General features: G+C 55.9%; 55 protein-coding genes and 3 tRNA genes (2 of these 58 only partly in view). 23 read left to right on the top strand and 35 right to left on the bottom strand.

All coding sequences use genetic code 11. The features are described 5' to 3' along the window. From ACR0I1_RS01970 to ACR0I1_RS01935, 8 genes are all read right to left on the bottom strand, one after another. On the bottom strand, positions 1 to 1,423 hold the 5' portion of the coding sequence (locus ACR0I1_RS01970) for a heme lyase CcmF/NrfE family subunit (protein WP_480561847.1). It extends 542 nt beyond the left edge of the window; the window shows 1,423 of its 1,965 coding nt (coding positions 1-1,423); the start codon lies at positions 1,421 to 1,423; its stop codon lies beyond the left edge, outside the window. Between the two features lie 74 nt (positions 1,424 to 1,497). After that, the gene (locus tag ACR0I1_RS01965; protein WP_480704737.1) at positions 1,498 to 2,076 is read right to left on the bottom strand and encodes a holin family protein; all 579 of its coding nucleotides are present in this window, start codon (positions 2,074 to 2,076) and stop codon (positions 1,498 to 1,500) included. Beyond that, positions 2,067 to 2,678 (bottom strand): holin-associated N-acetylmuramidase, encoded by a 612-nt coding sequence (locus ACR0I1_RS01960; protein ID WP_480704735.1) that lies wholly within the window; start codon positions 2,676 to 2,678, stop codon positions 2,067 to 2,069. Before ACR0I1_RS01960 ends, ACR0I1_RS01965 begins: the two co-directional genes overlap by 10 nt. A 149-nt stretch (positions 2,679 to 2,827) precedes the next feature. After that, positions 2,828 to 3,274, bottom strand: coding sequence for a cytochrome c maturation protein CcmE (gene ccmE, locus ACR0I1_RS01955; protein ID WP_170405562.1), 447 nt, complete (start codon positions 3,272 to 3,274; stop codon positions 2,828 to 2,830). A gap of 7 nt (positions 3,275 to 3,281) precedes the next feature. After that, entirely contained in the window at positions 3,282 to 4,310 is a 1,029-nt protein-coding gene (argC, locus tag ACR0I1_RS01950) for an N-acetyl-gamma-glutamyl-phosphate reductase (RefSeq protein ID WP_170817735.1), read from the bottom strand. A gap of 94 nt (positions 4,311 to 4,404) precedes the next feature. Continuing rightward, positions 4,405 to 5,214, bottom strand: a complete 810-nt coding sequence (murI, locus tag ACR0I1_RS01945; protein WP_170405556.1) for a glutamate racemase — start codon at positions 5,212 to 5,214, stop codon at positions 4,405 to 4,407. An 8-nt stretch (positions 5,215 to 5,222) separates the two neighbouring features. Then, positions 5,223 to 6,101, bottom strand: coding sequence for a lysophospholipid acyltransferase family protein (locus tag ACR0I1_RS01940; RefSeq protein ID WP_480704733.1), 879 nt, complete (start codon positions 6,099 to 6,101; stop codon positions 5,223 to 5,225). Positions 6,102 to 6,179: 78 nt separating this feature from the next. Further along, entirely contained in the window at positions 6,180 to 9,599 is a 3,420-nt protein-coding gene (locus ACR0I1_RS01935; RefSeq protein ID WP_480704731.1) for an indolepyruvate ferredoxin oxidoreductase family protein, read from the bottom strand. A 169-nt stretch (positions 9,600 to 9,768) separates the two neighbouring features. On the opposite strand from ACR0I1_RS01935, the gene ACR0I1_RS01930 reads away from it, so the two are divergent. From ACR0I1_RS01930 to grxD, 6 genes are all read left to right on the top strand, one after another. Next, positions 9,769 to 10,677, top strand: coding sequence for a LysR family transcriptional regulator (locus ACR0I1_RS01930; RefSeq protein ID WP_170393176.1), 909 nt, complete (start codon positions 9,769 to 9,771; stop codon positions 10,675 to 10,677). A gap of 269 nt (positions 10,678 to 10,946) precedes the next feature. After that, entirely contained in the window at positions 10,947 to 13,193 is a 2,247-nt protein-coding gene (locus ACR0I1_RS01925; protein WP_170393177.1) for a mechanosensitive ion channel family protein, read from the top strand. A gap of 189 nt (positions 13,194 to 13,382) precedes the next feature. Further along, positions 13,383 to 15,542 (top strand): phosphoribosylformylglycinamidine synthase subunit PurL, encoded by a 2,160-nt coding sequence (gene purL / locus ACR0I1_RS01920; RefSeq protein WP_170393178.1) that lies wholly within the window; start codon positions 13,383 to 13,385, stop codon positions 15,540 to 15,542. A 138-nt stretch (positions 15,543 to 15,680) separates the two neighbouring features. Next, the gene (locus ACR0I1_RS01915; RefSeq protein WP_170393179.1) at positions 15,681 to 15,917 is read left to right on the top strand and encodes a BolA/IbaG family iron-sulfur metabolism protein; all 237 of its coding nucleotides are present in this window, start codon (positions 15,681 to 15,683) and stop codon (positions 15,915 to 15,917) included. A 43-nt stretch (positions 15,918 to 15,960) separates the two neighbouring features. Continuing rightward, the gene (locus ACR0I1_RS01910; protein WP_170393180.1) at positions 15,961 to 16,251 is read left to right on the top strand and encodes a hypothetical protein; all 291 of its coding nucleotides are present in this window, start codon (positions 15,961 to 15,963) and stop codon (positions 16,249 to 16,251) included. Next, entirely contained in the window at positions 16,238 to 16,600 is a 363-nt protein-coding gene (grxD, locus tag ACR0I1_RS01905; protein WP_170393181.1) for a Grx4 family monothiol glutaredoxin, read from the top strand. Before ACR0I1_RS01910 ends, grxD begins: the two co-directional genes overlap by 14 nt. Before the next feature lies 1 nt (position 16,601). Here the strand turns inward: grxD and ACR0I1_RS01900 are convergent, their stop codons facing one another. The 3 genes from ACR0I1_RS01900 to ACR0I1_RS01890 are packed head-to-tail and all read right to left on the bottom strand — an operon-like array spanning position 16,602 to position 18,177. After that, complete coding sequence (locus ACR0I1_RS01900) at positions 16,602 to 16,952, bottom strand: MliC family protein (RefSeq protein WP_170405544.1); 351 nt, start codon at positions 16,950 to 16,952, stop codon at positions 16,602 to 16,604. Continuing rightward, on the bottom strand, positions 16,952 to 17,344 hold the full coding sequence (locus ACR0I1_RS01895; RefSeq protein WP_170393183.1) for a cell division protein ZapA: 393 nt from the start codon (positions 17,342 to 17,344) through the stop codon (positions 16,952 to 16,954). The genes ACR0I1_RS01900 and ACR0I1_RS01895 overlap by 1 nt, the downstream gene beginning before the upstream one ends. Next, positions 17,344 to 18,177, bottom strand: a complete 834-nt coding sequence (locus ACR0I1_RS01890; protein WP_170393184.1) for a coiled-coil domain-containing protein — start codon at positions 18,175 to 18,177, stop codon at positions 17,344 to 17,346. The genes ACR0I1_RS01895 and ACR0I1_RS01890 overlap by 1 nt, the downstream gene beginning before the upstream one ends. Positions 18,178 to 18,411: 234 nt before the next feature. Here ACR0I1_RS01890 and tkt point away from each other — a divergent pair, with 234 nt between their 5' ends. After that, the gene (gene tkt / locus ACR0I1_RS01885) at positions 18,412 to 20,433 is read left to right on the top strand and encodes a transketolase (RefSeq protein WP_480704729.1); all 2,022 of its coding nucleotides are present in this window, start codon (positions 18,412 to 18,414) and stop codon (positions 20,431 to 20,433) included. A 50-nt stretch (positions 20,434 to 20,483) separates the two neighbouring features. On the opposite strand, the gene ACR0I1_RS01880 is transcribed toward tkt, so the two are convergent. Next, entirely contained in the window at positions 20,484 to 21,284 is an 801-nt protein-coding gene (locus ACR0I1_RS01880) for a thioesterase family protein (protein ID WP_170421417.1), read from the bottom strand. An 87-nt stretch (positions 21,285 to 21,371) separates the two neighbouring features. Next, positions 21,372 to 22,343, bottom strand: coding sequence for a DUF808 domain-containing protein (locus ACR0I1_RS01875; protein ID WP_480704727.1), 972 nt, complete (start codon positions 22,341 to 22,343; stop codon positions 21,372 to 21,374). Positions 22,344 to 22,525: 182 nt separating this feature from the next. On the opposite strand from ACR0I1_RS01875, the gene gap (ACR0I1_RS01870) reads away from it, so the two are divergent. The 3 genes from gap (ACR0I1_RS01870) (at position 22,526) to gap (ACR0I1_RS01860) (ending at position 24,830) form a co-directional block, all read left to right on the top strand. Continuing rightward, positions 22,526 to 23,527 (top strand): type I glyceraldehyde-3-phosphate dehydrogenase, encoded by a 1,002-nt coding sequence (gap, locus tag ACR0I1_RS01870; protein ID WP_170393188.1) that lies wholly within the window; start codon positions 22,526 to 22,528, stop codon positions 23,525 to 23,527. A gap of 73 nt (positions 23,528 to 23,600) precedes the next feature. Beyond that, positions 23,601 to 23,744, top strand: a complete 144-nt coding sequence (locus ACR0I1_RS01865) for a hypothetical protein (RefSeq protein WP_010439846.1) — start codon at positions 23,601 to 23,603, stop codon at positions 23,742 to 23,744. An 81-nt stretch (positions 23,745 to 23,825) separates the two neighbouring features. Beyond that, positions 23,826 to 24,830, top strand: coding sequence for a type I glyceraldehyde-3-phosphate dehydrogenase (gap, locus tag ACR0I1_RS01860; RefSeq protein WP_170393189.1), 1,005 nt, complete (start codon positions 23,826 to 23,828; stop codon positions 24,828 to 24,830). Here gap (ACR0I1_RS01860) and coaD read toward each other — a convergent pair. The 3 genes from coaD to ACR0I1_RS01845 form a co-directional block, all read right to left on the bottom strand. After that, on the bottom strand, positions 24,822 to 25,313 hold the full coding sequence (gene coaD, locus ACR0I1_RS01855; protein WP_170393190.1) for a pantetheine-phosphate adenylyltransferase: 492 nt from the start codon (positions 25,311 to 25,313) through the stop codon (positions 24,822 to 24,824). The two genes, gap (ACR0I1_RS01860) and coaD, sit on opposite strands and share 9 nt — an antisense overlap. An 82-nt stretch (positions 25,314 to 25,395) precedes the next feature. Beyond that, a complete protein-coding gene (locus ACR0I1_RS01850; RefSeq protein ID WP_170405529.1) occupies positions 25,396 to 25,833 on the bottom strand; it encodes a CBS domain-containing protein in 438 nt (145 codons plus the stop codon). Between the two features lie 61 nt (positions 25,834 to 25,894). Then, positions 25,895 to 26,797 carry a LysR family transcriptional regulator gene (locus tag ACR0I1_RS01845; RefSeq protein ID WP_170405527.1) on the bottom strand — a complete coding sequence of 301 codons (903 nt, stop codon included), beginning with the start codon at positions 26,795 to 26,797 and terminating at the stop codon, positions 25,895 to 25,897. A gap of 104 nt (positions 26,798 to 26,901) precedes the next feature. Here ACR0I1_RS01845 and ACR0I1_RS01840 point away from each other — a divergent pair, with 104 nt between their 5' ends. Then, a complete protein-coding gene (locus ACR0I1_RS01840; RefSeq protein ID WP_170421406.1) occupies positions 26,902 to 28,401 on the top strand; it encodes a CoA-acylating methylmalonate-semialdehyde dehydrogenase in 1,500 nt (499 codons plus the stop codon). Between the two features lie 188 nt (positions 28,402 to 28,589). Beyond that, complete coding sequence (locus tag ACR0I1_RS01835) at positions 28,590 to 29,189, top strand: L,D-transpeptidase (RefSeq protein WP_480704725.1); 600 nt, start codon at positions 28,590 to 28,592, stop codon at positions 29,187 to 29,189. 78 nt (positions 29,190 to 29,267) lie between these two features. On the opposite strand, the gene ACR0I1_RS01830 is transcribed toward ACR0I1_RS01835, so the two are convergent. Both ACR0I1_RS01830 and ACR0I1_RS01825 read right to left on the bottom strand, forming a co-directional pair. Next, on the bottom strand, positions 29,268 to 29,744 hold the full coding sequence (locus ACR0I1_RS01830; protein ID WP_480704723.1) for a fasciclin domain-containing protein: 477 nt from the start codon (positions 29,742 to 29,744) through the stop codon (positions 29,268 to 29,270). Between the two features lie 71 nt (positions 29,745 to 29,815). Continuing rightward, positions 29,816 to 30,667 carry a class I SAM-dependent methyltransferase gene (locus ACR0I1_RS01825; RefSeq protein WP_480704721.1) on the bottom strand — a complete coding sequence of 284 codons (852 nt, stop codon included), beginning with the start codon at positions 30,665 to 30,667 and terminating at the stop codon, positions 29,816 to 29,818. Between the two features lie 135 nt (positions 30,668 to 30,802). On the opposite strand from ACR0I1_RS01825, the gene ACR0I1_RS01820 reads away from it, so the two are divergent. Continuing rightward, positions 30,803 to 31,918, top strand: a complete 1,116-nt coding sequence (locus ACR0I1_RS01820) for a carboxylate-amine ligase (RefSeq protein WP_170610460.1) — start codon at positions 30,803 to 30,805, stop codon at positions 31,916 to 31,918. 2 nt (positions 31,919 to 31,920) lie between these two features. On the opposite strand, the gene ACR0I1_RS01815 is transcribed toward ACR0I1_RS01820, so the two are convergent. Further along, positions 31,921 to 32,781: a hypothetical protein gene (locus tag ACR0I1_RS01815; RefSeq protein ID WP_480704719.1), complete on the bottom strand. Its 861-nt coding sequence runs from the start codon at positions 32,779 to 32,781 to the stop codon at positions 31,921 to 31,923. 159 nt (positions 32,782 to 32,940) lie between these two features. Between ACR0I1_RS01815 and ACR0I1_RS01810 the strand changes: the two genes are divergently transcribed. Genes ACR0I1_RS01810 through mmsB form a run of 3 tightly spaced genes read left to right on the top strand, consistent with a single transcriptional unit; the run spans position 32,941 to position 36,008 of the window. Then, on the top strand, positions 32,941 to 34,083 hold the full coding sequence (locus ACR0I1_RS01810) for an acyl-CoA dehydrogenase family protein (RefSeq protein WP_480704717.1): 1,143 nt from the start codon (positions 32,941 to 32,943) through the stop codon (positions 34,081 to 34,083). 8 nt (positions 34,084 to 34,091) lie between these two features. Then, entirely contained in the window at positions 34,092 to 35,132 is a 1,041-nt protein-coding gene (locus tag ACR0I1_RS01805) for an enoyl-CoA hydratase/isomerase family protein (protein WP_480704715.1), read from the top strand. Between the two features lie 3 nt (positions 35,133 to 35,135). After that, positions 35,136 to 36,008 (top strand): 3-hydroxyisobutyrate dehydrogenase, encoded by an 873-nt coding sequence (mmsB, locus tag ACR0I1_RS01800; protein ID WP_480704713.1) that lies wholly within the window; start codon positions 35,136 to 35,138, stop codon positions 36,006 to 36,008. A 74-nt stretch (positions 36,009 to 36,082) separates the two neighbouring features. Here mmsB and uvrA read toward each other — a convergent pair whose 3' ends face one another. The 4 genes from uvrA to ACR0I1_RS01780 form a co-directional block, all read right to left on the bottom strand. Then, the gene (gene uvrA / locus ACR0I1_RS01795; protein WP_480704711.1) at positions 36,083 to 38,941 is read right to left on the bottom strand and encodes an excinuclease ABC subunit UvrA; all 2,859 of its coding nucleotides are present in this window, start codon (positions 38,939 to 38,941) and stop codon (positions 36,083 to 36,085) included. Between the two features lie 105 nt (positions 38,942 to 39,046). Further along, complete coding sequence (locus ACR0I1_RS01790) at positions 39,047 to 39,589, bottom strand: methyltransferase domain-containing protein (RefSeq protein WP_480459362.1); 543 nt, start codon at positions 39,587 to 39,589, stop codon at positions 39,047 to 39,049. A 127-nt stretch (positions 39,590 to 39,716) separates the two neighbouring features. Continuing rightward, positions 39,717 to 39,793: transfer RNA gene (locus tag ACR0I1_RS01785), tRNA-Asp, on the bottom strand. Between the two features lie 52 nt (positions 39,794 to 39,845). Further along, a tRNA-Asp gene (locus ACR0I1_RS01780) sits at positions 39,846 to 39,922 on the bottom strand. Positions 39,923 to 40,135: 213 nt separating this feature from the next. On the opposite strand from ACR0I1_RS01780, the gene ACR0I1_RS01775 reads away from it, so the two are divergent. Then, positions 40,136 to 40,210 (top strand) — tRNA-Val (locus ACR0I1_RS01775). 75 nt (positions 40,211 to 40,285) lie between these two features. Here ACR0I1_RS01775 and ACR0I1_RS01770 read toward each other — a convergent pair. Continuing rightward, positions 40,286 to 40,513, bottom strand: coding sequence for a hypothetical protein (locus tag ACR0I1_RS01770; protein WP_170393204.1), 228 nt, complete (start codon positions 40,511 to 40,513; stop codon positions 40,286 to 40,288). A gap of 248 nt (positions 40,514 to 40,761) precedes the next feature. Here ACR0I1_RS01770 and ACR0I1_RS01765 point away from each other — a divergent pair, with 248 nt between their 5' ends. Next, positions 40,762 to 42,348: an APC family permease gene (locus tag ACR0I1_RS01765; RefSeq protein ID WP_480704709.1), complete on the top strand. Its 1,587-nt coding sequence runs from the start codon at positions 40,762 to 40,764 to the stop codon at positions 42,346 to 42,348. 51 nt (positions 42,349 to 42,399) lie between these two features. Here the strand turns inward: ACR0I1_RS01765 and lon are convergent, their stop codons facing one another. The 4 genes from lon to ACR0I1_RS01745 all read right to left on the bottom strand — a co-directional run bounded on the left by lon (position 42,400) and on the right by ACR0I1_RS01745 (position 47,650). Next, positions 42,400 to 44,808, bottom strand: a complete 2,409-nt coding sequence (lon, locus tag ACR0I1_RS01760; protein WP_170393206.1) for an endopeptidase La — start codon at positions 44,806 to 44,808, stop codon at positions 42,400 to 42,402. Positions 44,809 to 45,041: 233 nt separating this feature from the next. Then, positions 45,042 to 45,452 carry a DUF6636 domain-containing protein gene (locus ACR0I1_RS01755; protein ID WP_170393207.1) on the bottom strand — a complete coding sequence of 137 codons (411 nt, stop codon included), beginning with the start codon at positions 45,450 to 45,452 and terminating at the stop codon, positions 45,042 to 45,044. Positions 45,453 to 45,544: 92 nt separating this feature from the next. Then, positions 45,545 to 46,675 (bottom strand): tRNA guanosine(34) transglycosylase Tgt, encoded by a 1,131-nt coding sequence (gene tgt, locus ACR0I1_RS01750; RefSeq protein WP_170393702.1) that lies wholly within the window; start codon positions 46,673 to 46,675, stop codon positions 45,545 to 45,547. Positions 46,676 to 46,738: 63 nt separating this feature from the next. Next, positions 46,739 to 47,650 carry a nucleoside hydrolase gene (locus ACR0I1_RS01745; protein ID WP_480704707.1) on the bottom strand — a complete coding sequence of 304 codons (912 nt, stop codon included), beginning with the start codon at positions 47,648 to 47,650 and terminating at the stop codon, positions 46,739 to 46,741. A 175-nt stretch (positions 47,651 to 47,825) separates the two neighbouring features. Between ACR0I1_RS01745 and ACR0I1_RS01740 the strand changes: the two genes are divergently transcribed. The 3 genes from ACR0I1_RS01740 to ACR0I1_RS01730 all read left to right on the top strand — a co-directional run bounded on the left by ACR0I1_RS01740 (position 47,826) and on the right by ACR0I1_RS01730 (position 49,452). Next, positions 47,826 to 48,716, top strand: coding sequence for an SPFH domain-containing protein (locus tag ACR0I1_RS01740; protein ID WP_170393209.1), 891 nt, complete (start codon positions 47,826 to 47,828; stop codon positions 48,714 to 48,716). Beyond that, positions 48,716 to 48,994 carry an NfeD family protein gene (locus ACR0I1_RS01735; RefSeq protein WP_170405488.1) on the top strand — a complete coding sequence of 93 codons (279 nt, stop codon included), beginning with the start codon at positions 48,716 to 48,718 and terminating at the stop codon, positions 48,992 to 48,994. The genes ACR0I1_RS01740 and ACR0I1_RS01735 overlap by 1 nt, the downstream gene beginning before the upstream one ends. Positions 48,995 to 49,089: 95 nt before the next feature. Then, positions 49,090 to 49,452: an SUF system Fe-S cluster assembly protein gene (locus ACR0I1_RS01730; protein WP_170393211.1), complete on the top strand. Its 363-nt coding sequence runs from the start codon at positions 49,090 to 49,092 to the stop codon at positions 49,450 to 49,452. 304 nt (positions 49,453 to 49,756) lie between these two features. Here the strand turns inward: ACR0I1_RS01730 and ACR0I1_RS01725 are convergent, their stop codons facing one another. Continuing rightward, positions 49,757 to 50,080, bottom strand: a complete 324-nt coding sequence (locus ACR0I1_RS01725) for a hypothetical protein (RefSeq protein ID WP_170393212.1) — start codon at positions 50,078 to 50,080, stop codon at positions 49,757 to 49,759. 164 nt (positions 50,081 to 50,244) lie between these two features. Between ACR0I1_RS01725 and ACR0I1_RS01720 the strand changes: the two genes are divergently transcribed. Continuing rightward, positions 50,245 to 50,610 (top strand): HesB/IscA family protein, encoded by a 366-nt coding sequence (locus ACR0I1_RS01720; protein ID WP_170465407.1) that lies wholly within the window; start codon positions 50,245 to 50,247, stop codon positions 50,608 to 50,610. On the opposite strand, the gene ACR0I1_RS01715 is transcribed toward ACR0I1_RS01720, so the two are convergent. Beyond that, a complete protein-coding gene (locus ACR0I1_RS01715) occupies positions 50,607 to 51,521 on the bottom strand; it encodes an isopenicillin N synthase family dioxygenase (protein ID WP_480704704.1) in 915 nt (304 codons plus the stop codon). The two genes, ACR0I1_RS01720 and ACR0I1_RS01715, sit on opposite strands and share 4 nt — an antisense overlap. A gap of 120 nt (positions 51,522 to 51,641) precedes the next feature. On the opposite strand from ACR0I1_RS01715, the gene tpiA reads away from it, so the two are divergent. Next, positions 51,642 to 52,391, top strand: a complete 750-nt coding sequence (gene tpiA, locus ACR0I1_RS01710; RefSeq protein WP_170465411.1) for a triose-phosphate isomerase — start codon at positions 51,642 to 51,644, stop codon at positions 52,389 to 52,391. Between the two features lie 9 nt (positions 52,392 to 52,400). Here tpiA and ACR0I1_RS01705 read toward each other — a convergent pair whose 3' ends face one another. From ACR0I1_RS01705 to ACR0I1_RS01685, 5 genes are all read right to left on the bottom strand, one after another. Then, the gene (locus ACR0I1_RS01705; RefSeq protein WP_170645982.1) at positions 52,401 to 52,847 is read right to left on the bottom strand and encodes a nucleoside deaminase; all 447 of its coding nucleotides are present in this window, start codon (positions 52,845 to 52,847) and stop codon (positions 52,401 to 52,403) included. Between the two features lie 65 nt (positions 52,848 to 52,912). Then, positions 52,913 to 53,224, bottom strand: coding sequence for a DMT family transporter (locus ACR0I1_RS01700; RefSeq protein ID WP_170562909.1), 312 nt, complete (start codon positions 53,222 to 53,224; stop codon positions 52,913 to 52,915). 157 nt (positions 53,225 to 53,381) lie between these two features. After that, positions 53,382 to 54,758: a TRAP transporter large permease gene (locus ACR0I1_RS01695; RefSeq protein WP_170393218.1), complete on the bottom strand. Its 1,377-nt coding sequence runs from the start codon at positions 54,756 to 54,758 to the stop codon at positions 53,382 to 53,384. Beyond that, positions 54,758 to 55,435, bottom strand: a complete 678-nt coding sequence (locus tag ACR0I1_RS01690) for a TRAP transporter small permease (protein WP_480704701.1) — start codon at positions 55,433 to 55,435, stop codon at positions 54,758 to 54,760. The genes ACR0I1_RS01695 and ACR0I1_RS01690 overlap by 1 nt, the downstream gene beginning before the upstream one ends. Positions 55,436 to 55,551: 116 nt before the next feature. Continuing rightward, on the bottom strand, positions 55,552 to 56,392 hold the 3' portion of the coding sequence (locus ACR0I1_RS01685) for a DctP family TRAP transporter solute-binding subunit (RefSeq protein WP_480438504.1). The gene runs 161 nt beyond the window's last position; only the last 841 of its 1,002 coding nucleotides appear in the window; its start codon lies beyond the right edge, outside the window — the gene reads right to left on this strand; it ends in the stop codon at positions 55,552 to 55,554.

Genomic DNA, 56,392 nt, shown 5'->3' with positions numbered 1-56,392 from the left:
TGCGGCCAGTGCGGCTCCAAAGATCGACGATGGCGCCGAAGGTGATCCACGCCCCCAGCAACAAACCTACGGGTCCCAATGCGCTGCGTCCGGTCTGCATCACCCAGACCAGTATCGCGATCGTGACCGCCAGTACAAATGCATAGCGCAAAGACCATGCCGCCCGGCTTAGCTTGCCCCGCTTCCACGGCAGCATTGCGCCGACGGGAAGAACGATTCCGAGTGCGACCATGAATGGTGTAAATGCAGCATTGAAGAACGGCGCGCCCACCGAGAGTTTTCTATCGAACGCCATCTCGGCCACCATTGGCCACATTGTGCCAAAGAATACGACAAAGCAGCTAACTGCCAACAAGATGTTGTTCAGAACCAAAGCACTTTCGCGGCTGACCATTCCGAAGACACCCTTCGCCTCCATCGCCTGCGCGCGTGCAGCAAACAGGGTCAACGCACCGCCGGTAAAGATGATCAGGATGAACAGGATAAACACGCCACGCTCAGGATCATTGGCAAAAGCATGGACCGAAGTCAGCAGCCCCGATCTCACGATAAAGGTCCCGATCAGAGAAAACCCAAACGCGATAATCGCAAGCAAGATCGTCCAGCTTTTCAACGCCTCGCGTTTTTCCACCACGATGGAGGAATGCAATAGAGCGGCCGCCAGTAGCCAAGGCATAAAGCTGGCGTTCTCAACAGGATCCCAGAACCAGAACCCGCCCCAGCCCAATTCGTAGTAGGCCCACCAGGATCCAAGCGCGATACCGATCGTCAGGAAGACCCAAGCCGCCAATGTCCAAGGCCGTACCCAACGCCCCCAAGCCGCGTCCACCCGGCCCTCGATCAATGCAGCAACGGCAAAACTGAACGCCATGCTGAGGCCGACATAGCCCAGATACAGGAATGGCGGATGGAAGGCCAAACCGGGGTCCTGCAGCAGCGGGTTCAGGTCCCGTCCATCGAACGGAGGAACAGGCAGTCGGTCAAACGGGTTCGATGTGAAGAGGATAAAGGCATAGAAAGCCACTCCGATCGCGGCCTGAACGGCCAGCACCCGCGCCTTTAAGGTCGGAGGCAAGCCAGCGCCGAATATGGCGGCCATCGCGCCGAATATCGCTACAATCAGGACCCATAACAGCATCGAACCTTCATGGTTTCCCCAGGTCCCGGTGATCTTGTAGAGCATCGGTTTTGCCGAATGGCTATTCTCCACCACGATCCGCAACGAGAAGTCAGACGTGGTAAACGCCCAGACCAGCGCACCAAAGGAAAAGGCGGCCAAAATGAACTGCGTGATGGCGGCCGGTTCAGCGAAAACCATCCACCCGTTCCAACGGTTGGCAGCCCCGATCAACGGCACCACAGTTTGGACGATGGCAACGAGGAAGGCTAAGATAAGTGCGAAATGGCCGAGTTCTGTAATCATGGCCTGCTTATACTGCGGCACCGGTGCAAGTGCCATTCACATTCGCCTCGGATCACCGCACATAATGTCGCGCCTCAGGTCTTTCGAAGCCGCTTCCAGTCCTCCAATGCAGGGTTCGATTCCGGCTGGTTGACTGCTTCGGCCAACGATGCGTCCGAGCCAGTATCGGCGGCACCCGGACTGTCATCGCGCAACCCGCGGATCGTTTCAAGATTGGCGATCACCTCAGGCGCCCTCAGCATTGTCGCGCTGATTTCCCTTTGAAAATCCTGCGCTTTGATCTGATGCCGCGCGCCAAAGTAAAACGACACGATCACCCCTAACAGCCACCACAGTGGCTCTGGCACCAGCGCAATTCCCTGCATTCGTGCTGCGAACCACAACGGATCGATCATGGCGGCCAGAAACAAACCCAATGTTCCCAAAGCCAGCGCCGGTCGCGGAAGGCGATTCAGCCCATCCATGAATCGATCAAACCTGGTTTTGCTTGGAGCTTGGAATTCAGTGCCGAATTGCGCCATGGCTGCACTGCGCAGTTCGACAGAACGCTCGGCACCGCTTTCTACATTTTCGCGAAACACTTCCGCAGTTTCACGAACCACATTGCGACCTCCGCCAAACAAGAGCGCCAACAAACCCGAGATCAAACCCATCCCGAAACCCTTTTCTGAAACGCGTCCTCGCTCAGATGATACTTGGGCGATAAAAACTCTTCCGCACGCTTGATCCATCCGCCTTTGCCGCCCGCGCGTGTTCTGGCATATTTACGAAGAGCCATCCGCCGGTCTGCTAAACGGAAGTAATAGTTTCGTCTTGCGACCCCATAGGCATCACGAAACACCAGAGGCTTTGGACTAGCCGCCTCCCGGCTCGCCTGCGCAGTCTGAGGGCCGATGACCCCGTCAACCGTAATGTCATACTCCATCTGCCGCAGCAGGTTCTGCAGGATTTTCACCGCTTGAGCTCCTGCATTGACGTACATGTCGAACACGGATGCCTGTACGGCTTCCGGCAGCACCTGAAGGCGTGGTTTCTCAAAATAGTGTTCCAGAAAAATATCGACGGCCTGCGCTTTGCTAAGCATGCGCACGTCTTGTTGCGTCACCGAACCATCTCGGTCCAGATCGAGACCCAATCGGCGCATGGTATGGATCGTCACCCCGTATTTCGTGGCACCGCCGGGATCATCGGGGTCATCCACAAAACCACCTTCCCGCGCCACGATCCCTTTTGCAATCTGCCGCACTGTCCGCATTGCCGCCCCCTCTGCCAAACTTTGGTAAACGGTCGGACAATTTCGTTAACACCACTGCAAAACAAAGGGCGCTGCCTACCTCTCGCACGCAACGCCCCGCTTCTTCTGTTTAGAAATTTTAGCGCCGATGGCATTCAGCGATGCTGCATTCAGCTATCGCCTGATTCCTGATAAACGCCTTGCTCTTTTAATGCGTCCACAACCTCTTTGGGCATGTAGGTTTCATCATGTTTCGCAAGGATTTCAGTGGCTTCAAAGACTCCGTTCACATAACTTCCGGTGCCCACCATACCCTGATTTTCCGAGAACAAATCAGGCAGAACACCGGTAAAAGCGACCTTTACGCTTTCACCGCCGTCGGTCACGACGAAGTGCACAGTCTCACCCTGCCCGCGAATGATCGAACCTTCTTCGACCAATCCACCTATACGGAACACCTCGGTCGGTTTCGGCGGTTCTGCAATCACCTGACTGGGTGAGCGGAAAAAGTTGATGCCATCACGCATCGCATATCCGATCAGACCCGTCGCCAGTATCAGGGCCGCAACAGCCACTAGAATGACTTGTACACGACGACGTTTCTTAAGCGTTTTCATACCGTCCTCACGGGAACAAGGGGGCCATCATCAGACCCAGGGTTTCATCCTCACCTAACATCAGGTTGGCGTTCTGCAAGGCTTGCCCACTGCTACCTTTTGTCAGGTTATCCAATGCTGCCACCACGATTGCACGGCGTTCGATCCGATCTCCAACGACACCGATATGGCAGAAGTTCGACCCCCGCACATGGTGGGTCGAGGGCGTCTCGCCAAATGGCAGCATCTCAATGAAGGGCTCGGCTTCATAGGCCGATTGAAGTGTCTCATACACGCTCTGCGGGTCACCCTTTACATAGGTTGTGGCCAGAATACCCCGGTTGGCTGGGATCAGGTGCGGTGTGAACTGCACATGCACCGTCCGTCCAGCCAGTTCCGTGAATTCCTGATCAAACTCGCCCAGATGCCGGTGCGTCCCGCCAACGGCATATGCGTTCGCCCCTTCACTGAGTTCTGCGTGCAATAGATTCTCTTTCAGCGCCCGACCTGCGCCCGAGACCGCGCATTTCAGGTCCAGAATGATGTCATCCAGATCAATCACACCCGCCGAAATCAGCGGACGCAGCACATACTGACCCGTCGCGGCATTGCATCCGGTCCCGGCAACCAGCCGAGCGCCGCGGATTTCGTCACGGTAGAACTCGGTCAGACCATAAACCGCCTCTTCCTGATGCCCAAGCGCGGCATGTGAATTCCCATACCACTTCTTGTATTCGTCGCCATCGCGAAGTCGAAAATCTGCTGACAGGTCAACAATTTTCAAGGTGTTGGGCAGTTCGCGAATGACTTCCTGACTAGTCTTGTGCGGCAGAGCGCAGAAACACAGGTCGATTTGGCTAAAGTCGATCTCGGAAATCTTGCAAAGCACCGGCAAATCCATATGGCGCAGATGCGGAAATACCTGCGCCATTGTCTGTCCAGCCTTCCGCTCGGCGGCCAGAGATTTGATTTCCATACTCGGATGCCCGGCGATCAGCCGCACGAGTTCCGCGCCGGTGTAACCAGAAGCGCCAAGAATTGCGATTTTGTGGGTCATGTCAGACCTCTTTCATTCATGTGTCACATGGGGTGACCGCCGCTGTGACGGTCAACGAATTACGGAATCGGAAAAGCGCCGTCCTTGACCTAGGTCAGGCGGCTTCAAAGGTGATTTGTCGTCGGAGGAACTGAGTCGCGCGATCCGTCACAACGCCCGGCTTACCCGTTGTCAGGAAGCCATCAGTGCCCTCACCCAGCATATTCGGATGCCGTTGCAAGTAGTCTGCAAGGCTTTCCGCAACCAGATCACCCTGGCTATAGACTTTCACATCCGGTCCGAGCGCCTGCTGAAACGTCTCTGCCATCAACGGGTAATGCGTACAGCCCAGAATGGCTGCTTGCGGTTCTGGCATCTTGCGCTTCAGCGCATCCACATGGCTGCGTACCAAAGCCTCGGCCAAGATCATGTCGCCCTCTTCGATGGCGTCCACAACCCCGCCGCAGGCTTGCGCCTCGACATCAACCCCGATCGCCCGAAACGCCAGCTCCCGCTGAAACGCACGGCTCGACACTGTCGCGGGCGTCGCAAACAGCGCAACATGCTGCACCTGAACCTCACGCGGCGGAGAGTTGTCGCCCCATTGCCGTTCAGTCAGCGCCTCAATCAAAGGCACAAATACGCCCAGTACACGCTTTCCTTCTGGCACGCCCGCTTCTTGCATCCGACGCAGGGCGGCGGCGCTTGCGGTATTGCAGGCCAGAATCACCAGATTGCAGCCGCGATCCCAAAGGTCCTGCACAGCGTTTCGTGTCAGGTTAAAGATATCCTCGGCATCGCGCACACCATAAGGCGCATGCGCGCTGTCCGCGAAATAAAGAAAATCAACGTCGGGCAGACGTTTCTGCGCGGCGTTCAGGACGGTCAAACCACCCAATCCGGAATCAAAGATACCTACTGCCATTTGCCCCTTCAGGCGCGATGCCGTTCCTCGAATTCATAGCCATAGTCATAAGACTTCAATGGCTCTGGAGACAGCTCATACGTGGCTTTGCGCAGGAAATCCATCATCTTGCGCGTATCCTTGCCCAGCGGGTCCAGAATGTCGCGCCCAATGGGGTCTCCTACAACCACGCGGACGGGGGTATCGACACGTTTCTTGAACTCTTTGATCAGCAACCCCATCCGCAGAGTGTTGTGCAGATGGCTGGCAATCTGGAAAAAACGCGAGGTGTGACCATCGAAGAAAACCGGCACAACGGTCGCATTGGATTTGGCAACCATCCGCGCTGTAAATCCGCGCCAGCCCGGATCCATCGGATGAGAAAATGGCTTGGCCGCAGTGCTGACTGTGCCACCCGGGAAGATCCCGATTGCACCACCATCGCTTAGGTAGTTCAGAGCGGTTTTGCGGGTCGCAAGATTCAGCTTCATCGCATCTTTTGTGGCATCAAACGAAATTGGCAGCACGATGCTGTTCAGGTCTTCAGCTTTGCGAAAAACATGATTGGCGAGAATGCGAAAGTCTGTCCGAGTCTGAGACAGGATGTGTCCCATCATTAGCCCGTCTAGAATGCCATAGGGATGGTTCGCAATCAGGATCAATGGCCCATCTTTTGGGATGTTCGACAACGCACCGCCAACCACGTCTAATGTCAGCCCATATCGATCCACCATTACGGACCAAAAATCACGCCCCTGTGCGACCTCCTGCTCATACCCGTCAGCGCGGCGGATAAGACGCAGACGACCGGTGGTGTTTTCCATCAGCTTGATCACCATCCGCCCGCTCCGCGTTTCTGCGGAATGGGCGTAAGAGATGTCACGAGCGACGTGATGGCGCGAGGGCATTGGCTACTCCGGTTTGCTGCCGCTTAGATAAGGCCGGGTAGCCATTTTGCATAGGTTTGATGACAAGCTTGTAAAGCCTCACTCTGCCGCAGCTTTCATCTGAGGCCCGCCATCGCGAATAACAGCCAACAATTCCTCGCGACGTTTCGCAGCCTTGGCTTCATTCGCGACCAAAACCGGACCGAAACCGCGAATGTCCAATGGCAGAGCCGCAAGGGCCGCGATCGCATCACTGGTTTCGGGTGTCAGGCTGGGCAAAACCTCTTTCATGTCCTTTTCATACTGGCGGATCAGAGCACGCTCCATTTTCCGCTCTGTCGTGTAGCCAAAGATATCCAGCGGAGTGCCGCGCAAACCTTTCAGCTTGGCTAGAACCTTCAACGGACCAAGAAACCACTCTCCGAACGCTTTCTTGGCCGGGCGTCCATTGTCGCCCTTCGTCCCCAGGGTTGGCGGCGCAAGATGGAAGGTCATCTTAAAGTCACCATCAAACTCGGCCTCCGCCTTCTGGCGACTGTCGAGCAGCAATCGGGCGACTTCATATTCATCCTTATATGACAAAAGCTTATGGTAGCCTTTGGCAATAGCCTCACGAACGTGTTGATCTTCAACGCTGTCGACCAGCTTGCGATAACGTTTCGCCAACCGCTTGTTCTGATAGTCGATCAGGTGCGCAGCGCGGAAATCGATCACTTGATCGAGGGTCTTTGGTAACTCTGCTACGTTGGGGCGCAAAATATTGGCCACGTCGTCGGGGTGGGTCACCGCCCAGCGACCAACTTCAAAGGCGCGTTTGTTGCGCTCGACCGCCGCACCATTCAACTCAATAGCACCCATTATCGCTTGGTGACTGATCGGTAGCAGACCACGCTGCCAGGCTGCGCCAAAGACCATCATATTGGAATAGATCGAGTCGCCCATCACGGCTCGCGCCAGATCGGTGGCATCGAAAAGGGCCACCCCATCTTTCAACCGCGCCTGCAGCGCAAGCTGCAATTGATCGCTGGGGATTGTGAATTCTGTATCGCGCGTGAAGTCACCGGTGATAATCTCATGACTGTTCACAACGGCGCCGGTCTGGCCGGTTTGCGTGAGGCCAAGCGTCTTGGCTCCTGCCGATACCACCAGATCACCGCCAATCAGCGCATGCGCCTCGCCAGTGGCAACACGAATCGCGCTGATATCATCGGGCCGGTTGGCCAGACGGCAATGGATATGTACGGCGCCGCCCTTCTGTGCGAGGCCGGCCATTTCCATCATACCGGCACCCTTGCCGTCGATTTGTGCGGCTTGCGCCAGAACCGCCCCGATGGTGACAACGCCTGTGCCACCAACGCCGGTGATCACGACATTATGGGTGCCGTTAATCTGTGGCAAAACGGGGTCCGGTAGGTCGGGCAAGTCGAGGTCGGTCGTCGCCTCTTTGCGGATTTTCGCCCCTTCAACGGTTACAAAAGACGGGCAGAACCCGTTCAAGCAGGAAAAATCCTTGTTGCAGCTTGACTGATCAATCGCACGCTTGCGGCCAAGTTCGGTCTCTTTCGGTACGATGGAAACACAGTTCGACTGAACGCCGCAATCTCCGCAACCCTCACAGATATCAGTATTTATGAACACTCGCTTATCGGGGTCGGGGAACGTGCCGCGCTTGCGTCTCCTGCGCTTTTCAGCTGCGCAGGTCTGGACATAAACAATGACCGATACACCCTCGATTTCGCGGAATTTTTCCTGAACCTGCATCAGTTTTGAACGCTCGAACGTCTCAACGCCCGAAGGCAACGCACCAAAATTCACATCTTCTTTTTCGTCGTAAACGACAGCGACGTTGCTGACACCCATCGCGCGGACCTCGGCGACGATGCGTTCGGCACTTAGCCCACCTTCGTTCTCCTGACCTCCGGTCATCGCAACGGCGTCGTTATAGAGGATCTTAAAGGTGATATTTGTGCCCGCGGCCAGTGCCGCCCGGATCGCCTGCACGCCGGAATGGTTATAGGTGCCATCGCCGAGGTTTTGGAAAACATGTTGTGTGGTCGAAAACGGAGCCTCGCCGATCCAGTTTGCCCCTTCGCCGCCCATCTGTGTGAAACCGGTGGTTTCGCGATCCATCCACTGCACCATGTAGTGACAGCCAATCCCGGCATAGGCTCGGCTGCCATCAGGCAGCTTGGTTGAACTGTTATGCGGACATCCTGAACAGAAGTATGGTAAACGCGCCGCGATTTCCTGCGCATTGTCAGCCCGGCGCGCTTCGGACAGCGCCTCCAGTCCGGCACGAACGCCATCTGTATCGCGCCCCTCTTCGATTAGGATCTCACCCAGCTTCTCGGCAACCATGATCGGGTCAAGCGCCCCTCGGGTCGGGAACAGTTCTTCGCGGTGCAGCGTCCCCGCGCCGCCTTTGTACCAGCCATAAACGCGACGCCCACGACGGTCGTCAAAGATAGCCTCTTTGACCTGAACTTCGATCAGCTTGCGCTTTTCCTCGACGATCACGATCAGGTCCAGCCCCTCAGCCCAATCGTGGAAGCCCTTCATATCCAAGGGGAAAGTCTGCCCGATCTTATAGGTGGTAATGCCTAGCCGTTCGGCCTCATCCGCGTTGATGTTCAGCAGCGACATGGCATGAGTCAGATCAAGCCAGTTCTTACCCGCCGCCACAAACCCAATCTTGGCACCCGGTTTTCCCCAGACCCTCTTGTCTAGCTTGTTGGCGTGCGAAAAGACCTCTGCCGCAAAGCGCTTGTGGTCGATTACGCGCGCTTCCTGCAGATGCGGTGTATCACCTAGCCGAATATTCAGCCCACCCTCTGGCATATCGAACTGAGGGGTGACCAGCTGCATCCGGTCAGGGCGGCCATCTACGACGGAAGTCACTTCGATCGTGTCTTTCATCGTTTTCAGCCCGACCCAGACCCCGGCGAAGCGGCTGAGCGCAAATCCATAGATGCCATAGTCCAGAATTTCTTGCACACCTGCCGGGCTGACCACGGGCATGTACATGTCCACCAGTGACCATTCCGACTGATGTAAAACGGTCGAGCTTTCACCCGTGTGATCATCGCCCATGGCCATCAATACACCGCCATGTTGCGCCGTGCCCGCCATATTGGCATGGCGCATCACATCACCGGATCGATCTACGCCCGGCCCCTTGCCATACCAGAGCCCAAAAACACCATCGAATTTTCCGTCGCCACGCAGCCCCGCCTGTTGGCTGCCCCACAATGCGGTTGCAGCCAGATCTTCGTTCAATCCGAATTGAAAGGTGACATCCTTTTCGGCAAGTTGCTTTTCTGCACGAGACATCTGAAGGTCTACAGCCCCAAGCGGAGACCCCCGATAGCCTGTGACCAGACCCGCTGTGTTCAATCCCGCCGCAGTGTCTCGTACTTTTTGCATCAGCATCAAACGCACCAGTGCCTGCGTGCCGTTCAAAAGAACCGGGCTTTTGGACAGGTCGAACCGGTCGTTGAGTGAAATTTTCGGCTGACTCATCTGACGTCTCCCCTCGTCGGACTAGTGTGCTTTATTCTCGTGCATATTAGGTCATAAATACTGACCTGTATAGTGATTTTACTCTATTCCGTAACGATTTCCGGGTTTCATTGTGGAATTTGTTACCTGTTTCATATAGGGCTGCGCGAGGATAACGAAAGTTGCGGCGATGGATTGGGACAAGCTCAGAATATTTCACGCGGTTGCAGACGCTGGCAGCCTCACACACGCGGGAGACAAGCTCAATTTATCTCAATCCGCGGTGAGCCGTCAGATCCGCGCGCTTGAAGAATCACTCGATGCAACCTTGTTCCACCGCCATGCACGCGGTCTGATTCTGACAGAACAAGGCGAATTGCTGTTCGATGCCACGACGGCCATGCTGAAACGTCTGGATGCCGCTGCAGCGCGTATCCGGGATAGTGAAGATGAGGTCTTTGGCGTACTGAGGGTGACCACCACCTTCGGGTTCGGCACGCTGTGGCTCGCACCGCGCCTACCGAAGCTCTATGAACAGTATCCTGACCTCAATATCGACCTCATGCTTGAAGAGCGGGTATTGGATCTGCCAATGCGTGAAGCCGATGTGGCCATCCGCATGAAAGAGCCCAGCCAGGCCGATCTCGTGCGCAAACGTCTGATGACAGTGCAGATGCTGCTCTATGCAACGCGCAGCTATTTGGATGCTCATGGTGGGGCGCCTGAAACGCTGGAAGACATTTCCAAGCACCGATTGATCTGCCAAACGCCCGCAGCCCCTCAGGTTGGGGCAAGCGCGTCGATGGTTCGTCACCTTATGACATACAATCCCGGCTCGTTGCTGACCGTGAACAACTATTTCGGCGTTCTTCAGGGCGTGCTGCATGATCTGGGTATCGGAGTACTTCCTGATTATGTGACTGAGGACTTCCCGGATCTGGTCCCCGTCATGTCAGACATCGAAAGTGCTGATGTCCCGGTTTACCTCGCCTACCCCGAAGAATTGCGTCATTCCAAACGGATAGCGGCATTTCGGGACTTTGTGCAGGATGAGATAATCGCCCATCGCAAACAGTTGAGGCAATTGGGCAAGCTATAGCCATGCACTCAGAGCATAGCGGGCATGACGCCGGGGTCTGCTAATAGACCTTGATCGTTAATAAACTGATCCCTAAATGAGCACATGAAGGCGGTGATGCTGAAACGCTCATCATCTTCATACCTCCCTGTTGGACTACGGCCGAGCTTAGTGCTCGGCCTTTTTTTTGCGCCAGGCTGATGCAATTCAGTGGAAAGCACTGGGAAAATCCAATTCGTAGGCCTATGATCCCGAAAAAACACCTAAATTTCGTGTTCGAGGGCTAATTCATGTTCCACTCATTCCGCCTATTGTTGGCGATGATTTCAGTCTTGTTCCTGGCCGTGCCACTTCATGCACAAGACACAAGCACAACCGCTACAGTTGAAATTCCCGAAGATCTGACGCCAGAACAGGTTGATGATCTGGTTGCGCGCATGTCTGACGACCAAGTACGGGCAATCCTTCTGGAACGCCTTGACGCTGTTGCCGAAAAGCAAGCGGCAGAAAAGGAAGGTCAGGAAGACCCGCTGACCGAGCTCAATGAGATCTGGGCAGAAATGGTCGCATCCTGGACACATGTTCTGACCACAGTTCCCAATATCATCAGTGCGCAAATCACTGCATTTAGCAATTTCTCTGACAAATTGGGGGGCGCTGGTGTTCTGACGCTAATGGGGCTGGTGCTCTCGGTCCTGATAGTCGGCTTCATTGCTGAGAAGCTATTCATTTTCCTGACCCGCCGCTGGCATGAGGCAACCGAGCCCTCGGGTGACGCGGATCTCAGAGGCGCTGTGAACTACCTGTTCCGCCGATTTTGCCGCGAAATTGCAGGGCTTATCGTATTCTACGTCGTCATTCGGGCGATTGGCCGAGGATTGCTGAGCCCCGAGCAGATCATCTATGCAGCCCCATTTGTATTCTACCTAATCTGGGTGCCGCGTCTGGGGGCAGCAGTCTCGCGCTTTGTTCTTGCGCCGCAAAAGCCACAATTCCGATTGGTAAACATTGACGACCACTGGGCAAAATACCTGCATCGCAACCTGATCGGTCTGCTGATCCTGATCGGCTTTACCTTGTTCGTACTAAGGTTCAATGCGCTGAACGGCGTTACCGGCGATCAGACGCGCATCGGTTTCTGGCTGAACGCAGCAATCCACGTCTATATCGGCATAATCGCCTGGACTGCGCGCGAAGGTTTGTCACAGATGATGCTGGGTACCGACCCGGACCACACCAAGTTCGACGAAGAAGTCGCGCGGTATTACCCGTATTTTGCAATCGGCGTTTCGGTTGTGATTTGGCTGCTGGTCGAATTCCTGGTGGCACAACGCAACCCGGCGCTGATCCGCGTGCTGTCCGGTGGAGCGCATTTCACAACCATGTTCTGGCTGTTGATTGCACCTGCACTTGATACATTAATACGTGGTTTGGTGCGCCACCTGCAACCGCCAATGTCGGGCGAAGGGCCATTAGCAGAACGCGCCTATCGATCGGCCAAGCGTAGTTATATTCGCATCGGTCGGGTGATTGCTGGCCTCTTCGTCGTCTTCATGATTTCCCGTGTTTGGCAGCTTGATCTGCGCCATGTTGCGTCCGCAGGTATCGGTGCCGAAGTTGGCGGCGCAATCATCGAGTTCCTGCTGATCATCGCTGTCGGCTACATCCTGAACGAGATCGTCTCTCTGTGGATTAACCGTCGTCTGGCCAAGGAACAGACAGCGGCCGAGGAGCTGGATGAAGAAGCCGGCGGAGAAGGTGGCGGCGCGGGTGGTTCGCGTCTGGCGACCGTCCTGCCCTTGTTGCGGATTACCGCACAAGTCACCATCTCGGTGATCTTCGGCCTACTGGCCCTGAGCGCTCTGGGCATTAACATCACGCCGCTGCTGGCTGGTGCTGGTGTTTTGGGTCTGGCCATCGGCTTTGGTGCGCAGAAACTGGTGGCCGATATCGTTGGCGGCATCTTCTTCCTGATCGATGACGCCTTCCGCGTCGGCGAATATGTCGATGTCGGCGGGACCATGGGAACGGTCGAGAAAATTTCGATCCGCTCAATGCAGCTTCGCCACCATCGTGGTCCGGTGCACACTATACCTTATGGCGAGATTCAAAAGCTCACCAACTTCAGCCGTGACTGGGTGATCATGAAGTTGAAATTTACTGTGCCGTTCGACACCGACCCCAACAAGGTCAAGAAGATCTTCAAGAAGATCGGTGCCGAGATGATGCAGGACGAGGTTCACAAAGATGGCTTCCTGCAGCCCTTCAAATCTCAGGGTGTGTTCGACTTCGACGATGTCGGTATGATCATCCGAGGCAAGTTCATGGCCAAGCCCGGCAAGCAATTCACACTGCGTAAGGAAATCTTTAACCGTGTGAAGGCCGAATTCAACGCAAATGGTATCGATTTCGCCCGCCGCGAGGTGCGCGTCGCCATCCCGGGGTTGGATGAGGCTGAGAACATAACTGAGGAACAAAAAGCTGCCGCCGGCGCAGCCGCCGCAGATGCGGTCAACAAAGGGCAAAACCCCGCCTGACACTTAGGCTTCGACACGTTTCAGCCGCTGGCTGAACCAAATCAGCACGCCTCTGAAATCGGAACCGGTCTTATGGCCGGTTCCGTTTTTTATTGCCCGATGTCCCCTGTGCGGGTTTGGCCCTTTCCTCAAGCGGCCCATTGCCCTAAAAGGCCCGCAATCTCGGCCCACATGGACACAGGACAGAAGATGCAAGAGCCCGCCATCACACCCGATCTGATTGCCGCACATGGGCTCAAGCCCGAGGAATACGACATGATCCTTGAGATCATCGGGCGTGAGCCGACCTTTACCGAGCTTGGCATCTTTTCAGCGATGTGGAACGAGCATTGTTCTTATAAGTCGTCCAAGAAATGGTTGCGCACCCTTCCGACCTCTGGCCCTCAGGTCATCTGCGGCCCAGGCGAGAATGCGGGTGTCGTCGATATCGGCGACGGCCAGGCCGTGGTGTTCAAGATGGAAAGCCACAACCACCCTTCGTATATCGAACCTTATCAGGGCGCGGCGACCGGCGTGGGCGGCATCCTGCGGGATGTTTTCACCATGGGCGCACGGCCCATCGCCTCGATGAACGCACTGTCCTTTGGCGAGCCGGGCCACCATAAGACGCGCCAATTGGTGAACGGAGTGGTCGAGGGGATTGGCGGCTACGGCAACTGCTTCGGTGTGCCTTGCGTGGGTGGCGAAGTTCGGTTCCACCCGGCCTATAACGGCAACTGCCTTGTGAACGCGTTTGCCGCTGGTCTGGCTGACAGTGACAAGATTTTCTACTCGGCCGCTTCGGGCGTTGGGATGCCCGTCGTCTATCTGGGCGCAAAAACCGGTCGTGACGGTGTGGGCGGAGCAACCATGGCATCGGCCGAATTCGATGACACCATCGAAGAAAAACGCCCCACCGTTCAGGTCGGCGACCCCTTCACCGAAAAGCGCCTGATGGAAGCAACGCTGGAACTGATGCAGACCGGTGCCGTGATCTCGATCCAGGACATGGGCGCGGCGGGCCTGACCTGTTCTGCCGTGGAAATGGGCGATAAGGGCGGCCTTGGCGTGCGCCTTGATCTGGAAAACGTACCTCAGCGCGAAGAGAACATGACAGCCTATGAAATGATGCTGTCGGAATCTCAGGAACGGATGCTGATGGTCCTCAAACCTGAGCTTGAGGCCGAGGCCCGCGCCGTGTTCGAAAAATGGGACCTCGATTTTGCCATCGTAGGCGAAACCATTGCCGAAGACCGTTTCCTGATCATGCACAATGGTGAGATCAAAGCCGATCTGGTCCTGTCTAAACTGTCCTCGACCGCGCCTGAATACGACCGCCCGTGGGAACCGACCCCTGAGTCCGCGCCACTGGAAGACGTACCACAGATCGATCCGATCGACGGTCTGCGCGCCCTGCTCTCTTCACCCAATTACGCAGGCAAACAATGGGTCTATGAGCAATACGACACCATGGTCATGGCGGATTCAACTCGCACGCCGGGTCTGGGCGCTGGCATGGTCCGCGTACATGGCACCGACAAGGTGCTAGCCTTTACCAGCGACGTAACCCCGCGCTATGTCCGTGCAAACCCGGTGGAAGGCGGAAAACAAGCGGTGGCCGAGGCCTATCGCAACCTGACCGCCGTGGGGGCCAAACCACTTGCCACCACAGACAACCTGAACTTCGGGAACCCCGAAAAGCCCGAGATCATGGGTCAGTTCGTCGGCGCGATCCAAGGTATCGGTGCCGCCGTTGGTGCGCTGGATATGCCCATCGTGTCGGGCAACGTCTCTCTTTATAACGAGACAGACGGTCAGGCGATCCTGCCAACCCCCACCATCGGCGCGGTTGGTCTTCTTGCTCATAGCGACGAGATCATCGGAAACGAGGTTCGGGATGGCCATGTTGCGCTGGTCATCGGCGAAACCAACGGCCATATGGGTCAGTCCGCCCTGCTGGCCGAGGTATTCAACCGCGAGGACGGAGACGCGCCGCACGTTGATCTGGCTGCAGAGGCGCGCAACGGGGAATTCATCCGTGCCAATCGCGAGATGATCAAAGCATGTACTGATCTGAGCGATGGAGGCCTTGCACTGGCTGCGTTTGAACTTGCTGAAGCTGCAGGCGTAGGCGTTTGCCTGGATGATGCATCATCCGAGTTCCTATTCGGCGAAGACCAGGCCCGTTATCTTGTGGCGTGCAACTTCGATCAAGCCGAGGCGCTGATGATCGCTGCCGGTCAGGCTGGTGTCCCGCTGGTCTCGGTTGGTCGATTTACCGGTGACAGCGTGAAGATCGGCAATTCCGAAGCTCCTTTGGCAGAACTGACCGAGACCTTCCGCCAGAGCTTTGCCGCCGCGGTCGCCTGATAAATCGTCTCTTCCGAATTCCAGAATTCCCGCGTCTTCCATAGGCGCGGGATTCGCGTATCTGAAAGATGCTCGACATCTTGCACGCCCGCTCTCATCACTCTACATCTTGGGAAAGACCTACAGGAGTGAACCTACATGCCGATGAGCGCCCACGAGATCGAAACCCTGCTGCGCGAAAGCTTTCCCAATGCGGAAATTCAGGTTGGTGGCAGCGATGGCGTGCACATGTCCGCCATGGTCGTGGACGAAAGCTTTCGCGGCAAAAACCGCGTTCAGCAACAGCGTGCGGTTTACGCCGCGCTGAAAGGCAAGATGGATGGATCTGATGGGGAATTGCACGCGCTGGCGTTGACGACGAAGGTACCTGAATGACACAGCACTACTTTCAAAAAAGCGCCTAAGTGGCTTTGAAAACATGAGTGGCTGGCCCTTCTGGATATCTCTTCTTGGTGCATTGATAGTTGTCGCCGCCCTCATCGAAGCCTATGTCAAACGCAACAGAAAACGAAAACTGTCGGATATGCGCCCTGACCCCGATACGCTTAGCAAGGTTGGGGGAATTGAACGATACGGGCTTGATCCGGTGACGCTTGCACAAGCAGAACACCGGCGGCTTGAAGAAGAAGGATGGGCACCTGAACTGCCCGATAACCGAACGACCGCCGCGCAAGCGGATGAAAAGGAAAAGCAAGATGAGCGACGTTAAGACCCAGATCGACGAAACCGTCAAAGCCAACGATGTGGTGCTTTACATGAAAGGCACCAAAGAGATGCCGCAGTGCGGGTTCTCATCCCGGGTGGCCGGTGTTCTGAATTACATGGGTGTCGAATACACCGATGTGAACGTTCTGGCTGACGAAGCTGTGCGCCAGGGCATCAAGGACTACTCCGACTGGCCAACCGTGCCTCAGCTTTATGTCAAAGGCGAGTTTGTCGGCGGTTGCGACATTATCACTGAAATGACGCTGTCGGGCGAGCTAGACACACTGTTCGATGAAAACAGTGTGGGCTACAACAAAGACGCTGCGGACAAAATCCGCGAAGCAAACGCGTAAGCTATCGGCTGCTACAGTCCTTGAACAATACGAGTTCCGGGGCTGTGTCGCCTTCGGCCTGATGGCTGATCGTGGCATCCCACCCCTTGGAGCGCAGGGTATATGTCCCTGCCCCTCCGACGGATTCATACCGGATGCCCGAGCCGCTTGGAACCTGTTTCATGGGGATCAACTGATCATCGATCATCATCGCAGCCGCCCCATCGCCATTTGAGGCGTTAAAGTAGGACACCGGCACTTGCGTGTTGTTTTCACAGGTAAACGTCACGGACAGAATGTCGATATCGGCCTTTGCCATCGTGCCAGTCAGCGAGACGACGGCCGCGCAAAAGGCCATTCGGGCGATCGGCATTAGGCCGTCCTTTCTTCAATGACTGCCGCCAGGGCTTCGGCGCGCGCCGCCATTTCAGCCAGCGTATCCGTGACAGATGGCGGCACTACCGCGACCTCGATCCGTTCAGGTTCCGGCTGCGGTTGGCTGCGGAGCCGCTTCAATTCGGTCTCCAATTCAACCAGCTTTGCCTCGGCCAGTTTCATGCGATCTTCATGCGCGGCTGCCTTGTCTGCCAACATGAGTCCCGCCATCAGCAGCATCCGCGATTCCGGCATACGTCCGATCTGGTCCGACAAAACCTGAGCCTCATCATCCAGCAGTCTGGCTGCCGCTTGCAGAAACGGTTCTTCTCCGTCCTGGCACGAGACATCAAAGCCGCGGCCACCGATATGAATGGTTACTTCGGGCATTATTCCACCTCTCCCTCGGCCAGATTGGCATGACTTAGCAATGGCTCAAGTCGAGCCAGGACCGCATGCGCTTCGGCTGCGTCCGACGCGCGCGCGGCACGTATGGCTTCTAATTCGGCTGTCGTGGCCCGGTTCAGCATGTCAGCATCCGTGACACCGTCCTCTGCGGCGGCGCGTAATTCATCGACAGCGCTCCGGAGCTGATCGTTTGCATTGCGAAGCCGTTGCAAATCATCATCCAACCGGGACATCGCGGCCCCATGGCTAGCCCGTTCCGCGCGCAGCATCTCAAGCTCGGCATTGAGTTCGGTTAACCGCTCGCTATCGACCAGTTCAGCCCGCAGACGCGCCAATTCGGCCTCCATCTCTTCCGCGCGATCCGCGATTGGGGTCAGTTTCTCGACCTGCGCGCGCAACGTATTGGCCTCTTCTGCGGCGCCCTGATGTGATCGCAGAGTCTCAATCTCAGCCTTCAAGCCCTCGACTTCGTCCGTGTTTTCAAGCGCAGCCTTGGCATCCGCCAACTCGGCCCGCGCAGCCTCAACCGTGGCGAGCTGAGAGGTCGCCTCGGCCAATTGCGCACGCAGCGCATCCACTTCCGAACTCGGTGCCGGTTGCGCACGTAGCGCGTCAATCTCTTGCGCGTGTCTCTCTTTGATCGTTTTCAGCCGTTCCTCAAGCTGGGCATTGGCCACCCGCTCTTCTTCAAGCGCCGTTCGCAGCGACGTGTCATCACCGGCTGCGGATCCAGCATCGTGCAAGGCCTCGACACCATTACCGATCCGCTCCATCGCGGTGATAATGCGGCGTTGTAGTTCTTCGATCTGACTCATGCCTGTGTCACCTCTTTATCAAGGTTCGTTCTGATATTCGCCTACCCGAATCAAAAGCGGCGGCGCTCAGCCCTAGTCTAACGGAATGCGACAGAAAATACCCACTGTTTGGTTTCAACCACTTGCACACCGCTCTTGAAGCGCCAATTCGGTGTGCCACGCGGTTCTGCTTGCACTTTGACAATCGGATGGTATTCAGCGCCCATCTGCCCGTAAACCAAAGGAACTACGCCCGTGGACCTGACTGCGCTGCGCAATGCCAACCCCGAACACTGGGACAAGGCTGCGGCCATCCGCACCCTGACCCTCGACGCTGTCGCCGCCGCCAATTCCGGCCATTCCGGTATGCCGATGGGCATGGCCGATGTTGCGACCGTATTGTTCGGAAAGCACCTCAAATTCGACGCCACTGCCCCGAACTGGCCGGACCGCGATCGGTTCATCCTATCGGCGGGTCACGGTTCGATGCTGGTCTATTCGCTGCTGTATCTCACCGGTCATGGCGATGTTACGCTGGAAGAGATCAAGAACTTCCGTCAATTGGGCGCCAAAACTGCCGGGCACCCTGAAAACTTCCTGATCGATGGTGTCGAAACCACTACCGGACCTTTGGGTCAGGGCATTTCGAATGCCGTTGGCTTTGCGATGGCCGAAGAAATTCAGCGTGCGCATTATGGCAAGAAGATCGTTGATCACTATACCTACGTGATTGCGGGCGACGGCTGCCTGATGGAAGGCGTCAGCCAAGAGGCGATCACTTTGGCCGGTCGCCACGAGCTGAGCAAGCTGATCGTCTTCTGGGATAACAACAACATCACCATCGACGGCACAGTCGACATCGCCGACCGCACCGATCAGGTGCGCCGTTTTGCGGCCTCGGGCTGGCATGTGCTTGAGATTGACGGCCACGACCCCAAGGCCATCGATGCGGCCATCGTGCAGGCGAAGAAGTCGAACAAACCGACGATGATTGCTTGTGAAAGCCACATTGCACTGGGGCACGCGGCGCAGGACACTTCAAAAGGCCATGGCGCTCTGACCGATCAGGATCAGTTGAACGCCGCCAAAGAAGCATATGACTGGCCGCATGATGCGTTCGTCATCCCTGCTGAGGTCAAAGCCGCTTGGGAGGCCATTGGTGCACGTGGCAAAGCCGAGCGCGCAGCGTGGGAGGAGCGTTTTGCGCAAGTCTCCGAACGTAAACAAGCCGAATTCAACCGCGCCTATGCGTTTGAGGCACCAAAGAAGCTGGCCGGCGCCATCCGGTCGTTCAAGAAACAGATGTCGGAAGACCAGCCAAAGCTGGCCACACGCGCCTCTTCAGAGAAGGTGTTGAATGTCGTTAACCCGATCATGCCCGAAACCATTGGCGGCTCGGCTGACCTGACTGGATCGAACAACACCAAATCGGCTGATATGGGCGTGTTCCTTCCGGAAAACCGCAAGGGTCGGTATATCCATTACGGCATTCGTGAACACGGTATGGCCGCTGCTATGAACGGTATGGCGCTGCATGGTGGCATTCGCCCATATGGCGGTACGTTCATGGCCTTCACCGACTATGCGCGGCCCTCGATGCGTTTGGCTGCACTTATGAAGATCCCGACGGTGTTCGTGATGACCCACGACTCGATTGGTCTGGGCGAAGACGGTCCGACGCACCAACCGGTGGAACATCTGGCGATCTCGCGCGCGACGCCGAACACTTATGTGTTCCGCCCCGCGGATACGATTGAGACCGCCGAAGCCTGGGAATTGGCGCTGACCTTCAAGGACAGCCCCTCGGTTTTGTCGCTGACCCGTCAAGGCGTGCCAACTGTTCGGACCCAGCACAAAGCCAAAAACCTGACCGCGCAAGGCGCTTATGTATTGGCTGACGCAGAAAACAAGCGTCAGGCGATTCTGATTGCCACAGGTTCCGAGGTTTCGCTGGCGATGGAAGCTAAAGCAATACTTGAGGCCGAAGGCATCGGCACTCGGGTCGTTTCCATGCCCTGTATGGAGCTGTTTGCCGAACAAGACGAAGCCTACCGCAAGCGCGTATTGCCTGCGGGAGCCGTCCGCGTCGGTATCGAGGCTGCGGTTCGCGCCGGAGGCTGGGACCGTTGGCTTCTGGGCGAGCGTGGTCGCGAGGCCAAGGCTGGGTTCATCGGCATGTCCAGCTTTGGTGCGTCGGCACCCGCCGGAGAGCTCTACAAGCATTTTGGCATCACGACCGAGGCAACAATCGCCAAGGTCAAAGAACTGCTGGGTTGAACCTACCCAAATAAGTCAGAAGGCCTCGGTTAAAACCGGGGCCTTTTTTGTTAGACGAAAATTATTACTGACTGCATACCATCAACAATTAGATCACCATCGGTGTTCCACATCCGCATGACCTGAGAGCTGTAGCCGTCATGTCCAGCTGTCAATTGATGTTCCATCAACCACCATCCATCGCGAGTATGAATATCTTCGGAGAGCACGTTGAAAATCCAGTTCATTGACGAGTTGTTTCCCGGCTTCTTCAATGTCGGGAATATGGCCGGTGGCAATAGGTCCGCAATCGCGATCAACCCTTCGATCCTATCGCGCATATCGGCATCATTATGGCGCGCCCAAACCTTCACATAGCCACGCTCTGCACCAGCAAATGGCCGCGCCCCGTCGATCAATCGAACGTCGAAGTTCTCAAGAAATGCGATGGGAAGTTTTGGCAAATCTGGCGGGAAATAGTGTTCTGTGATCTCTGGCTGTATCTCTGCCTTAGCCGGATGTTCGAACGCCACATGGCTGTCCTGTGCCTTGCCAAACGTAAATGTCCCAAGTGCGGCTGTATTCCCCTCAATCCTTGCTCGTGTATTGATCGTTGTGACATTCCGCCCATTGCGAAGCACCTCGGTTTCGATCAGCGGAGGTGAACCGATGGGCGCGGTAAAATTGATCAGGGCCGAGCGTAATGGCGGCAGAACATCGATCGCATTTCTCGCAGCAGCCAGCAGCAAGGCAGACGAGAAGCCGCCATATGTTGTGCGGCCTTGCATCCAGTTTGGCGGCACCGGAAACTGCAGCATCCCGTTCAACCGATCTGAACTGGCAAGGACTTGGGAAAGGCTGAGTTTAGTCATCGATCTCACACCGGATATGCTTCGATTGGAACTTACCCCGCTCTTACCGTTGTGCCAGATGAAACCTCACGTCACATGATCCTGATTTCAGTGTTTGTTCGCAGATCCCGAAATCGCGCTGATCGCGGGGGACAGCAGCTTGGTTGCCACCGGTATCAGCGCCAGCCCATAGGCCAGACCGAATACACCATCCATCGTCGCCTTCGCGATCCACTTTACCGCGCCTGCCCATTGTTCAGACACAGCATGACTCGCAGCATTTGCCCAGTCGTAAATGTGATGGCCCAGCCAGCCAAAGCTCAGGACCTCCATACCGTGGATCATAATCGACCCGCCGACCCACAGCATGGCAGCAGTACCAACGATAGATAGAACTTTCATGACAACGGGCATCGCTTTGACTAGGCCCCTTCCCGTTCCACGCCCTATCGGCGTCGGAGCGTTTTGCGCCAGGAACAGCCCGACATCATCCATTTTCACGATCAGAGCGACCGAGCCATAAACGGCGACGGTGACCCCAACGCCCACCACGGCCAGCGTCGCGGCTTGCATCCACACATTCGGCGCTTCAATGGCCGCCAAAGCGATGGTCATGATTTCAGCAGACAGGATAAAGTCAGTCTTGATCGCACCCTTCACCTTTTTTTCTTCCAGATGGCCAGGATCAGGATTTTTCATATCTTCGTCTATCACATGGCTCCCATGTGGAAACAGGACGTGAAAAATCTTCTCGGCCCCCTCGAAACACAGATATGAACCACCGAGCATAAGCAGCGGTGTGATCAACCAAGGCGCAAAATTGGCTAGTAGCAATGCCACTGGCAACAACAGAATGATCTTGTTGAAAATCGATCCGCGCGCGATGCGCCAGATGATCGGCAGTTCCCGCGCTGGGGCAAAACCCTGAACGTATTTGGGCGTCACGGCCGCATCGTCAATGATCACACCCGCAGTCTTGGCCCCAGCCTTGCCGGCAGCGGCCACCACATCGTCCACCGAAGCCGCCGCGACCTTTGCAATGCCCGCCACGTCGTCCAACAGGGCCAACAGACCACTCATCGCGCTTCCTTTCCATTCATCTGTTCGATCGGACCCTACCTGATCCAACGGCTAGCGCAAGCGTTAGCGCAATCGGCGCAGGTTTGCGCTAACACCTTAAAAATATGCCATTTTTGCCCTTTTGAGATTCAATATTCGCGGCTATATGGCCTGCAACGCAAGCGCATTTTTGGAGACGTCGGATGACCATCAAGGTCGGTATCAATGGTTTTGGCCGCATCGGCCGCTGTACTCTGTCGCACATCGCCGCATCGGCGCGCAACGACATCGAAGTGATCAAGGTCAACGCCACCGGCCCGCTGGAAACCTCGGCGCATCTGTTGAAATACGACAGCATCCATGGACGTTTCCCACGCGACGTCTCGGTCGAAGGCAACACCATGGATCTGGGTCGCGGCCCGATGGAGATGTTCTCGACCTACGATATGAACGAGCTGGACTGGGAAGGCTGCGATGTCGTTCTGGAATGCACCGGTAAATTCAACGACGGCCTGAAAGCCAAAACCCATCTTGAGCGCGGCGCTGGTAAGGTTCTGCTGTCGGCTCCCGGCAAAAATGTCGACAAGACCATCGTATTTGGTGTGAACCACAACAGCCTGACCGCAAACGACAATATGGTGTCGAACGGTTCTTGCACCACCAACTGCCTTGCTCCGCTTGCCAAGGTTCTGGACGAAGGTATCGGCATCGAGCATGGCATCATGACCACGATTCACGCCTATACCGGCGACCAACCGACGCTGGACCGTCGCCACAGCGATCTTTATCGCGCCCGCGCTGCCGCCATGTCGATGATCCCGACGTCCACTGGCGCCGCTGCAGCACTGGGAGAGGTTCTGCCGAACCTCAAAGGGCGCCTGGACGGCTCGGCCATCCGCGTGCCTACCCCGAATGTTTCGGCCGTTGACCTGTCTTTCCGCGCCTCGCGCGACGTCACTGTCGAAGAGGTCAACGCCATCGTCGAAGAGGCAGCGAAAGGCCCGATGCAGCGCGTTCTAGGGTATGAGCCCGCGCCGCTGGTTTCGACCGATTTCAACCACACCGAAGAAAGCTCGATCTTTGCGCCGGATCAGACCCGAGTTGTCGACAACCGAATGGTGCGCGTATTGGCATGGTATGACAACGAATGGGGATTCTCGGTGCGTATGGCGGATGTCGCCGTCGCGATGGGCCGCCTTAACTGACCCTTCGCACATCGCTTGTACCTTTATGCCCGCTCAGGTTATCTGAGCGGGCATTTACGTTCAGGGCGCAGAAATGACAAATCAAATCGCCATCTGGCTTGGAATCCTAATTCTGGGCGGTCTGATGCTGGACGTGGCACTATTCGGCACCGAACACCTGCTGTTCCTGGGCAAGAAGCTCTACGATTTCCTGGATTGGCTCGCCTTCTGGCGCTGACAGAGGTTTTTCTTGACTTTCGCGCCAATCTGGCTTTGTTAGCGCTAACCATCTATGGACCATGTTCTGACGGAGCGCATTATGACACTCAAGCTGGCAATCAATGGATTTGGACGGATCGGGCGCGGCGTTCTTCGGGCCGTCATGGAATCCGGACGTACTGATGTTGAAATCATCGCAATCAACGATCTGGCAAAGCCCGAAATGAACGCACATCTGTTCGAGTTCGACAGCGTGCATGGACGCTATTCCAATCCCGTAACTCTGACTGATGCAGGTCTGGACGTGGGTGCTGGGCCCATCCGGCTGACCAGCGAGCGTGATCCCGAAGCACTGGACTGGTCTGATGTGGATGTGGTTCTGGAATGCACCGGTGTTTTCCGGACCCGTGAAGCAGCTGAGCGGCACCTGAAAAACGGATCAAAGAAAGTGTTGATCTCGGCCCCTGCCCGTGGCGACGGCGGCGTGAAGACAGTCGTGTTCGGCGTGAACGATCATGAGTTAACCGCCGACGATATCGTTGTTTCCAATGCCTCGTGCACCACCAACTGCCTGTCGCCGGTCGCGGCGGCTTTGGACGCAGGACTAGGTATCAAACACGGCAACATGACCACAGTTCATGCATATACGGCCAGCCAACCGGTTCACGACACTGCGGGCAAAGACCCCTACCTGTCGCGCGCAGCTGCGCTGTCGATGATTCCGACGACAACTGGCGCGGCATCGGCTGTTGGTCTGGTTCTGCCGCAGCTTGCTGGTAAGTTGACCGGGCAAGCCATTCGTGTCCCCACGCCCAATGTCTCAGTCGTTGATCTGGTTGCTGAGGTTTCGCGACCGACGACCGAAGAAGAGGTCAATGCCCTCTTTGTAGAAGCCGCCGCCAAAATCCCCGGTGTGCTGGCGGCCGAGAATCGCCCCTTGATCTCGATCGATTTCAACCACGACTCGCATAGCTCGACGGTTTCACTGGCTGAAACCAAAGTAACTGACGGCACATTGGTTCGTGTGCTTGCATGGTACGACAACGAATGGGGCTTCTCGAACCGGATGCTGGACACTGCCGCCGCGATGGGCGCGCTATCCTAACCGCTCTTTCAAGGCGGAATTAACGCGGGGCGTGACGAATTTTGACACGTCCCCGTTCAATCTGGCGATTTCTTTGACCAGTTTCGACGCAATGGCTTGATGCCGTGCCTCTGCCATCAAGAACACGGTCTCAATCGAGTCGTCCAACGCGCGATTCATCCCAACCATCTGGAATTCATACTCGAAATCCGCAACCGCACGCAGTCCGCGCACGATGATCTGAGCGCCTACATCGCGGGCGCAATCGATCAACAGGTTTTCAAACGGATGCGCGACAATCTCGGTGCCAGTCTGCTCGGTTAGATGGGCGCATTCGGCCTCGATCATCGCGACACGTTCTTCCAAAGAAAACAGCGGGCCCTTGTCCCGGTTGATAGCAACACCAATGACGAGCTTATCCACCAGCGCAGCCGCGCGGCGAATAATGTCTATATGACCCATGGTGATAGGGTCGAAAGTACCGGGATATAATCCAACCCGCATTGGGCTCTCCAGCGCAACAATATTTCTGCGCAAGCAAACACAACTTTGCCGCAGGTGCAAGAGGCTGAAACAGCCCCCGCGTTCAGTGCCCCATGATCATGCCCTCAAGCGCGTCTTTTTCCATAGCAAGTTCAGCCAGTTGCGCCTTGACCGCATCACCCAGCGTAACGATGCCGACCAGTTTGCCATCTTCCAATACAGGCATGTGGCGAAATCGTCCTTCGGTCATCTGGGACAGGATAGACTCAACAGTATCCTGCTGGCTGGCGGTCACAAGTTGCTTGGTCATATAGTTGCTAACGGGTTTATCTAGGCACCCACTGCCGCTGGCAGCCAACTCGCGAACAATGTCTCGTTCGGATAAAATACCCGCTGCCGTCTGCCCCCCATCCTCGGAAATGACCACAGTACCAATCCGCTTTTCCGCAAGAATCTCCGCAGCCTGAGAAACGGATGCCGTTGGCTCGACCGTCTCCACACCGCCGCTGGCCTTGGATTTGAGAATGGCCTGTACAAGCATAAGCGAAAACCTCCGGAATTACGTACTGTTTTCCAAAGCGTTGCCGGAATGTGTGAATGTGTCAAGGTGAAGCTTCGCGCTCAAGCCGCGCTACTTCGTCCCGTATTCCGCGCGTCAACGCCTCGGCAAAGCGGTTCAACCGCTCATTGCGCTGATCACCCTGATGGCGGACCAGATAGAACCCCCGGGTCAGACTGACCTGATCCGTCAGGATTTTCTGCAATCCCCGATGGAACGGCAATGTGAAATCATGTGCCACGCAGACTCCTGTTCCCAGCGAAACTTGTCGCAGCTGAACAGAAACAGAGTTTGATGCAAGCGCGACACGTTCAACACCAATGTCGTTGAGATAGTCCAGCTCGCGGTCGAAAATCATGTCCGGAATATAGCCTATCATCCGATGCCCTTTTAGATCCTCGATGGATCGAATTTCGGCGTGACGACTCAGGTATTCCTTCGTTGCGACCATATGCAGCCGATAGTCGGATATCTTCTGCACCAGCAGTTTCCCTGCGGTGGGCGCACTGACTGTTACCGCCATGTCGGCCTCTCGCCGGGATAGGTTGATGATGCGCGGCAACGCCAGGATCTGAATGTCGAGATCAGGATTGGCATCGCTGATCTTGGCGCAGACCTGTGGCAACAGGTAATTGGCACTACCATCCGGGGCACCAATTCGGATCTGACCGCTTAGCGATTTGGCAGAGCCTGACATGACACCAGTCGCTGCGCGCATAGCTTCTTCCGCCTGCAGCCCATGCTCCATCAGGCGTTGTCCTGCAGTCGTCAACACATAGCCCTGCTGTGATTTCGTGAACAACACCGCGTCCAATGCCGCTTCGAGCCGCGCGATTCTGCGCCCGACAGTCGCCGGGTCTATCTTGAGAACCCGCCCCGCACCCGAAAGGCTTTCATCGCGCGCGACCGCCAGGAAAACCCGCAAATCATCCCAATTCGGCGTCATGTTCTACCCTTTGCATTTTTGCAAAACTGATTTGAAATATTGCCTCTGTTCAGGTGATTTTCGCAAGTCTATTCTTCGCGCAACTTAATCCGGAGGAGTTTGCAATGCAGAACCTGACCCATTTCATCAACGGCGAAAATGTCGCTGGCACATCTGGCCGCTTTGACAATGTATTCAACCCAGCAACGGGTGAAGTGCAGTACCAATGCCCGATGGCCAGTGTCGCCGAGACCACCGCTGCGATCGAAGACGCTGCAGCAGCTCAGGTCGCTTGGGGCGCAACCAACCCGCAGAAGCGCGCGCGCGTTATGATGGCGATGGTTGGCTTGATGAACCGCGACATGGACAAGCTGGCCGAGGCTCTCAGCCGGGAACATGGCAAGACCATTCCCGATGCGAAGGGTGACTTGCAGCGTGGTCTGGAAGTGATCGAGTACTGCATCGGCGCGCCCCAGATGCTGAAAGGTGAGTTCACCGACAGCGCGGGCCCGGGCATCGATATGTATTCGATGCGTCAGCCGCTGGGCGTGGTCGCTTCGATCATGCCATTCAACTTCCCCGCAATGATGCCGCTTTGGCACGTTGGCCCGGCACTGGCCTGCGGCAACGCAGTTGTTCTAAAGCCGTCCGAGCGCGACCCCTCTGTTCCATTGATGCTGGCAGAGCTGTTTGTCGAAGCTGGTCTGCCCAAGGGCGTGTTCCAAGTCGTAAACGGTGACAAAGAGGCCGTGGACACCCTGCTGGACAGCGAAATCATTCAGGGCGTGTCGTTCGTGGGTTCAACCCCGATCGCGCAGTACATCTATGCTCGTGCAACCGCCAACGGCAAACGCGCGCAGTGCTTCGGTGGCGCCAAGAACCACATGATCGTTATGCCTGACGCCGATCTGGATCAAGCTGCTGACGCGCTGGTCGGTGCGGGTTTTGGCGCGGCTGGCGAGCGCTGCATGGCGATCTCGGTTGCCGTTCCTGTGGGTGAAGAAACCGCAGACGCACTGATCGAAAAACTGATCCCGCGCGTAGAAAAGCTGAAAGTCGGCCCCTACACAGCGGGCGACGACGTAGACATGGGTCCGGTTGTTACTGCTGCCGCGAAAGAGCGTATCCTTGGCCTGATCAACTCGGGCGTTGAGCAGGGCGCGAAGCTGGTTGTCGACAACCGCGACTTCAGCCTGCAGGGCTATGAGGATGGCTTCTTTGTTGGCCCGCACCTGTTCGACAACGTCACTCCCGACATGGATATCTACAAGCAAGAGATCTTTGGCCCGGTCCTGTCGACCGTCCGCGCGGGTTCTTATGAAGAGGCGCTGAAACTGGCGATGGATCATGAATACGGCAACGGCACTGCGATCTTCACCCGCGACGGTGATACGGCGCGCGACTTTGCCAGCCGTGTGAACATCGGCATGGTCGGCATCAACGTTCCGATCCCGGTTCCGCTGGCCTACCACACTTTTGGCGGCTGGAAGAAATCGATGTTCGGCGACCTGAACCAGCACGGTCCAGACAGCTTCAAGTTCTACACCCGCACCAAAACAGTGACATCGCGCTGGCCGTCGGGCATCAAGGAAGGTGGCGAGTTCAACTTCAAAGCGATGGACTGATCATTCAGCTTACAAATCAGGAAACCCGGCCCTACATGGGTCGGGTTTTTTCGTGCCTGCGCCAGTTGCTGCCTGATCGCGTACCTCACAAGAAATTCAGAGGTCGCCCTCTGGAAAAAGCAGGCATTCACTAATATTTTATCGGTAATTCAACTATCCGAGCAGCTCATAACTCCCTGGAGGCAACCTTGTCCCAAAATCGTTTTACCCGTCGTCACGCCCTTTTGGGCGCTGCATCGCTGATTGCGGCCCCTGCTATCGTGCGTGCTCAAAGCACTGATGCTTTCCCACAGACCGAGGAAGCAATCAGCACGCAGCTTCCAGTACGTCGTAACGTTTCATCGTTCTCGCAGCAGAATTGGCAGGATCACTTTGACGAGTTGGGCGTCGGCGCATTGTTGGCCGATATCACCAGCCGGGCTGTTCATTACTGGGGGCCGGATGGAACCTACAAGCTGTACCCCAGTTCTGTCCCGATGAGCGAAGAGCTGACCAAGCGCGGCTATACCAAAGTCACACGCAAGGCGGAGAACCCAAGCTGGACACCAACCCCATCAATGCGCGAACGCGATCCCTCGTTGCCAATTCGCATGGAGGGTGGTGAACCTGGAAACCCATTGGGAACTCGCGCTATGTATCTTGGCTGGCCTGCCTACCTGGTTCACGGCACCTATGATACCCGCAAGATTGGACGTCAGAGCTCGTCCGGCTGTATTGGTCTCTATAACCAGCACGTTGAAGAGCTGTATCCGCTGGTAGAGGTCGGTACTCAGGTACGTTTGGTCTAAACGGCGAGTTTCTACACGAAACACAAAAAAGCCCCGTCCATCAGGAACGGGGCTTTTGTTTTCGTGAAGGTGGTAGATTTATTCGGGAATGATCACTTCGTCGACAACGTGAATGACGCCGTTGCTGGCTTCGATGTCGGCCTGCACAACTTTGGCACCATTAACTTTCACGCCATTTTTTGCGTTCACGCTTAGTCGGTCGCCTTGCACGGTCAGAACCTTCGCGCGCTTTCCTGCAATGTCGCCGGACATCACTTTGGCTGGCACGACATGGTAGGTCAGGATCGACACCAACTGGTCCTTGTTTTCCGGCAGAAGTAGGGTTTCAACAGTGCCTTCAGGCAGAGCTGCAAAAGCTTCATCCGTGGGTGCAAAGACGGTGAAGGGCCCATCGCCTTTCAGCGTATCAACCAGGCCCGCGGCCTGAACGGCAGCAACCAGGGTGTTGAATGACCCGGCAGCAACTGCGGTATCGACGATATCAGCGGCCTGTGCCTTGGCGGGCAGTGCAAGTGCAAATGCGGCGGCAGCGCCCATGAATGTGCGGCGGAACATGGCTGTTAACTCCTCTCCAGCTTGTTATGGAAAGGGTTACGGGCCTGGGTTCGAACCGGATCACACAGAAATCAATTTTCTTTGAGCTGAACCCAGATGCTCTGCGCACGGCCCTCTTCTAGAAACGGCAGCGTTGCGACGGCGTCGGGGCGATCCTGCTGCAGGTAATAACCGGGCCAAAGCATTGAATAGAAACCGGATTGCAGCAAGGCGTGCAACATGTACTGCTCACCCCATCCTGGGCAGTCATAGAAGAACCGTTTGGGGTATTCATAAGGCAGAAAAACATCGTGGACATGAATGACAACGCCGGGTTTCAGCGCCGGAATGATCCGACAGAATAGATGGGCGACATCGTTGCTCATCCGAACCACATGGCTTGAATCGATGAACAGAACATCCCCAGCCTCAAGCTGATCGAACAGCGCGGGATCTACTTCTTCCAGTCGCTTCTGCTCAAACTGATCGACGACATGGGCGATATCTGCGCGCGGGTACGGATCAATTGCCGTGATCGTCGTATCCAAACCACCATCTATGATCGCCTGCCGCGTCACGCGGGTAGAGTTCCCACAACCGACCTCGATCACGCGCTTGGGCTGAAAGCGGCGGATCATCAGGTAAAGCGCATCCGCATCCGGGCTATCGTAGTATCCATTGCCGGTGTGATACCCAGTCTGGTTTCGCGCCGGGTCCTTCAAAGCTGCAAGCGCATCGGCATGGCGCGTATACTCTTCGACAAGTTGCGCGATATCGAATCCGTCCATTCCCGGCGACAGGGCATAAGCGGGCCTGGTCAATCCCCCTGCCCGTTCGAACGCTTCCAGCCGCGCCCGTTCATCCTGTTCCGTAACCTTGTCGATCAGCTTGACGCCCAACTCATCCAGGGCTGCATTGATCTGCGGAAATTTTCTGGGTTTCACGAGGACGGCTCCACATTACGTTGCGCCCGCTCTTTACCTGTGCACGCAGGACTTCCGCAAGAACCGACAGGCCAAACCCTTGGCAAAACGCTAATTTCCGTATTCACTGATGTGAATTGACCAACGAGGGCCGCCATGCAGCAGGAATTCACGATCGGCATTGAAGAGGAATACCTGCTGGTCGATCAAGACAGTCTGCAGCTCGCCGAGGCGCCCGCAGCATTGATGGAAGCTTGTCAGGCAGATTTCGAAGGCCAGGTCAGCCCGGAATTTCTGCAGTGCCAGATCGAAGTCGGGACCCGCCCACATGCTACGATCAGATCGGCGCGCGAAGATCTAAAGCGCCTGCGTTCTTGTGTTTCAAAACGTGCAGCCGAGTATAATTTGGCTCCGATCGCGGTCTCTTGCCACCCGTTTGCGAACTGGAAAGACCAGCACCACACACGGAAAGAGCGCTACGACGCCCTGCAGCATGCTTTGGGCGGCGTGGCGCGGCGGATGCTGATCTGCGGAATGCATGTGCATGTGGGCGTCGAAGATCAAGCCTTGCGCGCCGACCTGGTACCCCAGCTTTCTTACTTCCTGCCCCATCTGCTGGCGTTGTCGACCTCGTCTCCTTATTGGAACGGCGAAGATACCGGGCTTTCCTCCTATAGGCTCACCGTGTTCGACAATCTGCCCCGGACCGGTCTGCCCCCGGTGTTCAGCAGTTGGGGCGAATACGAACGCACCACCGGCGTGCTGGTCGAACTCGGCGTGATCGAGGACACCTCTAAAATCTGGTGGGACCTACGTCCATCTCACCGGTTCCCTACCCTAGAAACACGCATCATGGACGTACAGCCAAGGCTTGAACATACGCTTTCGCTTGCAGCGCTAGTGCAGGCGCTGACCCGGATGCTGTGCCGCCTGAAAGACCGCAATCTTCGTTGGCGGCAATATGATAAGTTTCTGATCGGCGAAAACCGTTGGCGCGCGCAGCGCTACGGTGTGGGCGAAGGTCTGATCGATTTCGGTGATCGCTCAATCAAGCCGATGGCTGAACTGATCGGAGAGCTGATGGGCATGTTGGCCGAAGACACCGAGGCATTGGGCACCATGACCGAACTCGCCCGCCTTCGGCAGATCGCAGAAAATGGCACCTCCGCCACCCGCCAACGCCGTGTTTACGCTGAAGCTTTGGCGCGCGGGGATGATCCGGGCATGGCGGTGGTCAAGCACCTGATCGAGGAATTTCACGCCGACCTATAAAGTCAAATCGCCGCCAAAATCTCTTTGATCCGGTCCGCTACGGGTTCATACAAATCGCGATCCGTCCAGTATCCGTTATGCGAAAGCGGGTTCCACGACGTAAAGATTTTGCCCGCATTGATCGGCTTATCCTTCAAGGCCCCACTTTGAGCGAGCTGTTCATAGCTTGGCGCGCTTTTGCCCAAAGGAAAACCCAAAACATCATGCTTGTCATAGTAGTTTCGCCACCAGGTCGAAAACTGCAACGCAGGCGGCAGCGCGCGGTTCGGGGCCATGATCGGAAAAATCTCATTCTCGGGATATGCGAACAGAAAAATCGGAATATTGCACCCAAACGTCACGAGGCCAGCAACGGTTTTCATGTTTTCAACATCTGTCGGGTGAACCGGTGAACCACCCTGGCGCAGATGTCTTTGCATGTCATAAATATAGTTCGACATTATGTGCCCACCCAGCGAATGCGCCAGGATCAGTACAGGCCCCTGTGGTCCGACCTGGTATTTGACGACCCCCATCACATTCTCGATTTTTTTGTGGATCGCTTCATAGATCTTATCGCCATCATCCGGAGTTGGTCGGTAAGAAGCAGCATCCGACAGATTGCACACTACAAACTCGCGCAGCTTATCGTATCCAAGGCTGCGGTTGACCTTGCGCAGATATGCCTTTTGCCGCCCTTGCAGGATCTGTGCCCAGACCACCTCGTGCCAGATCACATCATCCATATCCGCGCCGACCCGGTTTGAAACGCGTCGTTTCAGCCCTTTGGAAAACGTTGGGGTCGTGGATGGGGGCTGGTTCTGAGGATTGTACTGGCTGCCCATGCCGTGAATCGCGATAACAGCAAGCTTGTGTGACGACATAAGAATACTCCGTAATGATCAAGAAAGCAGAATTCCCGCAGTATACCTCACCGTCCAGAAATCCCCTAAATCGCCGGGTTTGCCGTCATTGAAAAATTTCTGTAAGGATTGAAGAATAAAACGCTCGTTCAATTCTATAGCCATCAGGAAGCACACGTCATGGATTTCGCGCTGACCGAAGAACAAACGGCCATTTTCGACATGGCCTACGCCTTTGGCCAAGACCACATCGCCCCCTTCGCGCGTCAGTGGGAAGCAGACGGAACCATCCCCAAAGAGCTTTGGCCCAAAATCGGCGAACTAGGATTTGGTGGACTTTATGTCTCGGAAGAGGCTGGCGGTTCGGGTTTGACGCGATTGGATGCGACACTGGTGTTCGAAGCGTTATCGATGGCCTGCCCCTCGGTCGCGGCGTTCCTGTCGATTCACAACATGTGCGCCAAAATGCTGGACAGCTTTGGCAGTGACGATCTGAAGTACCGCATTATGCCAAGTATCCTCAGCCTCGAAACCGTCCTCAGCTACTGCCTGACGGAACCCGGATCGGGATCGGACGCTGCGGCGCTGAAAACGCGCGCTGAACGGACCAATGAAGGCTTCACGCTCAACGGCACAAAAGCGTTCATTTCCGGCGGCGGCTATTCGGATGCCTATGTCTGCATGGTGCGCACGGGTCAGGACGGTCCCAAGGGGATCTCGACGGTATATGTCGAAGACGGCACGCCGGGCCTGAGTTTCGGTGGTCTGGAACAGAAAATGGGTTGGAAAAGCCAGCCAACCGCGCAAGTTCAGTTTGACGATTGCAAAATTCCATCCGGCAATCTGGTCGGAGCTGAAGGCGACGGTTTCAAATACGCGATGATGGGGCTGGACGGTGGCCGCCTGAACATCGCCTCCTGCTCGCTGGGGGCAGCTCAGAACGGTCTGGACATGACGTTGCAGTATATGTCCGAGCGCAAGGCCTTTGGACAATCGATCGATCAGTTTCAAGCGCTGCAGTTCCGACTGGCAGATATGGAGATTGAGCTACAGGCGGCGCGCACATTCTTGCGTCAGGCAGCGTGGAAACTTGATCAGGGCGCACCGGACGCCACAAAATTCTGTGCGATGGCCAAGAAATTCGTAACAGAAACCGGATCGAAGGTTGTGGATCAGTGTCTGCAATTGCACGGCGGATATGGCTATCTGGCGGATTATGGCATCGAGAAACTGGTGCGGGATCTGCGCGTGCACCAAATTCTGGAAGGCACGAACGAGATCATGCGCGTGATCGTTGCGCGCCAGATGCTCTCCAATCGCTGAGGTCTTTGATGTCCGATATCGACATTCGCACCACAGGCCGTGCCGGGCGCATCACGCTGACACGACCACACGCCCTGAACGCCCTTAGCTATGAGATGTGCATGGCCATCGATACCGCTCTGCGCGACTGGCGTGAGGATGATCAAGTCGATCTGATCATTCTCGATGCCGAAGGCGACAAAGCCTTTTGCGCTGGCGGAGATATTGCCGAGCTTTATGCGACCGGCACCAAGGCGGACTATGCTTATGGCCAAACGTTTTGGCGCGACGAATACCGCCTGAATGCCTTGATTTTTGAGTACTCAAAACCAGTGGTCAGCTTCCTGCAAGGTTTCACCATGGGTGGCGGGGTTGGCATCGGGTGCCATGGCAGCCATCGAGTGGTTGGAGAAAGCTCAAAGATCGCGATGCCGGAATGCTCAATCGGGCTGGTTCCTGATGTGGGCGGATCGCTGATGTTGGCGCTGGCGCCGGGGCGTTTGGGCGAGTATCTGGGTACCACCGGCCACCGCATGGGGCCCGGAGATGCGATCTATGCCGGGTTTGCCGACCATTTCATTCCCCAAGAGCATTGGGCGGGGCTGATAGACCAGTTGGAAGCCTCTGGACGGGCGGAACTGGTGGATGAGCATGCAGTGCCCGCACCGGATAGCCCCTTGGCTGAAATGCAGGGCGAGATCGACAGGCTATTCAGCGGAGAAAGCCTTGGCGATATCCTGAACAGCTTGCGCAGCGATGACACAGAATTTTCGACGAAAATTCTCGGCACACTGCAGCGAAACTCTCCTATCTCCATGGCTTGTGCTGTCGAGATGTTGCATCGGCTGCGCGGAACCAACCTGACATTGCAAAAAGCGCTGGATCTGGAGTACCGGTTTACCTATCGCGCGATGGAGCATGGCGATTTTCTGGAAGGCATTCGCGCCCAGATCATCGACAAGGATCGCAACCCGAATTGGCAGTTTGCAGATTTGGATGTGCCTGCCGTCGCAGTGTCCAAGATGCTGCAGCCGCTCGGTGCGGATGCTTTAAGCTTTTCAGAGGAGTAAGGGATGAAAATCGCATTCATAGGGCTTGGCAACATGGGCGGCCCGATGGCGGCCAATCTGGCGCGCGCGGGCCATGACGTCATCGGCTTTGATCAAGTTGATGTCGCCATCGAAGGCGTGGCCATGGCGTCTTCCGGCGCTGCCGCTGCTTCGGAAGCCGACGTGGTTATCACCATGCTTCCCAACGGGCAAATTCTGCGCGCTGTGGCTGATGAAGTTGTCCCTGAAATGCAAGACGGCGCGGTTCTGATTGACTGCTCTACGGTCGATGTCGACAGCGCCCGCGCGGTGGCGCAGCAAGCTGCTCAGGCTGGTCTGCTATCAGTTGATGCACCTGTATCCGGCGGGATTGGTGGGGCCGCTGCAGGCACTTTGACCTTTATGGCCGGTGGATCTGACGCAGCTTTTGCCAAGGCGGCTCCGTTATTTGAAATCATGGGGCAAAAAGCGGTTCACTGCGGTGAAGCTGGCGCGGGTCAGGCCGCCAAAATCTGCAACAACATGATCCTCGGCGTGACGATGATCGCGACCTGCGAGGCATTTGCGCTTGCTGATAAATTGGGACTGGACCGGCAAAAGATGTTCGATGTGGTCAGCACCTCGTCAGGGTACAGCTGGACAATGAACGCCTATTGCCCTGCCCCAGGCGTTGGACCCGAAAGCCCATCCGACAATGACTATACCCCTGGTTTCGCCGCCGAGCTGATGTTGAAAGATCTACGTCTCAGCCAACAGGCTGCCGAAAGTGCGGACGCTGATACGCCCATGGGACAGGTTGCGACAAAGCTATATGAACAGTTTGTCGAACAAGAAAATGGCTTGGGTCGCGATTTCAGCGCCATGTTACCGCGATTTGAGAAGCGGTCCAGAGACTGAACAACCTAAGAACGCAGCGCTCTACGAAGCAACAGAGAAGAAAATTCGCAGCATTTTCTTCTCTCGCTCTGTTCCTATTCGGCAGCTACGGCTTGCCCATCCAGCATTGGCTTCAGATAACGCCCAGTGTGGCTACGCTCACATTCAGCGACGTCTTCGGGCGTACCCTCAGCCACAATCTGACCTCCGCCATCGCCACCTTCCGGGCCAATGTCGATTATCCAGTCGGCGGTTTTTACGACATCGAGATTATGTTCGATGACAACAACAGTATTTCCTTGGTCGACCAGTTCGTGCAGGACTTCCAATAGCTTACGCACGTCCTCGAAATGCAGACCCGTTGTGGGTTCGTCCAAAATATACAGCGTTCGACCCGTTGATCGCTTGCTCAGTTCTTTAGAGAGCTTTACACGCTGCGCCTCACCACCGGAGAGCGTGGTCGCCTGTTGACCAACTTTGATGTAGCCGAGCCCAACGCGAGCCAAGGCATCCATCTTGTCACGGATCGATGGCACCGCTTTAAAAAACTCCTGCGCATCTTCCACTGTCATATCAAGTACATCCGCGATGGACTTACCCTTGAATTTGATCTCAAGCGTCTCACGGTTGTATCGCGCGCCTTTACAGGTTTCGCAGGTGACATAAACATCAGGCAGAAAGTGCATCTCGATCTTGATGACGCCATCACCCTGACACGCTTCGCACCGGCCGCCTTTGACGTTAAAGCTGAACCGCCCGGGCTTGTATCCACGCGCTTTGGCTTCTGGCAACCCGGCAAACCAGTCTCGGATCGGGGTGAAAGCCCCGGTGTAAGTCGCTGGATTTGAACGTGGAGTCCGGCCAATGGGTCGCTGATCTATGTCGATCACCTTGTCCAGATGCTCTAGCCCTTTGATCGTTTCACAGGGCGCCGGTGTCTGGCGAGCGCCGTTCAACCGCATCGAGGCGGTTTTGAACAAAGTCTCAATCGTCAGCGTCGATTTTCCACCGCCAGACACACCGGTCACACAAACAAATTTTCCCAGCGGAAATTCGGCCGTAACGTTCTTGAGGTTGTTTCCCGTCGCCTTAACAACGGCTACTTTTTGCTTCTTACCCTTTCGCCGCTCAACCGGCACCGGGATCTCGCGCGTGCCCGAAAGATATTGACCGGTGATCGAGGCCGCATCGCCGGCGATATGCTCGGGCGTACCGTGGCTGACCACCTGTCCCCCATGCACTCCTGCACCGGGACCGATATCAAACACATAATCCGCCTCGCGAATGGCCTCTTCGTCATGTTCAACGACGATGACCGTGTTGCCCTGGTCACGCAAATTCTTGAGCGTTCCCAGCAGACGATCATTGTCGCGTTGGTGCAGACCAATCGATGGCTCGTCGAGTACATACAATACCCCGGTCAGGCCCGAGCCGATCTGGCTCGCCAGACGGATACGCTGACTTTCACCTCCGGACAGGGTACCACTTGAACGAGACATCGTAAGATACTCTAATCCAACATTATTCAAAAAACCCAACCGCTCGCGAATTTCCTTGAGAATTGCGCGCGCGATCTCGTTCTTTTGTGCGCTCAGATGATTTGGGGCATCCTCGACCCAGGCCAACGCCTCGCGGATCGACATTTCGACGACCTGTCCAACGTGCAAACCCGCAATTTTGACGGCCAGCGCCTCAGCACGCAGACGGTAGCCTTTGCATGTGCCGCAGGGTCGGTTGTTTTGATAGCGCTCGAATTCTTCGCGAATCCAGGCGCTGTCAGTCTCGCGATAGCGGCGCTCCATGTTGGGGATGACGCCTTCAAAGCTTCGGGTAACCTGATAGACGCGGCCACCTTCATCATAACGGAACTGGATCTCTTCATCACCAGACCCGCGCAGAAACACCTGCTGGACTTTCTTGGGCAAGTCCTTCCAGGGAGTGTTCTTGTCAAACTCGTAATGTCGCGCGATAGCTTCGATCGTTTGCAGAAAATAGGGTGATTTACCCTTCCGCCAGGGCGCAAGCGCCCCGTCATAGAGTTTCAATGTCTGGTCCGGCACGACCAGACGTTCATCAAAGAACAGTTCGACCCCAAGCCCGTCGCAATCGGGGCAAGCCCCAAAGGGCGCGTTGAATGAGAACAGGCGCGGCTCGATCTCGGGGATGGTGAACCCACTGACCGGGCAGGCAAAATTCTCACTGAATGTGATGCGTTCCGGGTCGCCCTCCTTCGGTGCGGTTTCGAGGATTGCGATCCCGTCCGCCAGATCCAGTGCGGTCCTTAGGCTGTCGGCCAGGCGTGTTTCCATGCCCTCTCGTACCACCAGACGATCGACAACGACGTCGATATCGTGGCGGAACTTCTTGTCCAGCGTCGGCGGCTCATCCAATTCATAGAACTCACCATCTACCTTGACGCGTTGAAAACCCTGCTTGCGCAGCTCAAGGAACTCTTTCCGATATTCACCCTTCCGATCACGAACGATGGGGGCCAGCAGATAGCCGCGCGTGCCCTCCTCCATCGTCATGATCCGGTCGACCATGTCCTGCACCTGCTGTGCCTCAATCGGCAATCCTGTGGCCGGGCTGTAAGGCGTACCAGCACGGGCAAAGAGCAAGCGCAGATAGTCGTAGATCTCGGTTACGGTGCCCACGGTCGAACGCGGGTTTTTTGAGGTCGTCTTCTGCTCGATCGAAATCGCGGGGCTTAGTCCGCTAATGTGATCCACATCGGGCTTCTCCATCATATCGAGGAACTGGCGCGCATAGGCCGACAGGCTTTCGACATAGCGGCGCTGCCCTTCGGCATAGATCGTATCAAATGCCAAAGAAGACTTACCCGAGCCCGACAGGCCAGTGATCACCACCAGCTGATCCCGTGGGATGTCGACATCAATGCTCTTGAGGTTATGCTCGCGCGCACCGCGCACCTCGATATTCTTCAGCTCAGCCATTCAGGCCCCCAACAACCAACGTCACTCAGAGATAGGCGAGAGCGGCTGAGTCTCCAACCAAAAAATTAGAACAAAGTAAGAACAGGCGATTTTTCGACACTCGGCTTAAGCACTGGTTTTCTTAGCCAGAGCCCATGCGCAGATTGGAAAATCGGGATCGTTCTCCAAATTGTCTGTCTCAGGGTCATAAACAGGAGGCCATTCAAGTTCGAGATTGCGCAAAGCGGCATGCCGATTGCCCCACTGTTCGGCCCGGATGAGATCCGGGTCGAACCCACACTCAGTGAGCAGGTTTTTCAATCCGCGCGCAGACCAGCGCGAACAGTCATGCGGAGCAGCGTGAAACGGAATGAAGAACGGGACGGCCAGCCAGAAATACCCTCCGGGCCTTAGCATCTCTAGCACGTTCAGCGTGGCTTCAACCGGGCGATCCAAGTGCTCCCACACCTGATTGGCCAAAACCAGATCGACCTTTCGCACCTGCTGTTGTTTGTTCAGAACGGGTCCGGTGCAGATATCATGTTGCTTATGCCAAATCTGTTCATAGCTGCAAAATCCAAATTGCTTACCCCACGAACCAGAAATCTCAATGACATCAAGTGTTTCCGGCTTCAGGCCGCGGACCCACTGCCGGCTGCGCCGTGCCATGATAACTCGATTTAGACTGGTCACTGCTTGCCCCTGATGTTTTGCAGGCAATAAATCATAAGATCAGTAAGATGTCGGCACAAAAAAACGCCCACAAGGGCGTATGACTTTCTAAATCGAAGGAAAATGGCGCGGTTGACGGGGCTCGAACCCGCGACCCCCGGCGTGACAGGCCGGTACTCTAACCAACTGAGCTACAACCGCGCATTTAGGGTCTATGTGCGATCCGTTTGCCCGGATCAAAGGCTGGCAGCGATGGCGCGGTTGACGGGGCTCGAACCCGCGACCCCCGGCGTGACAGGCCGGTACTCTAACCAACTGAGCTACAACCGCCCACTGCCCGTTCATCTCTGAACGTTGGGGTGTATTATGGCTACACCCCGGCATCGTCAAGCGGCGTTTTCAAGTTTTTTGCTCGAACCTGATTTTTTCCGATCTATACGACTTGGCGGGCAATGTGTGAAAACCGGATTTCGTCTGACGCGCTGCAATTTGAACGCTTTGAACTTGCGGCGAAACACAAGCCGCTGTATCAAACGCCGCTATGGGTGATTAGCTCAGTGGTAGAGCGCTTCGTTCACATCGAAGATGTCAGGAGTTCAAATCTCTTATCACCCACCATATTATTCAAATGCTTATGCGGCATAGTTGAAGCGTTTTGGAGCCATTTGGTTCAACGCTGCGAGCACAATGCTGTCATCCTCCGACATACACGCCGGATTTAGGACGATAAAAAACCTTTTGGTCATGCAGACGCCCCAGAAGGTCGTGTGCCTTGCGCACAAAGTCTTCACGGGTTTCCCTTTCTTCTACCCTCTCGTCAACAGGGCCATTCGATCTGGAAGCTATGGCATGACGCATGGCCTCTTCGATTATATCCATATCTTCGACCGAAAGCTCGAACATATCATTGTACAGAGGCATCCTGGGTTCTCCTACCTTGGCACAGACGACCAGCGTGCCTCATGTTCCGAGTCGATTCCACTTCAAATACCTATTGCCGGCGATCGCGTTTCGAAGAACACGCCCAGCAGGATTTAGAAGATGAATCGGTCAGACCTCGTTTTCGCGATTTTTCTGCATGATATGTGGTGCTTGCCATGTTTCCCGTGGCCTGCTTATCCTGATGTCATAGCCACCAATAAGGCACCCCTCTTTGGGCGAGAAATAACATGGCGAAACTGAAGCGGGAAATTGGCCTGGTCGGCCTGACCTTCATTTCGGTTGGAGGAATCATTGGGTCAGGCTGGCTTTTCGGCCCCCTGCTCGCCGTGCAACACGCAGGCCCCGCCGCGGTTCTTTCTTGGATTATTGGCGCCGTTGCGATGTTCATACTGGCAATAACCTTCGCCGAGATTTCAGCGATGTTACCTATCCCAGGCGGAATCGCACGCGTCCCTCAGTTCTCACACGGCAACATCGTGTCGATGGCGATGGGATGGACGGCCTGGATTGGCTACAACACCACCGCTCCGATCGAAGTTGAAGCCATGCTTAAATACCTCGCACCCTACGCGTCATGGCTCCACGCCGCAGATACCGGCGAACTGACCGGCGCTGGTGTTTCGGTCGCCTTGCTGTTCATGTTGCTGTTCGTCGCTGTGAACGCACTAGGCGTGAAATTTTTTGCACAGGTAAATGCAACGCTGACCTGGGCCAAGATTGCCATTCCGATAGTTTTGTCCGTGTTGTTGATCGCGACCCGCTTTGACGTGCAGAATTTCTCCGCACCTGACGGATTCGCCCCCTACGGCCTGAAAGGCATCATGGCCGCAGTATCAACCGGTGGAGTGATCTTTTCCTTTATAGGTTTCCGACATGTTGTTGATATGGCGGGAGAAGTTCGAAACCCAAAATTCGACATCCCGGCTGCTCTGGTTCTGTCCATTGTATTATGTGCCCTGATCTACCTTGGATTACAGGTGGCCTTTATCGGCGCGCTTGATCCCACAATGATCCGCGATGGCTGGGCGAGTCTCAGCTTCGGTGGGCAAGGTCCGTTGGATGGCGTCATCATGTCCGTCGGGATATTGTGGTTCCTCAGCTTGCTGAACGTCGGGTCGGTCATCGGCCCGTTTGGCAATGGGTTGGTTGCAACTGGATCGAACGCCCGTATCGCTCTGGCCCTGTCGCAAAACGGGTTCCTGCCGAAACGTTTGCAGATCTTGTCATCGTTCGGAGTACCGCTTTGGGCCTTGGCTCTCAACTTTCTGATTGGCACTCTGTTTTTACTGACGGTCCCGTTCGCAACCGTAATCGCCCTGAACGGGGCCGCCATTGTGCTTTCATTCGCGGTCGGCCCAATCGCCGTGGTGTGCTTACGCGATCTGATGCCTGACCGCCCGCGCTCAATCCGTATTCCCGCCGTCAAACTTGTCGGGCTCACGGCCTTCGCGATCTCAACCCTGATCGTCTACTGGAGCGGATGGGACACGGTCTGGAGGCTGGGAATTGCACTGCTCATCGGCATGGCGCTGCTGCTGATCCGCTTTCACAATCGGCTCGATGAAATGGACGCGACCGAGGCGCTTTGGCTGATGCCCTATTTCTGTGGTTTGGGGCTGATCTCCTACATGGGTCAGTTTGGAGAAGGCGCGCAAAAGCAGATCCCGTTTGGTTGGGACATTGTGCTGTGTGCGGCATTTTCGGCGGTGATTTTTGCGCTCGCCGTACGCTCGGCGCTGTCAGACAAAAAATTCCAAGCTTACATCGAAAACGAAGAGGTGCTGGACCCGACCAAACCTGTCATTGGACTTTGAACAAAAAAAGGCGGGGAATGACCCCGCCTTTCTAATTAATCTGTTTCAGGCTTAGTGGGCTGTTGCCGACGGTCCTGCCCCTTCGGCCGCCTTGGCGGCAGCGGCAGCGGCCTCTTCAGCGGCCTCATCCCACTCAATTGACTCGGGCTTACGTATCAACGCTTGCTCCAGTACTTCCGAGACGTGTTTGACCGCGATGATCTCCAGCCCTTCTTTCACGTTGTCGGGAATATCTGCCAGATCCTTTTCATTCTCTTCGGGAATGAGGACAGTCTTGATCCCGCCACGCAGGGCAGCCAGCAGTTTTTCTTTCAGCCCGCCAATCGGCATCGCGTTGCCGCGCAGCGAAACCTCGCCTGTCATGGCGATGTCCTTGCGCACAGGAATACCGGTCAGGACCGAAACAATCGAGGTCACCATAGCCAAGCCCGCAGACGGACCATCCTTTGGCGTCGCACCATCGGGCACGTGCACGTGGATATCGATTTTGTCGAACTGCGGCGGTTTAACCCCGATCTGAGGCGAAATTGATCGGACGTAAGACGACGCCGCGTCGATCGATTCCTTCATCACATCGCCCAGCTTACCAGTGGTCTTCATCCGCCCTTTGCCGGGCAGTTTCAGAGCCTCGATATGCAGCAGATCACCACCGACCGAAGTCCAGGCCAAGCCAGTGACTACACCAACCTGATCGTCCTGTTCAGCCAAGCCATAACGGAACTTGGGCACTCCAAGAAAATCATCCAGATTGTCGGGCGTCACCTTTACGGTCTCCGCCTCTTTCTTGATGATCTTGGTCAACGATTTCCGCGCCACTTTGGCGATTTCGCGTTCGAGGTTCCGCACACCCGCCTCGCGGGTATAGGTGCGGATGATCGATTGCAGCGCCTCATCGGTCAGCTCAAACTCCTTGGCTTTCAGACCATGGTTTTTGACCTGTTTGTCGATCAGGTGTTGCTTGGCGATCTCGCTCTTTTCCTCTTCGGTGTAACCGGCCAGCGGGATGATCTCCATCCGGTCTAGCAGAGGCCCAGGCATGTTGTAGCTGTTAGACGTGGTCAGGAACATCACGTTGGACAGGTCATATTCGACCTCAAGATAATGATCCATGAACGTGTTGTTCTGTTCCGGGTCCAACACCTCCAGCATCGCCGAGGCTGGATCGCCACGGAAATCCTGCCCCATCTTGTCGATTTCATCGAGCAGGATGAGAGGGTTTGTGGTTTTCGCCTTCTTCAGCGCCTGAATGATCTTGCCGGGCATCGACCCGATATAAGTCCGACGGTGGCCACGAATCTCAGATTCGTCGCGCACACCACCCAGCGAGATGCGAATGAATTCGCGCCCCGTGGCTTTTGCGACCGATTTACCCAGCGAGGTTTTACCCACACCCGGAGGGCCAACAAGGCACAGGATCGGGCCTTTCAGCTTTTTCGAGCGCTGCTGAACCGCCAGATATTCGACGATCCGCTCTTTGACTTTCTCAAGTCCATAATGATCGGCGTCCAGAATGTCCTGCGCGCGACCCAGATCCTTTTTGACGCGGGATTTGGTGCCCCACGGCAGTGACAAGATCCAGTCCAGATAGTTGCGCACAACGGTCGCTTCAGCCGACATGGGCGACATGTTCTTGAGCTTTTTCAGCTCACCCTCGGCCTTTTCGCGCGCCTCTTTCGACAGCTTGGTCTCGTTGATCTTGGCTTCCAGTTCGGCAACTTCGTTGCTGCCGTCCTCACCATCGCCAAGCTCCTTCTGAATGGCTTTCATCTGCTCATTCAGATAGTACTCGCGCTGCGTCTTCTCCATCTGGGATTTGACGCGGGTCTTGATCTTTTTCTCGACCTGCAGAACCGACATTTCGCCCTGCATCAGACCATAGACTTTCTCAAGCCGCTCGCTCACCGAGAGCGTCTCAAGCAGTTCCTGTTTCTGTTCAACCTCGATGCCCAGATGACCTGACACAAGGTCGGCCAACTTTGCAGGCTCGGTGGTTTCACCAACAGCAGCCAGCGCTTCTTCGGGGATGTTCTTGCGCACTTTTGCATAGCGCTCAAACTCGTCCGCGACGGTGCGCAACAGCGCTTCGGTCGTGGTGACATCGCCCGGAATCTCGGTCAGATACTCGGCGCGCGCTTCGAAAAACTGATCGTTTTCAAGGAATTCTGTGATCTGCACCCGCGCCTGCCCCTCGACAAGCACCTTCACGGTGCCATCGGGCAGTTTCAGCAGTTGCAGCACGTTGGCCAGAACGCCCGAGCGGTAGATACCGTCGATTTCCGGATCATCCTCACCAGGATCAATCTGGCTGGACAACAGAATTTGCTTGTCATCCTGCATCACCTCTTCCAGGGCACGGACCGATTTGTCACGGCCCACGAACAGCGGCACGATCATATGTGGGAAGACCACGATATCGCGCAGCGGCAGGACGGGGTATGAGGAATTCAGAGGCTCTTGCATGCTCTATCCTTATCATTGGCAAGACGGCGCTGGTCCCTGATTCAGGCAACCTTTGGCCATCTCCTGTCTTGGACGATAAAGGTGGGGCACCTGTTCCCCCATTTCAACCTCATCGTCATTTGTCGTGATGCAGCATGACCCGATGATTTGGGGACTTCAAGGCATCCGACAGACATATCCACCGATTTTAGCGAACCCAGCTTTAAAACGGGCAACAAATCATCCAGCGTGGATCAGAACACCCTCTGCTTAGCTCGCGACAAAAAGAAGCCATGACCGACTTCGTTTCTACATTCCAAGCCCTTTTTCGAGGAATGGCAGACGAACCCGCCAAACTCTCCGGTTACGCCGTAGTCTGCACGGTCAAATCCGTCCCGGTTATGGCTGACTGGTTGGCACAGCATGCGGACGGCGCCCGTATTGGTCATGAAAAAATCATGTCCCCAGTCCGACTGACAATCCGCCGGGCGCGGGAACGCAGGCGCACCACTCCGCTCAATTATGGTGCAAGACAGGTCCGAAACACTCGCCCCCTGCCCGACGACACACTGAATATTCTCGGACGGGGTTTCGAAGGTCCAGACATCCGCAAGAGATGTCGATGCGCAAAGAACGATTGCGAGAGAAACAATAAAGCGAGGCATTGAATCCTCCTGAACAAAACAAATGAAAATGGTAAATAATGCGCGAACAGTATAGCAAAAAATACCGCGTTTGTCACCGCAATGGCCACAATCTACAGCGGTTCAATATCGCCTTGCTCCCGAAGCGCGTGGAATTGCGATTGCCAATCTGCGAATGTGCCCTGTGAAATCGCGTCCCGCATTCCCTGCATGATTTCCTGAAAGTAATGCAGATTGTGCCAAGTCAGCAGCATGCCCGAGATCATCTCATTCGAGCGGAACACGTGATGCAAGTAGGCGCGAGAATAACTTGAACACGCGGGGCATGTGCAGTTCTCATCCAGCGGGCGCGGGTCGTCAGCATGGCGGGCGTTCTTGATATTGACCACACCGTAACGCGTGAACACCTGCCCGGTGCGACCCGACCGCGAAGGTAGAACGCAATCCATCATATCTATCCCGCGTGCAACGGCACCTACGATATCATCAGGCTTGCCTACGCCCATCAGATAACGCGGTTTATCCTGGGGCAAGAAGTCAGGCGCATAGTCAAGGCAGCTGAACATGGCCTCCTGCCCCTCACCCACGGCAAGGCCGCCGACGGCGTAGCCTTCAAAACCGACCTGCTTAAGCGCCTCGGCACTTTCTTCCCGCAGATCCTGTTCCAGCCCGCCCTGCATGATCCCAAACAGGGCATGTCCGGGGCGGTCTCCAAACGCTTCACGCGACCGCGCAGCCCACCGCATCGAAAGGCGCATGGACTCGGCGATACGGTCGCGATCGGCGGGCAGCGCAGGGCATTCATCAAAGCACATGACGATGTCCGAGCCCAAAAGCCGCTGGATTTCCATCGACCGTTCCGGCGTCAATTCGTGCTTCGAGCCATCGACGTGAGATTTAAAGGTCACGCCCTTCTCGGTCAGTTTGCGCAGACCGGCCAGCGACATCACCTGAAATCCGCCAGAATCCGTCAGGATGGGCCGGTCCCAGTTCATGAACTTGTGCAGGCCTCCCAAACGATCGATACGCTCGGCCGTTGGGCGCAGCATCAGATGATAGGTGTTGCCCAACAGAATATCGGCACCCGTGGCACGCACACTTTCCGGCATCATCGCCTTGACGGTCGCGGCTGTGCCCACAGGCATGAACGCCGGCGTTCGCACCTCACCGCGCGGCGTGTTGATCACGCCTGTGCGGGCCTTGCCATCGGTGGCTTTCAGGTCGAAAGAAAATCGCTGGGTCATGGTAACGCCTTGGATCGCTGAACCGGGCAGGCTTTGCCCGATCTGCAAGGGCATTGCAACCCGTCAGGGCAACGAGGCTACACGGTCCGTAAACAGGCGCACCACCCCTGCCCCATCGACATCCCGGCACACTCGCACTGGTGGCCGTGCAGGGTCAGGACGAGTCGCACCGATCTCAGCCCCGTCCAACGCCACCTGCACACCCGTTTCGACCATTTCGAACATCGGTTCATGGGTGCAGGCGATAACGGCAGTCGAGTCATGCAGTCCGCACCCTTCAAGCCCACCGATCTCTTTGTAGAACTTTAAATAGAAGCGCGAGATATCACGCAGAAAACCACCCATGTCAGGGGAACGTTCAGCGAGCGCCTCAAAATCAGCGGTCTCGTAGAGCGTTTTCAGAGTCACATCCAATCCCACCAGAATCGTAGGCGGCGGCGCGGCAAAGACTTCGTCTGCAGCTTTGGCATCGTGATAGATATTCGCCTCGGCATGTTCGGTGATGTTGCCCGGGCAGAATACAGCACCACCCATGATAACGAGCTTGCCAAGATTGTCCGCAAACTCGGGGTCCAATCGCATGGCATCAGCGATATTGGTCAATGGCCCAACCGCACATACAACCAGTTCACCGCGATGGGTGCGCGCCATGTCGACCAGAAACTCGGCGGCAGACAGGGCGTGGTTTTCGCCTATCTCATCAATCTTGGTCAGGTCACCAAAACCTTCGGGGCCATGCACATGTTCCGAAGGTGAATGCGTGGTCTCTCCCAAAGCGAATGGCGCGCCTTGGGCCACGGGAATGCCCAGCCCTAGTTTGTCCACCAGAAACCGCGCATTGCGGCTGGATTGATGCACATGGGTGTTGCCGAACACGGTGGTCAGGCCGATCAGGTCAATTTCGGAGGCAGCGGCGGCATAGGCAATGGCCATTGCGTCGTCGATGCCGGGGTCCGTATCTATTATCAGTTTCATCCTCGTCCGATAACGCAAACACCAGTGGGATGCAAAGCTGCCACAAAAGGGAATTTCTGGCCGGTATGAACGCTTTCACAGATTTGCATTCCAGCCTGTACAATCCATACCAGAGTTGAAATTGAGCGATTCAATCCCAATATGTATACCATAGTACACAATAAATGAGGACAGTATGATAGAAGACCAGATTATCGGACTGATTACTTCAAACATTATCTACCTGCTGGCAGCGGCGCTTATTGCCATTGTCATCTTCAAGGGCATCAAGATCGTGCCTCAATCCGAGAAATACGTTGTTGAACGGTTTGGCCGCCTGCATTCGGTGCTTGGGCCCGGGATCAATTTTATCGTTCCTTTTCTAGATGTTGCCCGCCACAAGATATCTATCCTTGAGCGTCAGTTGCCAAACGCAACGCAAGACGCAATTACCAAGGACAATGTTCTGGTGCAGATCGATACCTCGGTGTTCTACCGCATTCTCGAGCCGGAAAAGACGGTCTATCGCATCCGCGATGTCGACGGTGCGATTGCAACGACCGTAGCCGGTATCGTCCGCGCCGAGATCGGCAAGATGGACCTGGATGAAGTGCAATCGAACCGGGCGCAACTAATTGAACGTATTCAGGAAAGTGTCGAAACCGCCGTTGACGATTGGGGGATCGAAGTAACCCGCGCCGAGATTCTGGACGTGAACCTCGATCAGGCCACTCGTGACGCGATGTTGCAGCAATTGAACGCCGAACGTGCCCGACGCGCACAGGTGACCGAGGCCGAGGGCCAAAAGCGTGCCGTTGAGCTGCAGGCAGATGCCGAACTTTATGCGGCAGAGCAGACCGCCAAGGCCCGCCGAATCTCGGCTGAGGCCGAAGCTTATGCGACTCAGGTCGTGGCAAAGGCCATTCAAGACAACGGGCTGGAAGCGGCACAGTATCAGGTTGCGTTGAAACAGGTGGAATCGCTGAACGCCCTAGGCAACGGCACCGGCTCGCAGACCATCGTTGTGCCTGCAAACGCCCTTGAAGCCTTCGGCAATGCCTTCAACATGCTTAAAGGAGGAAAATGATGGCCGATCCATTCTGGCTGACGTGGTGGATTTGGTTGGCCGGAGCGCTTGCTCTGGGCATCCTTGAGGTCGCGCTGCCCGGCTTCATTTTCCTGGGTTTTGCCATCGGTGCAGCCATTACCGGAGTGGTTTTGCTGATCCCTGGCCTCACGCCATCCCTGCCTGTTCTGCTGTTGATATTTGCCGTTCTGTCACTGGTCGCATGGCTGGTTCTGCGCCGTATGTTTGCCTTGCCGCACGGCCAAGTCAAAACCTTCAAGCACGACATCAACGACTGATCTGTCGTGGCGCCCAAATCAGGCGCCACGGCACCTCTGGACGCTGCCCGGCACTTTCCCTATATAATTTCTCAGGTAACAGACCCGAGGCATCAATGACCCACCCCAGTGAACAGTTCGAAGGCAGCCCCCTAATCGCTCCCTCGACCATCGATCACCCGCTCTACGAACCCGTGGTCGAAGCTTGCCGGACGGTGTTTGACCCAGAAATACCGGTCAATATCTACGATCTCGGTCTGATCTATACGATCGACATCACCGGAGAAAACGCGGTCAAGGTGATCATGACCCTCACTGCGCCAGGTTGTCCTGTCGCAGGCGAAATGCCCGGTTGGATCGTGGAAGCAATCGAACCCGTTGCAGGCGTCAAAGAGGTCGACGTCGAACTGACTTGGGAGCCACCTTGGGGCATGGAAATGATGTCAGATGAAGCCCGGCTTGAGCTGGGTTTCATGTAACTCTCGATTTACTCACAAAAAACATGGCGATGTTACAAAACGGTGTACTGCGTGTTACTTAACCGTTTTCATGTTGTCACAATGCTGGGTCACAAGGTCCTCAGGTACTGACCCAGTGATTAAGCATTCGTTTTTCGATCTGCTGGACGTGCTGGCGCAGGATGTCGAGTCGCGGGCGTCTTATCCGATTGCCCCGCTAAATTGACATACTTCGTGAATTGCATGGGCCTCTGACCATAGCCATCCCCCATTCAATTGGCCCATTCCGGGCCGCTCTTGCCCGAGAGCGGCCCTTTTTGTTTGATTATTCTATGTTACAGGTCGATTTGATTTCAGCAGCGCGCGCGTCCAGCTCTTTTATATAGTCGCCTGACAGCATCTTCAGGTGCTTGCTCTCGGTTCCTGTGACGAGACCCAGCAAGGCACCGGCAGGGAGGATCGAGAACACGCTTTCAGCCTGCTGGTCCTCGGCATGTTTCTTTTCAGCTGCGATTGCGCGCAGATCACCGGGTGCGGTAGCACAGTTGACCGGGTGCCGTTTTGTGTCATCTATCGCAAGTGCCGCAGACGCGGACGCCAGCAACATAGATGTGAAAATGGCTGCTCCTGCCCAGTTCTGCGCTCTCATCGATCCAAACCTCTCTGGAATGCCTGTCCTTTACTTCAGGTACGCTAAAGCTTTGCGCACCATCGTGACAACCCTGCGCGGAGTGTGTATTTGAACAGGCTCTCTCTTGAGCCCGGCGCGTGTCGGCCTTAGATTAGAGATAACGCGCGATAACGGAGCCCACCATGTTTGGCATTCCCGGCAAACAAGCCGTGACCATGACACCTAAAGCTGCTGAACAGATTGTTCGGCTTATGAAATCCGGCGGTCACACCGGATTGCGCATCGGCGTCAAGAAAGGCGGCTGTGCGGGGATGGAATACACCATGGACTACGTCGATGATGCCGACCCGAACGACGAAGTGGTCGAGCAGGATGGCGCGCGTGTAATGATCGCCCCCATGGCACAGATGTTCCTGTTCGGAACCGAGATCGACTACGAGGTTTCACTGCTTGAGGCCGGGTTCAAGTTCCGAAACCCGAATGTAGTCGATGCATGCGGATGCGGAGAATCGATTAAGTTCGACGAAACCTTGGCTGAACAACGCTAACTCGCAGCTTTTAGGTGGACGTAGGTCTCGTTAAATCGCCGCGTCAGGTGCTCTCCGGCGCGGATCGTGGCGTATGAACCCGGCGGCGCAACATTTGTGTCGTAAGAAGGATTAAAGAACAACGGAACCGAGATCCTCTCGTTCACGCTGCCTTTGACTCTATGCTCGGTCGCTTTGACTTCTCCTGCCGTCCAAAACTCCAGCATCTCCCCGAAATTGATTATGAATTGTCCCGGCGTGGCGTTTACAGCTTGCCAATCGCCATCAGGCATACGAACTTCCAGACCCGGTGTGCCGTCCGTGGCCAGCAAAGTCAGGCAGCCATAATCCGTATGCGCGCCGATACCAAAGTCCTTTTCTCCCGCCCAATCAGGGCGTTGCGGATAGAAGTTACCGCGCAGCAGCGCCATTGGTGTATCAAAGGCGGCATCAAAACTGTTTGCATCCCTACCGATGGCAATCGCAATCGCGCGCAAAACGCGAATGGCAACTGAGCAGGCGTCTGAATAGTAACTCTGGATCGTTCTCCGAAAGGCGTCGGCCCCGTCTGGCCAGAGATTTGGGGCATACACACTTAATCCCCGCCCCGCATAGGGATCATCGGCTGGCAGTTCAAAACCGCTATCAAAGACTTCTTTGAAATCCGGGTTCGCCCTGAGATCCACCTGTTCGGAACGCGGCGCACCCCAACCGCGGTTGGCACCCGTAGCTGCCATATCGACGCTCTGCTTGATCTCATCGGGTTGACGAAAAAAATCGCGATACGCGTCGATCACCTGCTTCACACGGGCGGCATCAAGGCCGGAATTGAAGATCGTTAGAAATCCGATCTGGCGAACAGCACGTCTCAGCTTTTCCATCTCAGCTGGATCACGCAGATCCAATTTGGCGAGATCGAGATCGTCTATCATGCCATCCTCCGCAACAACGCGCGCAATGTGTCCTGACAAGTAGCGCTATGCAACCGGAATTGTCAGCCCCGCCTGCGGGTGATATCCGAGGATTCAAAGCAGAAAACCGGAGGGATCGCGATGCGGCGTAAGTTGGCGGCAGGCAACTGGAAAATGAATGGAACTGGCGTTGCGCTGAGCGAGTTGGAAGCGTTGAAAGCCTCGCACCCATCTTCTGCGGTAGAAATCCTGATATGCCCACCAGCCACTTTGCTTCATCGCGCGGCAAATACGGTTGAAGGTTCGGGCATTACTGTTGGTGGCCAAGACTGCCACGCGGCGCTCTCGGGTGCGCATACCGGGGATCTGAGTGCCGAGATGCTGTTGGATGCAGGGGCGAGCGCAGTGATCCTTGGCCATTCCGAGCGCCGTGAAGATCATGCTGAGCAGAACGAAGACATTCGTGCCAAAGCCCGCACCGCCATGGATGCAGGCCTGAAGACGATCATCTGCGTCGGTGAAAGCCTTGAGCAGCGCGAAGCAGCAAATACTCTGGATATCATCGGTGGACAGATGTCGGGTTCGATCCCGGATCAAGCGACAGGCGAGAACCTGATTGTCGCATATGAGCCGATCTGGGCCATCGGCACCGGCAAGGTTCCAACTTTGGAAGAGATCGGAGAAGTGCACGATTTCATACGCGCACGTCTGGAACGCCGATTTGGCGAAGGTGTCGGCCGGTCAGTCCGCCTGCTGTATGGCGGATCGGTCAAACCCGGTAATGCTGCCGAGATTTTTGGCGTTTCAAATGTTGACGGAGCGTTGGTGGGTGGCGCCAGTCTGAAAGCAAATGATTTCTCGGGCATCATTCAGGCGCTTGAAAGCGCCTGATCGCCAACCTCATTCGGCAATATCTTCGGCCCAAAGCGCGGGCTTCTCTTCGATAAAACGCTTCATCAATGCAATGCAGTCCGGGTCATTTGCGATGATGACCTCGACACCACGATCGCGCAGGAAGTCCTCATTGCCGCCAAAATTCACGGTGTCTCCGATCACAACGCGCGGAATACCGAACTGTACGATCGTGCCAGAACACATCATGCAAGGCGACAGCGAGGTATAGAGCACAGTATCGCGATAGGTCTTCTGCCGCCCTGCCTTGCGCAGCGCATCCATTTCCCCATGGGCGATCGGGTCGCCCAGTTGGACACGCTGATTACGCCCTTGTGCGACGACCTCACCAACCCGCGCAAGCACTGAACCGATTGGGCAGCCTCCTTCGTCAAATCCAGCTTTCGCCTCATCATAGGCAACGCGCAGCAAGCGTGCATCGGTGTCGGTCAGCATAAGCAGGTGTCCTTTGTTCGGAGTTGTTTCGCAAAGCTGCCCGACACCACAACGGCGGTCAACGCTTAGGCCAGTTTCATGATGACCAAACCCGTCACGATTAGAACCGCAGCGCCGATCCGCATGGGCGTCAGCGCTTCACCCAGGAACAGGATGCCAATAGTGAACGCCCCTACTGCGCCGATCCCGGTCCAGATCGTATAGGCGGTACCAAGCGGCAGATCCCGCATGGCCATTGCAAGCAGGCCAAATGACCCGATCATCGCAACACCCATGATCGCCGTCGGCCACAGCCGCGTGAAACCAGCGGTCTGCTTCATCGCGACGGCCCAGACGATTTCGAGCAGGCCAGCAAACAACAGTAATATCCAGGGCATAAGAACACCTCACTTTCCGAGATCGGGTCGTCCCGAATAATCGTCCATGATGGTGAGGTCGTCCTCTGACCCTCAGATATGCGTTTGGGCATCAGTTTCAAGACAAAAAAAACCGGGCGGATTACACCGCCCGGTTCATATGCTCGGTTTAACCGATCTAGTTGGTTATGATCTCAGGCCCCATGAATGTGTTGGGCAGGAATGTCGAAATCCACGGGATATACGTAACCATGATGAGGAAGACGAACAGCACGGCCAAGAACGGCAACGCTGCCTTCACAACACTCATCATCGGCATACCTGCCACGCCCGAGGTTACGAACAGGTTCAACCCGACCGGAGGCGTGATCATCCCGATCTCCATGTTCACCACCATGATAATGCCCAGATGGATCGGATCGATACCCAACTCGATGGCAATCGGGAACACCAGCGGGGCCACAATGACCAGCAGACCTGAGGGCTCCATGAACTGGCCACCGATCAGCAGGATCACGTTGACCACAATCAGGAAAGTCACTGGCCCCAGACCCGCCGATAGCATGGCGCTTGCGATATGCTGGGGCACCTGCTCATCCGTCAGCACATGTTTCAGGATCAGCGCGTTGGCGATCACGAACAGCAGCGTGACAGTCAGTTTGCCCGCCTCGAAAAGTGTATGCTTGGTGTCGGGGTGCACAAAGGCCGTGATCAACGCATAGGGTTTCTTGAGCAGCGAGATGTTCTGCGCATCCCCTTCGGTGCTGAGCGGACCCATATCCTTGTAGACAAAACTTGCGATCAGGAACGCATAGACGGCAGCAACAGCCGCGGCCTCGGTCGGGGTAAAGATACCTCCGTAGATACCGCCGAGGATGATGACGATTAGGAACAGACCCCAGCCGGCCTCGCGTGCTGACGTGAAGACTTCGCCCCAACCTTTCCAATCGCCTTTGGGAAGGTTCTTGACCTTGGCCATGACGTAAATGGTGATCATCAGCATCAGACCGGCCATCAAACCCGGAATAACGCCCGCAAGGAACATCCGCCCGACCGAAACCTCCACGGCTGCCGCATAGACCACCATCACGATTGATGGCGGAATCAGAATGCCCAGTGTACCTGCGTTACAGATCACACCGGCGGCGAATTCCTTGGAATAGCCCACCTGACGCATGCCAGCGATGACGATCGACCCGATTGCGACAACTGTCGCCGGAGACGAACCCGACAAGGCCGCAAACAACATACACGCGAAGACGCCAGCAATTGCCAGACCTCCGGGCAAGTGCCCTACACAAGCGATCGAGAACCGGATGATCCGCCGCGCCACTCCACCTGTGGTCATGAAAGATGACGCGAGAATGAAAAACGGGATAGCCAAGAGGGTGAAATGCCCCTCAAATGCCTCGAACAGCGTGCCAGCGACCGAAGCCAATGAGCTGTCGGAATAGATCAGCAGGAAGAGGGTCGAGCTGAGACCAAGTGCCACCGCAATCGGAACTCCGATCAACAATAGGCCAATGACCATCGAGAAAAGTAGTACGACGTCCATCAGTCATGCTCCCCCTGCTGGGCGCGGACTTCTTCGATCTCGTCCTCAACCTCGTGGCTAGCTACAAGGCGATCAGTTTCACCGCGCCAAATCTGTACTGCGACCTGTGCAAAACGGATCACCAGCAGCAACATCGAAAGAGGCAGAACGAAATACGGAACGACCTTGGGCAGTTTCTCGTAATACTCGCCATAGTTGATCATATCTTCCAGAAACCGCAGCGGCGCGACCATCGGGATATCATCAACTTCATAGAAGCTCTGGCTGCGCGCACTCATGTCAAAGCCGGTCGGAAACCAGCGACCCGAGGTGGGCGGCAGATCGGCAAACACTGCCCAGTAGTCATACGAACCCTTGAGCAGGAGCAGAGAAAACACCAGACAGCAAGCCACGGCTATCAGCGCCAAAACCCGGCGTGGCGCGGGGGCCAGCATGTTCAGGATCGCATCAACACCCAGATGTGCATGCTTTTTCACTGCATAAGACGCACCCAGCAGCACCAACCAACCGAAGATGAATACTGTCAGTTCCAGCGCCCAAAGAATGTTAGAATTGAATACAAACCGCGCGATCACATTGGCGAAGGTGACAATTGTCATCAGACCCAACAGGCACGCAATCATGGTTTCTTCGATATGGTCGACCAGCCCGCCTTGGCCGGGTTTCGCACCAGACATCTCTCTGTCCCCGCATTTTTTTGATGAGAGTGGTGGGAGTGTGGCGGGCCATTAAGGCCCGCCCAGCCTATGCGTCCATAACTCCCCAGTCCCCGGACGCGTGGCTTGAACCGGGATCAGAACCCGGCGTTGATCGCCTGTGCGGCGTCGATCTTGTCCTGACCAACGTCACCGGCAAATTTGTCCCAGACTGGCTTCATCGCATCGACCCAGGCCTGGCGCTGCTCGGGGTTCAGTTCCCGGATGATGCCCCCTGCGTCAGTGATCGAAGCCTTGGCAGCTTCGTTTACGGAAAAGGCCTCCTTGTTACGGGTCTCGGTCACTTCGGCGAGAATCGTCAGGAATTGATCGCGAACTTCAGGCTCCAGGCTGTCCAGCCAGTCAACTGAGGTTACAACCAGATAATCGATGATACCGTGGTTCGTTTCTGTGATGCCGTCCTGCACCTCGAAGAACTTCTTGCCGTAGATGTTCGACCAGGTGTTTTCCTGCCCGTCAACAACGCCCTGTTGCAGAGCACCGTACACTTCCGAGAACGCCATCTTCTGAGGGCTGCCACCAATTGCTTCCATCTGGGCAACCAATACGTCCGAAGACTGAACGCGGAACTTCAGGCCGTTCGCATCCGAAGGATCTTCCAACGGCTTGTTCGCAGACATCTGCTTCATGCCATTGTGCCAGAATGCCAGCCCTTGAAGGCCGCGGCGCTGCATGCTGTCTTTCATCGCCTGACCATCAGCCGAGGCTTGGAACGCATCCACAGCATCGATGTTCTTGAACATGAACGGCAGATCGAACAGGCGGAATTGCTTTGTAAACTTCTCAAACTTCGACAGCGAGGGCGCGGCCAACTGCACGTCGCCCTGCAGCATCGCTTCAAGAACCTTGTCATCGTTGTAAAGAGTGGAGTTCGGATAAACCTCCATGCACATCACGCCGTTCATCTCGTCATTGACG

This window comes from Ruegeria sp. B11 (assembly GCF_056539785.1).
Note: the sequence above shows the minus strand (reverse complement) of the source record. Positions and strands in the feature narration are given on the sequence as shown.

Bases quoted from the DNA above. Each gene is read 5' to 3' on its own strand.
- ACR0I1_RS01965 (WP_480704737.1), bottom strand. From the start codon at position 2,076: ATGGGTTTGATCTCGGGTTTGTTGGCGCTCTTGTTTGGCGGAGGTCGC.
- ACR0I1_RS01960 (WP_480704735.1), bottom strand. From the start codon at position 2,678: ATGCGGACAGTGCGGCAGATTGCAAAAGGGATCGTGGCGCGGGAAGGT.
- ccmE (WP_170405562.1), bottom strand. From the start codon at position 3,274: ATGAAAACGCTTAAGAAACGTCGTCGTGTACAAGTCATTCTAGTGGCT.
- argC (WP_170817735.1), bottom strand. From the start codon at position 4,310: ATGACCCACAAAATCGCAATTCTTGGCGCTTCTGGTTACACCGGCGCG.
- murI (WP_170405556.1), bottom strand. From the start codon at position 5,214: ATGGCAGTAGGTATCTTTGATTCCGGATTGGGTGGTTTGACCGTCCTG.
- ACR0I1_RS01940 (WP_480704733.1), bottom strand. From the start codon at position 6,101: ATGCCCTCGCGCCATCACGTCGCTCGTGACATCTCTTACGCCCATTCC.
- ACR0I1_RS01935 (WP_480704731.1), bottom strand. From the start codon at position 9,599: ATGAGTCAGCCGAAAATTTCACTCAACGACCGGTTCGACCTGTCCAAA.
- ACR0I1_RS01930 (WP_170393176.1), top strand. From the start codon at position 9,769: ATGGATTGGGACAAGCTCAGAATATTTCACGCGGTTGCAGACGCTGGC.
- ACR0I1_RS01925 (WP_170393177.1), top strand. From the start codon at position 10,947: ATGTTCCACTCATTCCGCCTATTGTTGGCGATGATTTCAGTCTTGTTC.
- purL (WP_170393178.1), top strand. From the start codon at position 13,383: ATGCAAGAGCCCGCCATCACACCCGATCTGATTGCCGCACATGGGCTC.
- ACR0I1_RS01915 (WP_170393179.1), top strand. From the start codon at position 15,681: ATGCCGATGAGCGCCCACGAGATCGAAACCCTGCTGCGCGAAAGCTTT.
- ACR0I1_RS01910 (WP_170393180.1), top strand. From the start codon at position 15,961: ATGAGTGGCTGGCCCTTCTGGATATCTCTTCTTGGTGCATTGATAGTT.
- grxD (WP_170393181.1), top strand. From the start codon at position 16,238: ATGAGCGACGTTAAGACCCAGATCGACGAAACCGTCAAAGCCAACGAT.
- ACR0I1_RS01900 (WP_170405544.1), bottom strand. From the start codon at position 16,952: ATGCCGATCGCCCGAATGGCCTTTTGCGCGGCCGTCGTCTCGCTGACT.
- ACR0I1_RS01895 (WP_170393183.1), bottom strand. From the start codon at position 17,344: ATGCCCGAAGTAACCATTCATATCGGTGGCCGCGGCTTTGATGTCTCG.
- ACR0I1_RS01890 (WP_170393184.1), bottom strand. From the start codon at position 18,177: ATGAGTCAGATCGAAGAACTACAACGCCGCATTATCACCGCGATGGAG.
- ACR0I1_RS01880 (WP_170421417.1), bottom strand. From the start codon at position 21,284: ATGACTAAACTCAGCCTTTCCCAAGTCCTTGCCAGTTCAGATCGGTTG.
- ACR0I1_RS01875 (WP_480704727.1), bottom strand. From the start codon at position 22,343: ATGAGTGGTCTGTTGGCCCTGTTGGACGACGTGGCGGGCATTGCAAAG.
- gap (WP_170393188.1), top strand. From the start codon at position 22,526: ATGACCATCAAGGTCGGTATCAATGGTTTTGGCCGCATCGGCCGCTGT.
- ACR0I1_RS01865 (WP_010439846.1), top strand. From the start codon at position 23,601: ATGACAAATCAAATCGCCATCTGGCTTGGAATCCTAATTCTGGGCGGT.
- gap (WP_170393189.1), top strand. From the start codon at position 23,826: ATGACACTCAAGCTGGCAATCAATGGATTTGGACGGATCGGGCGCGGC.
- coaD (WP_170393190.1), bottom strand. From the start codon at position 25,313: ATGCGGGTTGGATTATATCCCGGTACTTTCGACCCTATCACCATGGGT.
- ACR0I1_RS01850 (WP_170405529.1), bottom strand. From the start codon at position 25,833: ATGCTTGTACAGGCCATTCTCAAATCCAAGGCCAGCGGCGGTGTGGAG.
- ACR0I1_RS01845 (WP_170405527.1), bottom strand. From the start codon at position 26,797: ATGACGCCGAATTGGGATGATTTGCGGGTTTTCCTGGCGGTCGCGCGC.
- ACR0I1_RS01840 (WP_170421406.1), top strand. From the start codon at position 26,902: ATGCAGAACCTGACCCATTTCATCAACGGCGAAAATGTCGCTGGCACA.
- ACR0I1_RS01830 (WP_480704723.1), bottom strand. From the start codon at position 29,744: ATGTTCCGCCGCACATTCATGGGCGCTGCCGCCGCATTTGCACTTGCA.
- ACR0I1_RS01820 (WP_170610460.1), top strand. From the start codon at position 30,803: ATGCAGCAGGAATTCACGATCGGCATTGAAGAGGAATACCTGCTGGTC.
- ACR0I1_RS01815 (WP_480704719.1), bottom strand. From the start codon at position 32,781: ATGTCGTCACACAAGCTTGCTGTTATCGCGATTCACGGCATGGGCAGC.
- ACR0I1_RS01810 (WP_480704717.1), top strand. From the start codon at position 32,941: ATGGATTTCGCGCTGACCGAAGAACAAACGGCCATTTTCGACATGGCC.
- ACR0I1_RS01805 (WP_480704715.1), top strand. From the start codon at position 34,092: ATGTCCGATATCGACATTCGCACCACAGGCCGTGCCGGGCGCATCACG.
- mmsB (WP_480704713.1), top strand. From the start codon at position 35,136: ATGAAAATCGCATTCATAGGGCTTGGCAACATGGGCGGCCCGATGGCG.
- uvrA (WP_480704711.1), bottom strand. From the start codon at position 38,941: ATGGCTGAGCTGAAGAATATCGAGGTGCGCGGTGCGCGCGAGCATAAC.
- ACR0I1_RS01790 (WP_480459362.1), bottom strand. From the start codon at position 39,589: ATGGCACGGCGCAGCCGGCAGTGGGTCCGCGGCCTGAAGCCGGAAACA.
- ACR0I1_RS01770 (WP_170393204.1), bottom strand. From the start codon at position 40,513: ATGCCTCTGTACAATGATATGTTCGAGCTTTCGGTCGAAGATATGGAT.
- ACR0I1_RS01765 (WP_480704709.1), top strand. From the start codon at position 40,762: ATGGCGAAACTGAAGCGGGAAATTGGCCTGGTCGGCCTGACCTTCATT.
- lon (WP_170393206.1), bottom strand. From the start codon at position 44,808: ATGCAAGAGCCTCTGAATTCCTCATACCCCGTCCTGCCGCTGCGCGAT.
- ACR0I1_RS01755 (WP_170393207.1), bottom strand. From the start codon at position 45,452: ATGCCTCGCTTTATTGTTTCTCTCGCAATCGTTCTTTGCGCATCGACA.
- tgt (WP_170393702.1), bottom strand. From the start codon at position 46,675: ATGACCCAGCGATTTTCTTTCGACCTGAAAGCCACCGATGGCAAGGCC.
- ACR0I1_RS01745 (WP_480704707.1), bottom strand. From the start codon at position 47,650: ATGAAACTGATAATAGATACGGACCCCGGCATCGACGACGCAATGGCC.
- ACR0I1_RS01740 (WP_170393209.1), top strand. From the start codon at position 47,826: ATGATAGAAGACCAGATTATCGGACTGATTACTTCAAACATTATCTAC.
- ACR0I1_RS01735 (WP_170405488.1), top strand. From the start codon at position 48,716: ATGGCCGATCCATTCTGGCTGACGTGGTGGATTTGGTTGGCCGGAGCG.
- ACR0I1_RS01730 (WP_170393211.1), top strand. From the start codon at position 49,090: ATGACCCACCCCAGTGAACAGTTCGAAGGCAGCCCCCTAATCGCTCCC.
- ACR0I1_RS01725 (WP_170393212.1), bottom strand. From the start codon at position 50,080: ATGAGAGCGCAGAACTGGGCAGGAGCAGCCATTTTCACATCTATGTTG.
- ACR0I1_RS01720 (WP_170465407.1), top strand. From the start codon at position 50,245: ATGTTTGGCATTCCCGGCAAACAAGCCGTGACCATGACACCTAAAGCT.
- ACR0I1_RS01715 (WP_480704704.1), bottom strand. From the start codon at position 51,521: ATGATAGACGATCTCGATCTCGCCAAATTGGATCTGCGTGATCCAGCT.
- tpiA (WP_170465411.1), top strand. From the start codon at position 51,642: ATGCGGCGTAAGTTGGCGGCAGGCAACTGGAAAATGAATGGAACTGGC.
- ACR0I1_RS01705 (WP_170645982.1), bottom strand. From the start codon at position 52,847: ATGCTGACCGACACCGATGCACGCTTGCTGCGCGTTGCCTATGATGAG.
- ACR0I1_RS01700 (WP_170562909.1), bottom strand. From the start codon at position 53,224: ATGCCCTGGATATTACTGTTGTTTGCTGGCCTGCTCGAAATCGTCTGG.
- ACR0I1_RS01695 (WP_170393218.1), bottom strand. From the start codon at position 54,758: ATGGACGTCGTACTACTTTTCTCGATGGTCATTGGCCTATTGTTGATC.
- ACR0I1_RS01690 (WP_480704701.1), bottom strand. From the start codon at position 55,435: ATGTCTGGTGCGAAACCCGGCCAAGGCGGGCTGGTCGACCATATCGAA.